This is a genomic window from Streptomyces sp. NPDC091376 (assembly GCF_044757085.1).
GTDB classification, from domain to species: Bacteria; Actinomycetota; Actinomycetes; order Streptomycetales; family Streptomycetaceae; genus Streptomyces; species Streptomyces pratisoli.
This window is the reverse complement of sequence record NZ_JBIVUF010000009.1, coordinates 113291-170961: the sequence shown is the minus strand read 5'-3', so window position 1 is coordinate 170961 and position 57671 is coordinate 113291. Positions and strand designations below refer to the sequence as shown.

At 70.2% G+C, this 57671-nt stretch carries 39 protein-coding genes, 1 pseudogene and 1 riboswitch (2 of these 41 running past the window's edge); of the genes and pseudogenes, 25 read left to right on the top strand and 15 right to left on the bottom strand.

All coding sequences use genetic code 11. The features are described from left to right. The 3 genes from ACIQMR_RS21065 to ACIQMR_RS21055 all read left to right on the top strand — a co-directional run. Window positions 1-316: the 3' portion of an SMI1/KNR4 family protein gene (locus ACIQMR_RS21065; protein ID WP_401389268.1), read on the top strand. 692 nt of this gene lie to the left of the window's left edge; the window shows 316 of its 1008 coding nt (coding positions 693-1008); its start codon lies beyond the left edge, outside the window; it ends in the stop codon at window positions 314-316. A gap of 8 nt (window positions 317-324) precedes the next feature. Continuing rightward, window positions 325-3015 carry an SUKH-4 family immunity protein gene (locus ACIQMR_RS21060; RefSeq protein ID WP_401389265.1) on the top strand — a complete coding sequence of 897 codons (2691 nt, stop codon included), beginning with the start codon at window positions 325-327 and terminating at the stop codon, window positions 3013-3015. Window positions 3016-3180: 165 nt separating this feature from the next. Further along, window positions 3181-4068 (top strand): hypothetical protein, encoded by an 888-nt coding sequence (locus ACIQMR_RS21055; protein WP_401389262.1) that lies wholly within the window; start codon window positions 3181-3183, stop codon window positions 4066-4068. A 176-nt stretch (window positions 4069-4244) separates the two neighbouring features. Here ACIQMR_RS21055 and ACIQMR_RS21050 read toward each other — a convergent pair whose 3' ends face one another. From ACIQMR_RS21050 to ACIQMR_RS21020, 7 genes are all read right to left on the bottom strand, one after another. Further along, window positions 4245-5855 (bottom strand): cation acetate symporter, encoded by a 1611-nt coding sequence (locus tag ACIQMR_RS21050; RefSeq protein WP_401389259.1) that lies wholly within the window; start codon window positions 5853-5855, stop codon window positions 4245-4247. Beyond that, window positions 5852-6316 carry a DUF485 domain-containing protein gene (locus ACIQMR_RS21045; RefSeq protein WP_401389256.1) on the bottom strand — a complete coding sequence of 155 codons (465 nt, stop codon included), beginning with the start codon at window positions 6314-6316 and terminating at the stop codon, window positions 5852-5854. The genes ACIQMR_RS21050 and ACIQMR_RS21045 overlap by 4 nt, the downstream gene beginning before the upstream one ends. Before the next feature lie 159 nt (window positions 6317-6475). Further along, complete coding sequence (locus tag ACIQMR_RS21040) at window positions 6476-7168, bottom strand: hypothetical protein (RefSeq protein WP_401389254.1); 693 nt, start codon at window positions 7166-7168, stop codon at window positions 6476-6478. Window positions 7169-7265: 97 nt separating this feature from the next. Beyond that, on the bottom strand, window positions 7266-8216 hold the full coding sequence (locus ACIQMR_RS21035; protein WP_401389251.1) for a hypothetical protein: 951 nt from the start codon (window positions 8214-8216) through the stop codon (window positions 7266-7268). An 11-nt stretch (window positions 8217-8227) separates the two neighbouring features. Beyond that, window positions 8228-10504, bottom strand: coding sequence for a hypothetical protein (locus tag ACIQMR_RS21030; protein ID WP_401389248.1), 2277 nt, complete (start codon window positions 10502-10504; stop codon window positions 8228-8230). Between the two features lie 52 nt (window positions 10505-10556). Next, a complete protein-coding gene (locus tag ACIQMR_RS21025) occupies window positions 10557-11024 on the bottom strand; it encodes a hypothetical protein (RefSeq protein ID WP_401389245.1) in 468 nt (155 codons plus the stop codon). Between the two features lie 122 nt (window positions 11025-11146). Further along, entirely contained in the window at window positions 11147-12688 is a 1542-nt protein-coding gene (locus ACIQMR_RS21020; RefSeq protein WP_401389590.1) for an MFS transporter, read from the bottom strand. Window positions 12689-13272: 584 nt separating this feature from the next. Here ACIQMR_RS21020 and ACIQMR_RS21015 point away from each other — a divergent pair. Beyond that, entirely contained in the window at window positions 13273-14061 is a 789-nt protein-coding gene (locus ACIQMR_RS21015; RefSeq protein WP_401389242.1) for an ABC transporter ATP-binding protein, read from the top strand. Then, the gene (locus ACIQMR_RS21010) at window positions 14058-16631 is read left to right on the top strand and encodes an ABC transporter permease (protein ID WP_401389239.1); all 2574 of its coding nucleotides are present in this window, start codon (window positions 14058-14060) and stop codon (window positions 16629-16631) included. The genes ACIQMR_RS21015 and ACIQMR_RS21010 overlap by 4 nt, the downstream gene beginning before the upstream one ends. A 130-nt stretch (window positions 16632-16761) precedes the next feature. Here ACIQMR_RS21010 and ACIQMR_RS21005 read toward each other — a convergent pair whose 3' ends face one another. Beyond that, window positions 16762-17271, bottom strand: coding sequence for a hypothetical protein (locus ACIQMR_RS21005; protein ID WP_401389236.1), 510 nt, complete (start codon window positions 17269-17271; stop codon window positions 16762-16764). Next, window positions 17264-17788, bottom strand: a complete 525-nt coding sequence (locus ACIQMR_RS21000) for a SigE family RNA polymerase sigma factor (protein ID WP_358668784.1) — start codon at window positions 17786-17788, stop codon at window positions 17264-17266. The genes ACIQMR_RS21005 and ACIQMR_RS21000 overlap by 8 nt, the downstream gene beginning before the upstream one ends. A 194-nt stretch (window positions 17789-17982) precedes the next feature. On the opposite strand from ACIQMR_RS21000, the gene mfd reads away from it, so the two are divergent. The 8 genes from mfd (at window position 17983) to ACIQMR_RS20960 (ending at window position 37907) form a co-directional block, all read left to right on the top strand. Continuing rightward, the gene (gene mfd / locus ACIQMR_RS20995; RefSeq protein ID WP_401389232.1) at window positions 17983-21537 is read left to right on the top strand and encodes a transcription-repair coupling factor; all 3555 of its coding nucleotides are present in this window, start codon (window positions 17983-17985) and stop codon (window positions 21535-21537) included. Window positions 21538-21888: 351 nt separating this feature from the next. Further along, entirely contained in the window at window positions 21889-23562 is a 1674-nt protein-coding gene (locus tag ACIQMR_RS20990) for a hypothetical protein (protein WP_401389229.1), read from the top strand. Window positions 23563-23701: 139 nt separating this feature from the next. Further along, window positions 23702-24571 (top strand): hypothetical protein, encoded by an 870-nt coding sequence (locus ACIQMR_RS20985; RefSeq protein WP_401389226.1) that lies wholly within the window; start codon window positions 23702-23704, stop codon window positions 24569-24571. A 69-nt stretch (window positions 24572-24640) separates the two neighbouring features. Beyond that, window positions 24641-25420, top strand: a complete 780-nt coding sequence (locus tag ACIQMR_RS20980; protein WP_401389223.1) for an HNH endonuclease family protein — start codon at window positions 24641-24643, stop codon at window positions 25418-25420. A 155-nt stretch (window positions 25421-25575) separates the two neighbouring features. Then, complete coding sequence (locus tag ACIQMR_RS20975; protein ID WP_401389220.1) at window positions 25576-25920, top strand: hypothetical protein; 345 nt, start codon at window positions 25576-25578, stop codon at window positions 25918-25920. Then, the gene (locus tag ACIQMR_RS20970; protein WP_401389217.1) at window positions 25917-26537 is read left to right on the top strand and encodes a BMP family ABC transporter substrate-binding protein; all 621 of its coding nucleotides are present in this window, start codon (window positions 25917-25919) and stop codon (window positions 26535-26537) included. The genes ACIQMR_RS20975 and ACIQMR_RS20970 overlap by 4 nt, the downstream gene beginning before the upstream one ends. Window positions 26538-26772: 235 nt before the next feature. After that, a complete protein-coding gene (locus ACIQMR_RS20965) occupies window positions 26773-37368 on the top strand; it encodes a LamG-like jellyroll fold domain-containing protein (RefSeq protein ID WP_401389214.1) in 10596 nt (3531 codons plus the stop codon). A gap of 77 nt (window positions 37369-37445) precedes the next feature. Further along, window positions 37446-37907, top strand: coding sequence for a hypothetical protein (locus ACIQMR_RS20960; protein WP_401389211.1), 462 nt, complete (start codon window positions 37446-37448; stop codon window positions 37905-37907). A gap of 92 nt (window positions 37908-37999) precedes the next feature. Here ACIQMR_RS20960 and ACIQMR_RS20955 read toward each other — a convergent pair. Further along, window positions 38000-38614: pseudogene (locus tag ACIQMR_RS20955) on the bottom strand (site-specific integrase); the annotation flags it as partial. A 202-nt stretch (window positions 38615-38816) separates the two neighbouring features. Here ACIQMR_RS20955 and ACIQMR_RS20950 point away from each other — a divergent pair. The 3 genes from ACIQMR_RS20950 (at window position 38817) to ACIQMR_RS20940 (ending at window position 41280) form a co-directional block, all read left to right on the top strand. Then, window positions 38817-39509 (top strand): hypothetical protein, encoded by a 693-nt coding sequence (locus ACIQMR_RS20950; RefSeq protein WP_401389208.1) that lies wholly within the window; start codon window positions 38817-38819, stop codon window positions 39507-39509. A gap of 91 nt (window positions 39510-39600) precedes the next feature. Continuing rightward, the gene (locus tag ACIQMR_RS20945; protein ID WP_401389206.1) at window positions 39601-40197 is read left to right on the top strand and encodes a gamma carbonic anhydrase family protein; all 597 of its coding nucleotides are present in this window, start codon (window positions 39601-39603) and stop codon (window positions 40195-40197) included. 297 nt (window positions 40198-40494) lie between these two features. After that, complete coding sequence (locus tag ACIQMR_RS20940) at window positions 40495-41280, top strand: hypothetical protein (protein WP_401389203.1); 786 nt, start codon at window positions 40495-40497, stop codon at window positions 41278-41280. A gap of 145 nt (window positions 41281-41425) precedes the next feature. Here the strand turns inward: ACIQMR_RS20940 and ACIQMR_RS20935 are convergent, their stop codons facing one another. Beyond that, complete coding sequence (locus tag ACIQMR_RS20935) at window positions 41426-41872, bottom strand: lamin tail domain-containing protein (RefSeq protein ID WP_401389200.1); 447 nt, start codon at window positions 41870-41872, stop codon at window positions 41426-41428. A gap of 151 nt (window positions 41873-42023) precedes the next feature. Continuing rightward, window positions 42024-42782 (bottom strand): hypothetical protein, encoded by a 759-nt coding sequence (locus ACIQMR_RS20930; protein WP_401389197.1) that lies wholly within the window; start codon window positions 42780-42782, stop codon window positions 42024-42026. A gap of 194 nt (window positions 42783-42976) precedes the next feature. On the opposite strand from ACIQMR_RS20930, the gene ACIQMR_RS20925 reads away from it, so the two are divergent. The 3 genes from ACIQMR_RS20925 (at window position 42977) to ACIQMR_RS20915 (ending at window position 47337) form a co-directional block, all read left to right on the top strand. Further along, the gene (locus ACIQMR_RS20925; RefSeq protein WP_401389194.1) at window positions 42977-45004 is read left to right on the top strand and encodes an N-6 DNA methylase; all 2028 of its coding nucleotides are present in this window, start codon (window positions 42977-42979) and stop codon (window positions 45002-45004) included. A 111-nt stretch (window positions 45005-45115) separates the two neighbouring features. After that, window positions 45116-45805, top strand: a complete 690-nt coding sequence (locus tag ACIQMR_RS20920) for a hypothetical protein (RefSeq protein ID WP_401389191.1) — start codon at window positions 45116-45118, stop codon at window positions 45803-45805. Then, window positions 45802-47337 (top strand): protein kinase, encoded by a 1536-nt coding sequence (locus tag ACIQMR_RS20915; protein WP_401389188.1) that lies wholly within the window; start codon window positions 45802-45804, stop codon window positions 47335-47337. The genes ACIQMR_RS20920 and ACIQMR_RS20915 overlap by 4 nt, the downstream gene beginning before the upstream one ends. 77 nt (window positions 47338-47414) lie before the next feature. Here ACIQMR_RS20915 and ACIQMR_RS20910 read toward each other — a convergent pair whose 3' ends face one another. Beyond that, a complete protein-coding gene (locus tag ACIQMR_RS20910; protein WP_401389186.1) occupies window positions 47415-48422 on the bottom strand; it encodes a class I SAM-dependent methyltransferase in 1008 nt (335 codons plus the stop codon). A gap of 28 nt (window positions 48423-48450) precedes the next feature. After that, complete coding sequence (locus ACIQMR_RS20905; RefSeq protein WP_401389183.1) at window positions 48451-50958, bottom strand: YfhO family protein; 2508 nt, start codon at window positions 50956-50958, stop codon at window positions 48451-48453. A 124-nt stretch (window positions 50959-51082) separates the two neighbouring features. On the opposite strand from ACIQMR_RS20905, the gene ACIQMR_RS20900 reads away from it, so the two are divergent. The 4 genes from ACIQMR_RS20900 to ACIQMR_RS20885 all read left to right on the top strand — a co-directional run bounded on the left by ACIQMR_RS20900 (window position 51083) and on the right by ACIQMR_RS20885 (window position 54213). After that, complete coding sequence (locus ACIQMR_RS20900) at window positions 51083-52060, top strand: glycosyltransferase family 2 protein (protein WP_385479042.1); 978 nt, start codon at window positions 51083-51085, stop codon at window positions 52058-52060. Beyond that, window positions 52057-52467: a GtrA family protein gene (locus tag ACIQMR_RS20895; protein WP_401389179.1), complete on the top strand. Its 411-nt coding sequence runs from the start codon at window positions 52057-52059 to the stop codon at window positions 52465-52467. Before ACIQMR_RS20900 ends, ACIQMR_RS20895 begins: the two co-directional genes overlap by 4 nt. Before the next feature lie 81 nt (window positions 52468-52548). Next, on the top strand, window positions 52549-53202 hold the full coding sequence (locus ACIQMR_RS20890; protein WP_401389176.1) for a SurA N-terminal domain-containing protein: 654 nt from the start codon (window positions 52549-52551) through the stop codon (window positions 53200-53202). Window positions 53203-53232: 30 nt separating this feature from the next. Further along, a complete protein-coding gene (locus ACIQMR_RS20885) occupies window positions 53233-54213 on the top strand; it encodes a nucleoside triphosphate pyrophosphohydrolase (protein ID WP_401389173.1) in 981 nt (326 codons plus the stop codon). Between the two features lie 12 nt (window positions 54214-54225). On the opposite strand, the gene ACIQMR_RS20880 is transcribed toward ACIQMR_RS20885, so the two are convergent. After that, entirely contained in the window at window positions 54226-54831 is a 606-nt protein-coding gene (locus tag ACIQMR_RS20880) for a Uma2 family endonuclease (RefSeq protein WP_401389170.1), read from the bottom strand. 96 nt (window positions 54832-54927) lie between these two features. Here ACIQMR_RS20880 and ACIQMR_RS20875 point away from each other — a divergent pair, with 96 nt between their 5' ends. Then, window positions 54928-56184, top strand: a complete 1257-nt coding sequence (locus ACIQMR_RS20875) for a cytochrome P450 (RefSeq protein ID WP_401389168.1) — start codon at window positions 54928-54930, stop codon at window positions 56182-56184. Window positions 56185-56341: 157 nt separating this feature from the next. Continuing rightward, the gene (locus tag ACIQMR_RS20870) at window positions 56342-57286 is read left to right on the top strand and encodes a transglycosylase family protein (protein ID WP_401389165.1); all 945 of its coding nucleotides are present in this window, start codon (window positions 56342-56344) and stop codon (window positions 57284-57286) included. A gap of 257 nt (window positions 57287-57543) precedes the next feature. Next, window positions 57544-57671: riboswitch (cyclic di-AMP (ydaO/yuaA leader) on the top strand (it continues 37 nt past the right edge of the window).

Below are 57671 nucleotides of genomic sequence, written 5' to 3'. Positions count from 1 at the left end.
CCTCGTGTACGTCAACAAGTGCCTGCGGGACCATCTGACCAAGGACTACCTGGGCGTCGGTTTCGTCCAGGGCGGGCTGCTGGCGGTGAAGGTCCGCGGCGGCGGGGTCGGATCGGTGTGGTTCTGCGCGTACGACGACGCCCGCGACCAGGACGGCTGGACGGTCACCGACCGCGTGGAGCGGCTGCTGCTGCCGTGCGGCGACGACTTCGACGCGTTCCTGTCCCGGCTGGCGGGCAATCCGCCGGAGCTGGAGACCGTGGCGAACCTGATGGTGGACGGCGGCTTCGCGCGTGCCGTCCCGGTGGGGGAGTGAGCTTCTCGATGGTGACGTTCGCGCAGGCGCAGGAGCGCGCGGAAGAGTGGATCAACGGCGACGTGCCCGCGTACCAGCACCGTGAGGTGCGGGTGCGGGAGTTCGACCTGGGCTTCGTGGTGTGGGCCGAGGACCGCGCGGAGGGGCCGACGTCGGACGGCGGCCGGCAGCGGATGGTGATCGCCCGGGACAGCGGGGAGGCCACGCTGTGGCCGGGGCTGCCGGTGGGCGAGGTGATCCGTCGTTACGAGGAGGAGTACGGCACTCCGGACGTGGCGGTGGCCGCGGCCGCACCGCCGCCGGAGCGGATCGACCTGAACCAGACGTCGTTCCTGCTGAGTCCGCCGGAGTGGCTGCAGGACGCGGCGGACAGGCTGGGCATACCGGACCAGCGGAGCACGCGCGGCGGCCAGGGGTCGCCTGCGGCGGGCGCTGCGCAGGATTCCGGCGCGGTGCAGCCCGCCCCGGGTGCCGGCTGGTCGCACGGCGGTACCGGTGGTCGTGGCTCGCATGTCGGCGGCGACGCGTGGCCGGGCTCTGCGGCGGCCGCGGCAGCCGCCGCGGGAGGCGCGGCAGGTGTCCCGCAAGCGCCGGGTGTGGCTGACGCGAGGCCCGTGTCCGGCGATGCGGCTGCCCAGGGTCCGGGTGCGTCCGGGACCGGCGCGGGTGCTGCCGCCGGTGGTTCTTCGCCGCAGGTTCCGGCCGGCGGCACCAGCGGCGGCGGTTCGCACATCGGCGGCAGTGCGTGGCCGGGTACGAGCACTGACTCCGGTGCTGCGTCGGCGCCCGCGCCCGCATCGCCCTCCGCGCCCGCATCGCCCTCGGCGCCCGCGCCGGCACCGGCAACGGGTCCGTCCGGGCCGGGCGTTCCCGCCGACGGGTGGCCCGCCGCCGGGAGTGGGGACTACGAGCCCACCGCTTCCGACGGAGTCCCGGCCGCGCCCGCGGACGCCACGCCGTGGGCCGGGACCGATACGAACGCCGCGTCGGACGAAGGTGCCGTACCGCTGCCGGCGACGGTGTTCGCGCCGCCGCTCGCGGGGGCGGACGACGACGACACCCCGCCGCCCTCGGTGGGCGCCGACGCGCCGACCGCGCTGATGTCGGGCGGAAGCGGGCTGCCGCGTACGGCGGTCGCGCCCGCGGTCGACCCGCAGGACCACGGCTCCGGTGCGGTGCCTCAGCAGCCTGCCGCCCGTCCGTCGGCCGGTGACATCGCGGACGCCGCGACCAGCAAGGCCAGCCTGCCGCCGCGCGGTTCGCGCGGCGGTGGCGCGACGACCCCGCCGCCGCCCGGTGAGCCCGGCGTTCCCGGTGCCAGGCCCGGCGCTCCGGCGGGTGGGTACGTACCGACGCAGATGGTCTCCCAGCTCGGCCCCGAGGGACCGCAGCCGCCGCAGCCTCCCGCCGCGCCCGCAGCGCCGGGTACGCCGCCGGGCGGGGTGCATCACGCGGCGACGATGCTCGCGGGCCCGAGCCAGGGTGGTCCCGGCACTCCGCAGCCTCCGGGTCCGCCCGGGGCGCCCGGCACTCCGCCGGGTGGGGTGCATCACGCGGCGACGATGCTCGCGGGCCCGAACCAGGGCGGACCCGGTGTGCCCCAGCCGCCGCAGCCTCCTGGCCCGGTGCCCGGCCCGCCTCCTGGCCCGTTGCCCGGCCCGATGCCCGGACCAGTGCCCGGCCCGGCGCCCGCGTACGGCTATCCGCAGCAGCCGCCGGCCGGTCTGCCGACCGTCGGCCCCGGCTACCAGGCCGTGTTGCGCTACCGCGCGCCCGACGGCTCCGAGCAGCAGCTCATCCGTCGCTCGGCGCCCGGCACCCCGCATCCGGAGTGGCAGATCTTCCATGAGCTGCGCGGGATGAACGTCCCCAACGACCAGGTGCTGGAGCTCCACACCGAGCTGGAGTCCTGTGAGCTGCCCGGCGGCTACTGCGCCCGGATGATCCGGGAGACCTGGCCGCAGGCGCGGATCACGAGCATCGCCCCGTACGGCAAGGACCACGCCAGCCGGCAGGGCGGTATGCAGCAACTGCTCACCCACCAGGGCGAGTTGCATCAGGTGGCGGACGGTCCGGCGCGCCCCGCGCCGGTGCGCGCACCGCTGCCGCAGGTGCAGCCCGCGCCGCCGGTCCCGCCGGAGGGGATCGCGCAGGAGCTGGTGGGGGCGTTCGGGCCGCAGGGCATCTGCCGGTTCGACCAGCGGGCCGTGTCCCGCCAGGGCGTGCCCGAGGTCGTCGCGCTCACCCTGGTCTGGGCGGGGCTGCCGGCCGACTTCGGTCCGTTCTTCTGGGCGCAGCCCGCCCAGCCGGTGGTGCCGACCCTGGCCGAACTCGCGGCGCAGCGACAGGTGCAGCCGGCCTCGGACGCAGGCTCGTACCTCGTCGTCGGCAGCGACTTCGGCCGTGCGATCTGTGTCCAGTACGGCACGGCGCAGATCGTGGCGGTGCCGGTGGAAGGCGGTCCGGGCGGTCAGCCGATGTCACCGCAGTTCGTGAACAGCGGTCTGCCGGAGTTCACCCGCTCGCTGGCGCTGCTCGGCAGGATGTGGCGGCTGCGCTTCGGACTAAACCCGGAGCAGGCCGGCCGCTGGACGGTCGACTTCCAGGCGCAGCTCGCCGCACTGGACCCGGCGGCGCTGTCGTCGCCGGAAAGCTGGTGGTCGGTGCTGCTGGAGCAGATGTGGGACGGGCTGCTCTGACCCGTACCTGCTGACGCGGCGCGCACGCGCGCACGAACGAACAGGACGCCCGATCCGGGAACGGATTGGGCGTCCTCGCTTATGTGGCGGAGTGTCGCGTTATGACTGCTTCGCCGCGATCGAGCACGATGTCCCCGCGTCGACCGCTCCGAAAGGAGTCCAGGGATGAATGCGGGATCGGCTCATGGAAGGTTCCTCTCCGTACGCGGACGGGGCTACCGGCTGGACCAGGTCGACCGGTACGTCGCCGGGCTGGCCCGGGACCGCGACGAGGCGTGGGAGCGGGCGGCCCGGCTGACGCTGCTGGTCAAGAAGCTGGCGGCCGAGGCGGAAGGACTGCGGCAGTTCGCCGAGGCGCTGGGCAGGCAGACGTACGCGCCGCTCGGCCCCCGCGCCCAGGAGGTCCTCACCCTCGCGGAGAACGAGGCCGCGGCCGTGCGCGGTATGGCGCGGGAGGAGGCGCAGGCACTGTGCGAGGCGGCGGAGGCGGGAGCCCGCCGGACGAGGGAACTGGCGGGCGAGCAGGCGGCGGAGGTGCGCGAGGAGGCGGACGCCCGCGCCCGGCGCGCGCTCCGGTCCGCGCGTGCCGCCGCGGAGGAACTGGTCGAGGCGGGCCGGGTCGAGGCCGCTGCGGAGCGCGGTGAGGCGCTGGCGGTCATGGAGGCGTCCGGGCGCCGGGCGGCCGGGATGCTGAAGGAGCTGGACCGGGAGCGGGTGGCCCGCCGGTACGAGACCGAACGGGAACTCGCGGCGCGGCAGGCCGCGTCGGCGGAGCGCTACGCCGAACTGACCGCCGACGCACAGGCCCGGCTCGCGGAGGCCGTGTGCGCCTTCGCGGAGGCGGAGGAGACAGCCCGCCACGGCCAGGAGGACGCGGAGGTGCTGACGGCCCGGCTGATCGAGGACGCCAGGGTGCAGGCTGCCCGTATCGCCCGGGAGACGGATCGGGTACTGCGCGACCACGTGCGCCGTGCGGAGGAGATCCACGCCCACCTCGACCACATCCGCACGGGCCTCGCGGCGCTGACGGACCGCCCGCCGACACGGGACTGACGTCGGCGTACGGTCCTTCGGCGTACGGCCGACCCGCGCCCGTGGGGGCGCGGGAGTGTGGGAACGCGGGGACGTGGCGACGCGCGGACCGGTGAACGTCCGCACCTCCGGCACACCACTGCCCCAGGGACGGTGGACATCCCTGGGGCAGCTCGGGGGCGGCGGATCGTCGTACGTCAGCCCGGGTTCTGCCCCGATACGGCGCCCGCCAGGATCGTCGGCTCGACCGACTCGTAGCGCTCGCGCTGTGCCGAGGCCTCGCGGGGAGAACGGATGGTGCCGAGCCAGCCGGCCAGGAAGCCCGCGGGGACCGAGACCAGACCGGTCGTGGTGTACGGGAACCAGTTGAAGTCCTGTTCGGGGAACACGGACTGCGGGGTGCCGGACACGAGGTTGGTGCCGGTCATCAGCACGAGCGCGCTGCCGGCTCCCACGATGAGGGTCAGGAGCAGGCCCGTGCGGGTGTAGCGGCGCCAGAACATGCTGTAGACGAGCGCGGGGGCGACCGCGGAGGCGCCGATGGAGAAGGACAGCGTGACCAGCGCCTGGAGGTTCCAGTGCTGGGCGAAGGCCGCGAGGGTGATCGCGACGAGGCCGACGCCGACCGCGGCGCCTCGCGCGATGGCCATCTCGGCGGTGTGCGGCAGGGCGACTCTGCGTACCCCGTGCGCGACGAGGTCGTGCGCCAGGGTGTTGGCGCAGGCGAGGGTGATTCCGGCGACCGAGGCGAGCAGCGTGAGGAAGATCGCCGTGGCGACGGTGGTGAACACGAGCGATTCGAAGGTGTTCGCGTCCGCACCCAGGACGGCCTGACTGACCAGCAGGAACGCGGTCTTGCCCTGCGGGTCGGCGATGACGAGCCCCTTGTGCCCGACGATCGCGGCCGCTCCGAAGCCGATGATGACGAGGAGCAGGCACGTCACGACGACGGTCGACACGGCCCAGGACATCGAGCGCCGCACGGCGGTGGCGCTGCGGGCGGTGAACATGCGCATCGTGATGTGCGGCAGCACCGCCGCGCCGAGCACGATCGTCAGCTGCGCGCTGATCATGTCGATCTGGTCGCCGCCGAACTGGAGCCCGGAGGTGAGGTAGGCGTCGCCAGCCCCGCTGCCCTTCTTGGCCGCGTCCAGCAGGTCGGGCACGCTGAAGTCGAAGCGGTTCATGACGAGTACGGCGATGGCGGTGGCCGCGCCCAGCAGGACGACGGTCTTGACGATCTGGATGAAGGCGGTGCCCTTCATGCCGCCGATCGCGGCGTACGCGATCATCAGCACGCCGAGGAAGATGATCGCCCCGGTCTTGAACCCGTCCGCGTCGAATCCGAGGACGAAGGCGAGCAGATCGCCGGCTCCCGCGAGCTGGAAGACCATCAGCGGCAGCAGAGCGGCCAGGGTGACCGCGCACGCGGTGATGCGTACGGCGGGTCCCGGGGTGCGGCGGGTCAGGATGTCGCCCATCGTGAACCGGCCCGCGTTCCGCAGTGGTTCGGCGAGCAGGAACATCATCAGGACCAGTGAGACGACGGTGCTCAGCGCGAGCGTCAGCCCGTCGTAGCCGACGAGCGCGATGACGCCGATGGTGGCGAGCACGGTCGACGCGGAGATGTAGTCGCCGGCGATGGCGAGACCGCTCTGCATGGGGGAGAGCGAGCGGTAGCCGGTGTAGAACTCGCCCAGGTCGTCGCGGTCGGGACCGGTCATCACGCACAGCAGGAGCGTGACCGTGATGACGGCGATGAACGCGACGAACGACATGGTCTGGGCGTCGGAGTTGAACCCGCTCATGCGCGCATGCCTCCCGACGGCCAGTCCCAGCCGGCGGCTGCGTGGTGGTTCTGCCGGCCGTGACGGGGCGCGGGCGCCTCGGCGGCCTGCTCGGCTTCGGCCCGGATCGCGGCGGCGAGCGGGTCGACGCGCTCGCGGGCGATGCGCTCGTACGCCGCGATGGCGGCCAGGGTCACCGGCAGCGTGATGATGCCCAGGAGCACACCCGTGGTGAGGCCACCGCTGATCTCGCCGGCCATGAGGTCGGGCGCGTAGCCGGAGAGCAGGAGGAAGAGGACGAAGTAGCCGAGCGCGGTGTACGTCGCGACACGACGCAGCCTGCGATAGCCCGAGCGAAGCCGGTGCAGGTCACCGGCCGAGCGGGACGGCGCGGGAGGCGGGGGCGGGGGTGGCGGCGCGTCCCAGTCCCAGGGCTGCCTCGCTGGGGCGGGGGGTTCGGGGAAGTACGGGTCGTACGACATGGTGCAGCTCCTTGCGGCGGCAGGAGCGGCGAACGTTACCCGTCGGTACTGGATGGCGTAAGGGGGTTACCGACCAGGAGGTATGTCGTTTCGGCAACGGTCGTGTCACGCGAAGGAGCGCCCTCTGCGGCTGGGCCCACCAGCCCCGCCGCGCGGCCTCTACTTGACGGAGGCGGGGGGCTCGGCCGGGATGACGGGCGTGTTCTCGCAGCCGAATGTGTTCGCGACGACCTTGGCGGAGTGCAGCAGGTGGGCGTAGAGGACCCGGGTACTGGTCTCGCCGGTGAGAGAGTCGGTCAGTCGTCCCTCGATGGGGATCTCGTTCTCCTGCTTGGCAGGAGTACCGGGGATCTTGCACTTGACGTACACGCGGTAGCGGACAATTCCGTCACTGTCCTTGCCGTGGACCAGTTTGACGGCCGAATTCACCGCCGTTTCGGTCTGCGCCGGGCTGACCCCAGTGGCTTCGTCGAATGGCGTATCGAAGGGGAAGTAGGAGGCGCCGTACCGGATTTCGAGCTGCCTTTCGGTCGCGGCGCCCGTCGCGGCCAGACAGGTACGCGCCCTCAGGAACGTGGGCACCCCGGTCTCTTCCGGTGTCCAGTCCTTCACCTGCCGGTGGAAGAGCGAGCGGGCTCTTTCCAGATCGTCGACGACCTCCAGGCGCGCCTTGCCTCCCGTACGGTCCTCCAGCCACTGGAGCCCGGACTCGCCCAGGAGTTGTTTGCAGGTGGAGACGTCGGGGGCGGCCTCGGTGGTCGCGTCCTTGCCCTTGTCGTCCTTGCCAGTGGTGCATGCGGCCGCGCCCAGCAGGAGGACGATCGCGGTGGCGCATGCGAGCGGCCTGTTCACGGTCGCCATCCCTGAGCGGTCTCGGTGCCACCGAGCCTTCGGGCGTCGTCGTATGCGCCCTCCGCGCGCTCCGACAGCTCGCGCACGTCTCTTGCGGTCATCCCGGTTTCCTCTCTGGGCTATGGGGACGGCGATCAGCGCTGATCCACCGGTGGGGACGACCAAGGCTGTCGCCACGTCGACGCCGGCGGTCATCGCCTCCTGCTGCTTGTCGGCGCGTGCGGCCATCGAGCTGGCGCCGCACCCCTGCTGGGCGCCGGAGACTGTCTTGCGGGCCTCCTCGTGGAGGCAAGAGAGCGCACGCCCCGGCGGCGGGGCCTACCTGCCCCGCCGCGGGGCCTCTACTTGACGGAGGCGGGGGCTCGGCCGGGATGACGGGCTTGTTCTCGCAGCCGAACGTGTTCGCCACCACCTTGGCGGAGTGCAGCAGGTGGGTGTAGAGGACCCGGGTGCTGGTCTCGCCGGTGAGAGTGTCACTCAAGGTGCCCTCGAGCGGGAAGTCGTTCGCCTGCTTCGCGGGCGTGCCGGGGATCTTGCATTTGACGTTCACGGTGTAGGAGATAGTCCCCCAGGGGTTCGTCATGTGTATGAGCTTGACGTCGGAGTTCACCGGAGTCTCTACGTACGTGAAGCCGCCATCGGAAAGATCATCGAGGTCGCGGTCGAATGCGGTGCCGGCGGGCCCGTACTGGATTTCGAGCTCCTTTCCCCGCTTCGTGAAGTCCTTCTTCGACTCGCAGACCTCGGCTTTCTGGAACATGTGGGCCAAGGGGTCCTTGGGGCCCGGTTCCTTGGCCTTGCGGTAGAAGTTCTCGATCTGCTGGTGGAATACCGAACGCGCGGTTTTCAGGTCGTCCTCGACCTTCAGGCGTGCTTTGTCTCCTGTGCGCTCCTTGAGCCACTTCAGCCCGGCATCGCCGAGGAGTTCGTTGCAGGTGGAGTCGTCGGAGGTCGCCTCAGGGGCCTTGTCCTTGTCCTTGTCGGACGTGCAGGCGCTGACGCCCAGGAGGACGACGGTCAGAGCAGCCAGCGTAGTAAGCCTTCTCATGGTCACCAGCCTTAGTTGGGGGAGTTACTGGTGTCGGTGATGTCTCCGCCGTCGTTGTACGCTCCCTGAGCTTTCTGGACCCAGTCGCTGAATTCCCTGTCTGACATCCCGTGCGTCTCTTTGTAGTTGATGAGGGGGACTATCGCGTTTGCTGATCCGTCTGCCTTGGCCTGGTCGATGCTCGCGACCGAATCGTCCCGGTTGTCGAACTCGTTGTCCTTGATCCACTGGAGCGTGTCCGCCGCGACCACGGTATTGGCGGCGCCGCCGATCGTCTCAATGGCGATGGGGACGGCTATCAGCGCTGCGCCACCGGTGGGTACGATCAAGGCTGTCGCCACGCCGACTCCGACGCCAACAGCGGCCCCGGCGGCGAACTTGCGCCACTCACCCTGCTTTTCGATCTCCAGGTTCCGCTGTTCCTTGTCGTCGTGGAACTCCATGCCGATGGCTTCGAGGCGCGCCTCATCCAGCATCCCGTGCATCCTGACGCTCTTCACGCCCGCGTTCATCGCGTCCGCACTGCTGCCGTCGTGTGCGGCCATCGTGCTGGCGCCGTACACCTGCTGGGCGATGGAAACGGTCTCGTAGGCGTCCTTGTCGGATGCGAGGGCGCGCAGGAAGCCCGCGGAGGCCGGTCCTTCGAAGTCACGGAGGCGATTGGCCTCACGGCCGTAGAATCCATCCCTGTCCGTATAGGCTCCCGAATTTCCCCAGTTGTCGAGGGAGTAATTGAGGCTGTCGATATGGCCGGCCGCCATGTTCGCCAGGCTCTTGCGGATGCCGTCCTGCCCATCGATCGTGTCGGACGTCTGGTAGTGGTCGACGACCCGGTCCATGAGGAGGGTGCGAAGGTCTCGCGCAGTCTTGTCCTCTTCGGTCTTCAAGGGCGGGATGGACGGGTCCTCGTCGTACGCGTACCCGAGCGTCGCCGACTCCAGTGCGTGCCCGAGGTTCTCGTACCCCGTGGTCTTGCCGTCGTCATCGGTGGGCCACTTACGGGCGCCTTCGCCGTCCTTGTCGACCAGGTAGTCCCAATTCGACATTTCCTTGTCGCCCTTGCCGGTCGATTCGTCAAAGAACTTCAGTGACGCTTCCGGGTTGTGGCCGAGTGCCTCCATCAGGTTGGCCACCGGGTCGCTGTCCGGCTTGGTTCCGCCGGGCGGGTAGGAAAGTTGGGCCGGGTTGAAGCGGTTCTCCCATACCTGGTCCGGTCCGCCGAGCACGGAATCGTCGAACTTGCGCTCGAACTCGATCACTGACTTGCCGTACTTGCTGAGGAACTCGGTATCCCACTTGCCCTCGGTCATCAACGGGCCGAGCACCTGGAAGCCGTACGGAGCGCTGGGCATGCCGTTCGGGTGCTTGATCTGGTCGTCGCCCAGCGCGATCATCCGGTCCTTCCACTCCTGCATGGCGGGAGTGTCGACGCGGGTGGCGTTGGCGAGGGTGATGCCCAAGTTGTCCTGCACCTTGGCGAGGAGCTTCGCGCGGTCGCTGTCCGGGTCCGGGGTGTGTCCCCGGCCGGGGTCGGCGAGGCTGCGCCAGAACGTGAGGGTGCCCTCCGGGCCCAGCTTGGTCGTGAAACGCTCCGCGAAGGCGGGGTTGTCGCGGTGGTACCCGGCGACCTGGTTGAAGCGCTTCAACTCGGCGTCGGTCAGCGCGTCGCCCTTGGAGGCGAGGCGCATCATCGCGTCCGCGTCCTCGATGCCCTGCTGCCGGTCCGCGTCGTTCAGGTCCTTGAAGCCCTTTTCGTCGAAGTCGTACTTGCTCTCGGCGTGCTTACGCAGCGCACGAGCGGCGATCCGGTCGGTCTCGTTGGCCGCCGCCATGATCCGGTCGATGTCGCGCTGTGCCGCGTCGAGCTCTTCCTGGGTCGGTGGCGGCGGCGCGCCCTCCACTTCCCGGGGCGGTCCGGCGTACTGGGCGTTTCCATTGGAGTTGATGTAGATGTTCTTCTTGGCCCAGGTGTCGACAGCGGTGCGAAGGTCTTCCTTGTGCTTCTTCAGCTCCGCGTGGGCACCGTGGAGAATGCTGTGAATACTGCGAGCCTCGGTGACCATGTCGTCGAACTGACGCGCCGTTGTCGTGGTGAACTTCCTGGTGACGGTGGCGCTGTCACCCTTCCAGTCGGCCGCGTTGGCCTTCTTCTCGAGATCGGCGGCGTTTACCCCGCCGTCCCCTCCATCGGCCAGGATGACCAGCTTGTTGAGCATCTGCTGCCATTGCGTGACGGCGGTGTTCAGCTTGCTGAGGTTGAGATCGTGCAATTCCTGGTAGGTCACCATGAGTTCGTTCCCCGTTGCCTTGGTACGGCTGCAATCCGCGTCTGCTGTCGAGTCACTTGATCTGGTCGTAGATACGCGACTGGGTCATCGGTGTGCCGTCCAACGCGTTCATGCCGAGCACGATCTTCTGCTCCGTTTTCCTGTGCGTGGAGCGTGAATAGTCGAGGCCGTTCGAGATGTGTCCGCAGGCCTCCTTGAGCGTGGCCAGCTTGGTGTTCCACGCGTCATGCACTTGGAGGAGGCCGGCTCCCATGTCGAGGCCTCCGTTGAAAAGGTCGTTGGAGGCTTCGAAGGTGGCTACGCGGGCGTGGTCGCCGTCCTTCGACAACTGGTCCCTGAGCGAGCGCGCCATGTCGCCCAGCTTGCCCAGTACATCGTCGTGGACGACCAGGTCCGTGCCCCCGCTGCCCGTTCCGGTCGGTCCGCTGCCCTCAGCCGGAAGCTGGTTCAGCCTCATCTGCTCCGAGTCGTTCCGGCTTGCGACCGCGGCCTTGGCCTGCTCCCACTCATCCCATGCCATTGACTTCCCCCGTTGTCGTCTGAGCTGTCTCGCCATTCCACCGTAGTCGGCGGTGACAGGCGCATGACCGATTGCGCATGGTGAGTGATCAGAACTTCACGAAGGCCTCACGTCACCGGCGTTCAGCCCGTGGCGTCCTCGCGTGCGGGCTCGTGGATCACCGGGAACCTGCGCGGCGCGAGGAACACCAGCACCAGCAGGGCCAGGCCGGCCGCCGCCGCCGATCCGACGAAGACGTGGTCGACCGCCGACGCCACCGCGCGGCGCAGGCCGTCCGACGGCGTGCCGTCCGCCAGGGCGTGGGAGATCGAGTCCAGGTCGCCCGAGCCGCCGAGCCGGGCGGCGAGGACCGCGTTCGCGAGCGCTCCGAAGAGTGCCGCGCCGACGCTCTGGCCGACCTGGCGGCAGAAGAGCACCGACGCGGTCGTCGTGCCGCGCTCGGCCCAGGGCACGGTCGACTGGACGCCGATGATCAGCGGCAGTTGGAAGAACCCGAGGGCCGCGCCGAGCAGCAGCATCAGCAGCGCGGGCTGCCAGGGCTCGCCCGGATACGGGAGCAGCGGAAAGGCGAGCAGGATCAGCAGGGCCGCGCCGATGCCCGTGATCGATGTGTTGCGGAAGCCGATGCGGTTGTAGAGGCGGTTGGAGTACGCCGCGCTGACCGGCCAGCTCAGCGTCATCACGGACAGCACGAACCCGGCGGCGATCGGGCCGAGTCCGAGGACCGACTGGGCGTACGTGGGCAGGAAGACCGTGGGGGCGATCATCAGCAGTCCGAGCGCGCCCAGGGCGAGGTTCACCGAGGCGATCGTGCGGCGGCGCCACACCCAGCCGGGGATGATCGGTTCCGCCGCCCGGCGCTCGATGAGTACGGTCACGGCCGCGGCGGCCGCGCTTGCCGCGAAGAGCCCGAGCGAGGGCGCGGAGAGCCAGGGCCAGGCCACCCCGCCCTGGACGAGCGCGGTGAGCAGCAGCGTCCCGGTGAGGAAGATCGCGAGGGCTCCCGGCCAGTCGATCCTCGGGCGCGGACCCCGCTTCCGTACCGGTTCCACGAGATGACGGCCGATCAGCCAGAGCGCGACGGCGCCGACCGGGAGGTTGACTAGGAAGATCCAGCGCCAGTCGGCGTACGCGGCGATCAGACCGCCAGCCGCCGGTCCCGCGACCGCCGACACCGCCCACACCGTGGACAGCCTCGACACGATCCTGGGCCGCTCCTTGAGCGGGTACAGATCGGCGGCGATCGTCTGGATCGTGCCCTGGAGCGCCCCGCCGCCCAGGCCCTGGACGACGCGGAAGGCGATGAGCGAGGCCATGTTCCAGGCGGCCGCGCACAGCAGCGAACCGGCCAGGAAGAGCACGATGCCGACGATCAGGACGGGCTTGCGGCCGAAGGTGTCGGAGAGCTTTCCGTACACGGGGAGCGTGACGGTGACGGCGAGCAGATAGCCGGAGAAGAGCCAGGAGAAGACGGAGAAGCCGCCCAGGTCGCCGACGATCTGGGGAACCGCGGTCGAGACGATCGTGCCGTCGAGCGCGGCCAGCGCCATGCCGAGCATCAGCGCGGCGACCACCGGCCCCCGGCGGCGGGTCGTCCCGGCGGGCGCCGTGTTTGTACGGTCCGTACCGCCGTTGCCGGTACCGCGCGCATGGGGCCTGTCCATGCCCGCGCTGGTTGGCGTGCCCGCGCTCGTCGGGACACTCGCGCTCGTCGGCGTGCCTGCGCTCCTCGGGATGCCCGCGCTCCTCGGCGTGCTCGCGCGGCCGGTGTTGTCGCCCGCGCGGTTCGTGCCGGCACCGCTGCCGGGCCCGATCTCCGCGCCCGCGTCCGGGCCCGCTCCGTTCGCGCCCGTCCGGTCCTTGCCCGCGCCGCCCGCGCTCATCGAGATCCCTTCCCTATGCACGTATCTCCGCGGGACACAGCCTCTCACCTTCGGCTCCGGGTGAGGCGGGTTTGCGTGTTCAGGGGCAGGAATCCCCCGGGGGCCGGGGACCCCTAGGGGGACCTCCTTACTTCCGGTTCCTTCCGGCCAGGGACCGTTCGTCCCCCTGGAGGACGAGAGGGCCACGAGCCCGTCCTTACCGTGTACTTACGACGGCGCCCGGACGGCCGGACCGCCGAGGGGTGGGGAAAACCCCCGCCCAGGACTGCGCCGTGCACCAGCGCGGCGGGACCGCTTCTCCCCGCAGACTCGTACCGCACGCGGCGCGGTCAACGCCGCCAATTCACCGACATAGGAGACTTACCGTGACAACGGCTGTGACCATCCCCAGGCACGGGGACACTGGAGGGCGTACGGCCGTCGCCGCGCGAGCGCGACAGGTCGTGAAGGCGTACGGGTCCGGCGAGACGCGGGTCGTCGCGCTCGACCACGTCGACGTGGACATCATGCGGGGGCAGTTCACCGCGATCATGGGCCCGTCGGGCTCCGGCAAGTCCACGCTGATGCACTGCCTCGCCGGACTCGACACCGTCACCTCGGGCGAGATCCACCTCGACGACACCGAGATCACCCGGCTCAAGGACAAGAAGCTCACCCAGTTGCGCCGGGACCGGATCGGCTTCATCTTCCAGGCGTTCAACCTGCTGCCGACCCTCAACGCCATCGAGAACATCACGCTGCCGATGGACATCGCGGGCCGCAAGCCGGACGCCGCATGGCTCAACCGGGTCGTGGAGACCGTCGGCCTCGCGGACCGGCTGAGGCACCGGCCCACCCAGCTCTCCGGCGGTCAGCAGCAGCGTGTCGCCGTGGCCCGCGCCCTCGCCGCCCGCCCCGAGATCATCTTCGGGGACGAGCCGACCGGAAACCTCGACTCCCGGGCCGGCGCCGAGGTGCTGGGCTTCCTGCGCAGGTCCGTCGACGAACTCGGCCAGACCATCGTCATGGTCACCCATGACCCCGTCGCCGCCTCCTACGCCGACCGTGTGCTCTACCTCGCCGACGGCCGGATCGTCGACGAGATGTTCAACCCCACCGCAGACCAGGTCCTGGACCGCATGAAGGACTTCGACGCCCGGGGGCGGACGTCGTGACCGTACTCAAGACCTCGCTGCGCAACTTCTTCGCGCACAAGGGACGCATGGCGCTGTCCGCCATCGCCGTCCTGCTGTCGGTGGCGTTCGTGTCCGGCACGCTCGTGTTCACCGACACGATGAACACCACCTTCGACAAGCTGTTCGCGGCGACCTCGGCCGATGTCACCGTCAGCCCCAAGAGCGCCGAGGGCGACGACGAGACGCCGCAGAACGGCAGGCCCGAGACCCTGCCCGCCTCCCTCCTGTCGAAGGTGGAGAAGGCGCAGGGCGTGAAGTCCGCCGAGGGCGGGGTCGTCTCCATGAGCGTGACCGTCGTCGACGCCGGCAACAAGAACATGGGTTCCAGCAACGGCGCCCCGACAATCGCCGGCAGCTGGACCCAGGGCGATCTGCGCACCATGGAGATCACCTCCGGGCACGCCCCGCGCGGCCCCACTGACGTGATGGTCGACGCGGACACCGCCGAGAAGCACAAGCTCGAGATCGGTGACGAGCTGCGCACCATCGCCGTCACCGGCGACTTCACGGCGAAGATCTCCGGCATCGCCTCCTTCAAGGTCACCAACCCGGGCGCGGCCGTCGTCTACTTCGACACGGCCACCGCCCAGCGTGAACTCCTCGGCAGGACAGGAGAGTTCACCCACATCGCCGTGACCGCCGCCACCGGCGTCAGTGACGAGCAGCTGAAGAGGAACGTGGCCGCGGTCGCCGAGGGCCCGTACAAGCTCCAGACGCAGGCCGAGGCGGCGGACGCGGGCCGCGAGGACGTCGGCGGCTTCCTCGACGTCATGAAGTACGCGATGCTCGGCTTCGCCGGGATCGCCGTCCTCGTCGGCATCTTCCTCATCGTCAACACCTTCTCGATGCTGGTCGCCCAGCGCACTCGCGAGATCGGTCTGATGCGGGCCATCGGATCGAGCCGCAAGCAGGTCAACCGTTCGGTGCTCATCGAGGCCCTGCTGCTCGGCATCATCGGGTCCATCGCCGGTGTCGCCGCCGGGGTCGGCCTCGCGATCGGGCTGATGGAGCTCATGTCGTCGATGGGCATGAACCTCTCCACCCAGGACCTGACCGTGAAGTGGACGACCCCCGCCGTCGGGCTCCTCCTCGGTGTCGTCGTCACCGTCCTCGCCGCGTACATCCCGGCCCGGCGGGCCGGGAAGGTCTCCCCGATGGCCGCGCTGCGGGACGCCGGCACCCCGGCCGACGGCAAGGCGGGTCTGGTACGCGGCATCCTCGGCGTGGTCCTCACCGGCGCCGGAGGCGCGGGGCTGTGGCTCGCGACGCGGGCGGACCAGGCCACCGAGGGCTCGATGTGGCTCGGCATCGGTGTCGTCCTCAGCCTCATCGGCTTCATCGTCATCGGCCCGCTGCTGGCAGGCGGCGTGGTCCGGGTCATCGGCGCGGTCGTCCTGCGGGTCTTCGGCCCGGTCGGACGGATGGCCGAACGCAACGCGCTGCGCAATCCGCGCCGCACCGGCGCCACCGGGGCCGCGCTGATGATCGGCCTCGCGCTCGTCGCCTGTCTGTCCGTCGTCGGCTCGTCCATGGTCGCCTCGGCGACGGAGGAGCTCGACAAGTCCGTCGGCGCGGACTTTATCGTCCAGAGCACCAACGGCCCGATCATGCCGCAGGCCCAGAAGGCCCTGGAGAAGACGCCCGGCATCGCCCATGTCACCGAGTACAAGGGCGTCAAGGCGAAGATCACCGCACCGGACGGCACCTCCTCGCAGGACAACTGGCTCGTCGCCGCGGACCCGACGTACGCGCAGGACCTGCGGCGCGAGACGGTCGCCGGAGACCTGAAGGCGGCGTACGGCAAGGACGCCATGTCCGTCGGCGACGACTACGCCCGCAAGCACGGCGTCGAGGTCGGCGACACGATGACCGTCGCGTTCACGAACGGTGACACCGCGAAGCTCAGGGTCGCGGCGATCACCTCGGACGACACGAACGTCGACAAGGGCGCGATGTACATGGCCATCACCACGGCCGAGCGCTACTTCACGCCCGAGCGGATGCCCAAGAACATCATGATGTTCGCCGAGGCGAAGGAGGGCGAGGAGAAGGCGGCCTACGCGGCCCTCAAGGACGCCCTGGCGGCGTACCCGCAGTACCGGGTGCTGGACCAGACCGACTTCAAGCAGGATCTGAAGGACCAGGTCGGCCAGTTGCTGAACATCGTCTACGGTCTGCTCGCGCTCGCCATCATCGTGGCGGTCCTCGGAGTCGTGAACACCCTGGCCCTGTCGGTGGTCGAACGGACCCGGGAGATCGGCCTCATGCGCGCCATCGGCCTCTCCCGCCGCCAGCTGCGCCGCATGATCCGCCTGGAATCGGTGGTCATCGCCCTCTTCGGCGCCCTGCTCGGCCTCGGCCTGGGCATGGGCTGGGGCACCGCGGCCCAGAAGCTGCTGGCCCTGGAGGGCCTCGGCGTGCTGGAGATCCCGTGGCCGACGATCCTGTACGTCTTCGTCGGGTCGGCGTTCGTGGGACTGTTCGCGGCGCTGGTCCCCGCCTTCCGGGCGGGCCGGATGAACGTACTGAACGCCATCGCCACGGAGTAGCCGGAGCAGCCGGAGTGGACGGGGTAGTTCCGTAGGATGGGGCTCCGGCCCGGTGAGCGTCCTCCACGCTCACCGGGCCGGAGCCGTTGTACGTCCTGCCTCCCGCCCGCTCAGCCTCCCGCCGCCCGCTTCAGCCGCCGCCGGGGGTGGGGGATGCCGTGGGAAGGCCGGTCGGCGTTCCGGTCGGCGTGGCGGTGGGAGTCCCGGACGGTGGCCCGGTGGGGGAACCGCTCGGTGGCGTGGTGGCGGAAGCCGTCGGCGGCGCGGTCGGGGGGACGGTCGACGGCGCGTTCGGGGAAGCGGTCGGCGGCGGGGTCGGCGTGGGGGAGACGCTCGGTTCGCCCGGGGACGGGCGCACCGACGGCGACGGGGACTTCCCGTTGCCCGAGTCGGCGGGCGTCGGCGGTGCGGCCGGTGCCGTCGGGCCCTGCGCGGTCAGCTGCACCGCGGCCACCGTGGCGCCGCCCGTCAGCAGGCACACCGCGCACGCCGCCGCCACCGCGACCCTGCGGGCCCTGCGGCGCGCGCCCAGCGCCGACACCCGCTCGGCCGGGGCGGGCGCGGCCAGGGCTCCGCCCGCCGCCGCCGCCCGCTTGAGCGCCGCCGCCAGCGGGGCTTCCTGCTCGTCGAAGTCAGACACCGTGCTCCTCCGGCATGATCGAGCCGACCGCGTCGGCCGAGTCGTCGAGATGGGGTGCGAGTGCGGCCCTCGCGCGGAACAGATGCGACTTGACGGTCCCGGCGGCCATGCCGGTCTCCGCCGCCACCTGCGCCACGGACAGATCGCACACGTAGTGCAGGACGGCCACGCGCCGCTGCCGCTCGGACAGCTGCCGCAGCGCCGCGACCAGCGCGACCGTGCCGGGGTCCGGCTCGGGCGCGACCGGTGCCCGGCCCTCCCGGTGATGCCGTCGCCAGGCCTCCGCGGCCCGGCCCCGGCGCCGCCACCGGCTGACCGCGAGCCGCCACGCGACCGTCCGTATCCAGGCCTCCGGCCCGGCGTCGCGCCGCAGCCCCGAGCGCCGGCTCCAGGCCCGTACGAACGCCTCCTGGACGACGTCCTGAGCCTCGTGGAGGTCCCCGGTCATCAGGTACACCTGCCCGACCAGCTGTTTCACACCGGAGCCGTAGAACTCCTCGAACTCCTCGTCGGTCACGTGCGGCTCCGTAGTGCTGGTCGGTGGTGAGATCTCACGGGGTATACGCCCGGGGCCGGGGACCGGTTTACCCGCGCACCGGAAATCCCGGCGGTTTACCCTGGAGATCCCCGGCCCGCCCCTGGTCCTCGACCAGGGGGACCTCAGACGCGTCGGGCCTTTCGCGTTGCCCACCTCCCCGGGATGGACCCTTCATGAGCCTGCACGGTCTGCTCGACGTCGTCGTCAAGGACCCCGCCCTCGTCGAAGCGGTGAAGGCCGCAGGCGACGGTCACCGGCCCCACGTCGACCTGGTCGGACCGCCCGCCGCGCGGCCCTTCGCGGTGGCCGCGCTGGCGCGCGAGGCGGGCCGGCCGGTGCTGGCCGTGACGGCGACCGGGCGGGAGGCCGAGGACCTCGCCGCGGCGCTGCGTTCGCTGCTCGACCCCGACACGGTCGCCGAGTACCCGTCGTGGGAGACCCTGCCGCACGAGCGGCTCTCCCCCCGTTCCGACACCGTGGGCCGGCGGCTCGCGGTGCTGCGCCGGCTCGCCCACCCCAGCACGGACGACCCGGCCGCGGGGCCGGTGAGCGTCGTCGTCGCTCCCGTACGTTCGGTGCTGCAGCCGCAGGTCAAGGGGCTCGGCGATCTGGAACCGGTGGCCCTGCGCACCGGCCGGACCGCCGACCTGGAAGAGATCGTGGCCGGGCTCGCGGCCGCCGCGTACTCGCGGGTGGAGCTGGTGGAGAAGCGCGGCGAGTTCGCCGTGCGCGGCGGCATCCTCGACGTCTTCCCGCCGACCGAGGAGCATCCGCTCCGGATCGAGTTCTGGGGCGACGACGTCGAGGAGATCCGCTACTTCAAGGTGGCCGACCAGCGCTCGCTGGAGGTCGCCGAGCACGGCCTGTGGGCGCCGCCGTGCCGTGAGCTGCTGCTGACCGACGACGTACGGCAGCGGGCCGCCGCGCTCGCCGAGGCCCACCCGGAACTGGGCGAACTGCTCGGCAAGATCGCGGAGGGCATCGCCGTCGAAGGCATGGAGTCGCTGGCTCCGGTCCTCGTCGACGACATGGAGCTGCTGCTCGACGTCCTGCCCGCGGGCTCGATGACCGTGGTGTGCGACCCGGAGCGGGTGCGGACCAGGGCCGCGGATCTGGTGGCGACCTCCCAGGAGTTCCTGCACGCGTCCTGGGCGGCGACCGCCGGTGGCGGTGAGGCGCCGATCGACGTCGGCGCGGCCTCGCTGTGGGGCATCGCCGATGTCCGCGACCGGGCGCGTGAGCTCGGGATGATGTGGTGGTCGGTGTCGCCGTTCGCCGCCGACGAAGCCCTGACATCTGGCGCTGACGCAGCGGGCGACTCTGACACCCTGAAGCTCGGGATGCACGCCCCGGATACCTACCGCGGCGACACGGCCCGTGCCCTCGCCGACACCAAGGGCTGGCTCGCCGACGGCTGGCGCACGGTGTACGTGACGGAGGCGCACGGCCCCGCTGCCCGTACCGTCGAGGTCCTCGGAGGTGAGGGCATCGCCGCCCGCCTCGAAGCCGACCTCAGGGCGATCTCCCCGTCCGTCGTCCATGTCGCGACGGGCTCCATCGACTACGGCTTCGTCGACCCGGGCCTCAAGGTCGCCGTGCTGACGGAGACCGATCTGTCCGGCCAGAAGGCCGCCGGCAAGGACGGCACGCGGATGCCGACGCGCCGCCGAAAGCAGATCGACCCGCTGACCCTGGAGGTCGGCGACTACATCGTCCACGAGCAGCACGGCGTCGGCCGCTACCTCGAGATGGTGCAGCGCACCGTGCAGGGCGCGACCCGCGAGTACCTGCTCGTCGAGTACGCGCCGGCCAAGCGCGGCCAGCCCGGCGACCGGCTCTACATCCCGACCGACCAGCTGGAGCAGGTCACCAAGTACGTCGGCGGCGAGGCCCCAACGCTGCACCGGCTCGGCGGCGCGGACTGGACGAAGACCAAGGCGCGCGCGAAGAAGGCCGTCAAGGAGATCGCCGCCGACCTGATCAAGCTGTACAGCGCGCGGATGGCGGCGCCCGGCCACACCTTCGGCCCGGACACCCCGTGGCAGCGGGAGCTGGAGGACGCCTTCCCGTACGTGGAGACGCCCGACCAGCTCTCCACCATCGCCGAGGTGAAGGAGGACATGGAGAAGTCGGTCCCGATGGACCGGCTGATCTGCGGTGACGTCGGCTACGGAAAGACGGAGATCGCCGTAAGGGCCGCGTTCAAGGCCGTGCAGGACGGCAAGCAGGTCGCCGTCCTCGTGCCGACGACGCTGCTGGTGCAGCAGCACTTCGGGACGTTCTCCGAGCGGTACTCCCAGTTCCCCGTCGTGACCCGGGCCCTGTCCCGTTTCCAGTCGGACACCGAGGCGAAGGCGACCCTGGAGGGGCTGCGGGAGGGCTCGGTCGACGTCGTCATCGGCACGCACCGGCTCTTCTCCTCCGAGACCAAGTTCAAGGACCTCGGCCTCGTCATCGTCGACGAGGAGCAGCGGTTCGGCGTCGAGCACAAGGAACAGCTGAAGAAGCTGCGCGCGAACGTCGACGTCCTGACGATGTCCGCGACCCCGATCCCGAGGACCCTGGAGATGGCGGTCACCGGCATCCGCGAGATGTCGACGATCACCACCCCGCCGGAGGAGCGCCACCCGGTCCTGACGTTCGTCGGCCCGTACGAGGAGAGGCAGATCGGGGCCGCCATCCGCCGTGAGCTGCTCCGCGAGGGCCAGGTCTTCTACATCCACAACCGGGTCGAGTCGATCGACAGGGCGGCGGCCCGGCTGCGGGACATCGTCCCGGAGGCGCGTATCGCCACCGCCCACGGCCAGATGAGCGAGAGCGCCCTGGAGCAGGTCGTCGTCGACTTCTGGGAGAAGAAGTTCGACGTGCTCGTCTCGACGACGATCGTCGAGTCGGGCATCGACATCTCCAACGCGAACACCCTGATCGTGGAGCGCGGCGACAACTTCGGTCTCTCGCAGCTGCACCAGCTGCGCGGCCGGGTCGGCCGTGGCCGGGAGCGCGGCTACGCCTACTTCCTCTACCCGCCGGAGAAGCCGCTGACGGAGACCGCCCACGAGCGGCTCGCGACGATCGCCCAGCACACCGAGATGGGCGCGGGCATGTACGTGGCGATGAAGGACCTGGAGATCCGCGGCGCGGGCAACCTCCTCGGCGGTGAGCAGTCCGGTCATATCGCGGGCGTCGGCTTCGACCTGTACGTCCGCATGGTCGGTGAGGCGGTCGCCGACTACCGGGCCTCGCTCGAGGGCGGTGTCGAGGAGGAGCCGCCGCTGGAGGTCAAGATCGAGCTCCCGGTCGACGCGCACGTCCCGCACGACTACGCGCCGGGCGAGCGGCTGCGTCTCCAGGCGTACCGGGCCATCGCCTCGGCCAACTCGGAGGAGGACATCAAGGCCGTACGCGAGGAGCTGACGGACCGTTACGGCAAGCTGCCGGAGCCGGTGGAGAACCTGCTGCTCGTGGCCGGACTGCGAATGTTCGCACGGGCGTGCGGCGTCGGCGAGATCGTCCTCCAGGGCCCGAACATCCGCTTCGCGCCGGTGGAGCTGCGTGAGTCGCAGGAGCTGCGGCTGAAGCGGCTGTATCCGCGTACGGTCGTCAAGCCGGCGGTCCATCAGATCCTGGTGCCGCGGCCGACGACGGGGAAGATCGGCGGAAAGCCGGTCGTGGGGCGGGAACTGCTGGCGTGGACGGGTGAGTTCCTGACGTCGATCCTGGGGTCGTAGCCCCGCGAAGCGACGAGGGCCGGCCGCCTTCCCGGGACCACCGGGAGGCGGCCGGCCCTCGTGCGTGCCGGGGTTCCCGGCAGGTCGCGGGCCGGCTGCCGCACGGGCTCGGAAGGCCGCTCGGCGCAGGGCCCGGGCGAGGGCGGCGGGGGCGCGCGCCGGTCCCCGCGGAGGGGCGCACGGGCGCCCCCGGGCCTTCGTTTCGTGTGCGCCGTTCGGGCCACTGCCCGGCCGTTGCTCGTCCGTACGGATCAGGCCGGGGAGCCGATGGCGGCCGGACGTGTTCGGCTTGGCTCGCCAGGGCTGTGTCCAGCGTGGCCGGCCGTACTGCCCAGCAGTGAGGAGTCCCTGATGTCTCGTCAGCACGTTCCGGCCGTCATCGGTCTCGTGGCGAGCGCTCTGGTCACGGTCCCCGTCGCTGCCGCCGTCGGTGCCACGCCCCCGCCCGCGCCACCGGGGCCCGCCGCGCCCGCCGCGCCGTCCCCACCGCCTCAGGCGCAGAAGCCCGCTCCTCCGGCGACGAAGGTCCCTCCGGCTCCACCGGCCTCACCGGCCTCACCGGCACCGAAGGCTCCTGTGGCCCCGAAGGCTCCCGCGGCATCCAACGCTCCCGCGGCACCGAAGGCTCCCGCGGCTCGGCCGAAGACGCCCCCTCCCACCGCTCCGGCCGCCAAGCCTCCGGTTCCTTCGGCCGTCGCGGTCCCTGCCGCCCCCGCCGCGCCGCCGCCGAAGCCCGGCACCGGCGAGGTGCCCTGTTCCGTCCCGCACCTCGTCTCCGCGATCAGCGCGGCGAACCGCAAGGCGGGCGCCGAAACACTCCGGCTGACGCCCGGCTGTGTGTACCGGCTGACGGCGGGAGCGAACCCCTTCCACCCCGTCAACGGGCTGCCGGTGATCACCGACGAGCTGACGATCGACGGGCGCGGCGCGACGATCACCCGCGTCGCCTCCGCCCCCAGGTTCCGCGTTCTGCTCGTGGGGACGACGGGCATGCTGACGCTGCACTCGACGACGATCAGCGGCGGCAGCGCCACGGACTGCCCGGCCTACCCGGACGTCCCCGGCATGGTGTGCGGCGGCGGCATCTCCAACCTCGGCTCGATGGTCCTGACGCGCAGCAAGGTGACCGCCAACCGGGCCGAGTCGAAGCTGTACGCGCAGGGCGGCGGCATCGACAGCCCGGGCAACGCCACCGTGCGCAGCTCGGTGGTCAGCGGCAACACCGTCGCCTACAAGGGGTCCGAGAACGGTGGCGCCGCCGCGGGCGGCGGGATCGCGAACGACGGTCCGCTGACGGTCGAGGGCGCCCAGGTGATCAACAACATGGCGTGGGTGAGGGAGAACACCGAGAGCTTCGCGTTCGGTTCCGGTCTCGCGGGCCTGGCGCAGACGACGGTCAAGAACTCCGTCGTCAGGGGCAACCGCTCGCTGGCCCCGGGCGGATTCGCCCGTGCCGCGCTCACCAACGGTGCCTCGCCGGAGCTCGGCCGGATGACCGTCACCGGGAGCTTCGTCCAGGGCAATCTCGCCGACGCGCCGAACGGTGTCGCCCAGGGCGGCGGCATCACCAACAACACCCTCATGACCGTCAGCAACACGCATGTCAGCGGCAACAGGGTCGCGGCGCGGGGCGGCACCGCGCGCGGCGGCGGCATCCGGCTGGGGCCGAAGGCCGTTCTGGAGCTGTCCCGCAGCTCCGTCGTCGGCAACGTCGTCAGCGCGCCGGAAGGCACCGCGCAGGGCGGCGGTCTCGACAACCCGGACGGCGGCAGGCTGACGGGTACGCGGTCCCGGATCCTCCGCAACAGCGTGAGCGCGCCGGACGGTACGGCGCTGGGCGGCGGTCTCTATCACGCGACCGGTACGACCACGCTGGACCGGACCGTCGTCAGCGGTACCCGCGCCATCGACGGCGGCGGCATCTTCAAGCGCTCCGGCACGGTCACGCTCACCGACACGCAGGTCGTGTTCAACACCCCGAACAACTGCCGTCCTTCGGAGTCCGTGCCCGGCTGCGTCGGCTGAGGCATCGGCTGAAGGTCAGCTGAGGGGTCGGCTGAGGCATCGGCCGTACGGAATCTGGTCATTGACAAGTTCGGTGGACGGGAGCAATCTGGTCACTGTCAAGATGGACGCCGGCAGGGTCACGGGGAGAGGGAACGTCATGGCTGACGAGAACGGGCGCGTGCGGCAGATGTGGCACCTCCTGGAGCCGCTGCACGCCGTCCTCTACTACGCACCCGAGGTCTTCCGGGAGGCCGGAGCGCTCGGTTACGACACGGGCGAGCGCTGGCCCAGCTACTTCGCCTGGCGCGCCGCACCGCTCGGCGCACCCGGTGCGCCCGAGGTGACCACGGCCTTCCACAGCTTCGCCCCGCGCGTGGTCGCGGAGCACGTCCCGGCCGCCTGGGACGTCGCCGCGCCGGACGCGGTGCTCGCGGCCAGGACGCGCGGCATCGACCGTGCCTACCGCGCCCTCCTCGACAGCGAGACGGTGGCCGGTGCCGACCTGGCCGAGGCCGCCGCGCTCGCCCGTCGCGCCGCGGAGGCCGCCGACACCGACGGCCGCCCGCTCGCCGCGGCCAACGCCGCCCTGCCCTGGCCCGAGGAGCCGCACCTCGTGCTGTGGCACGCGGCGACGATCCTGCGCGAGCACCGGGGCGACGGACATGTCTCCGCCCTGGCCGCCGCGGGGCTCGACCCCGTCGAATCCCTCGTGTCGTTCGCCGCGATCGGCGCGGCGCCTGCCGAGGTCTTCGCCAGTAGGGGCTGGGGCCCCGAGGAGTGGGCGGCCGCCGGTGAACGGCTCGTCGCACGCGGACTGCTGGCCGCCGACGGCACCGCGACCGACGAGGGCCGTGCGCTGCGCGCCGGGATCGAGCGCCGTACGGACGAACTGGCCGCCTCCCCCTGGCGGGGCCTCGGCCCCACCGGCACCACCCGCCTCGCCGAACTCCTCGGGCCCCTCTGGGTCGCGGTCCTCGGCTCGGGGCTTCTGCCGCGCGAGACGACCCTGGGCATCGGCAAGGTCTGACGATGTATCGGCGGTGAACGTTCCCGGACGTGAGGTTCGGCGCAGGGCCGTGTTCCCTAGGATCCTTGCGTGCCCGACTCCATACGTACGCCGCGCCGCTCCCTGACCGTCATCGCTCTCGCCGCCGCGCTCCTCGCCGGCTGCACTCCCGGCTCCGACGGAGGCCGCGACGACCGCTCCGAAGGAGGCGCGCCCGGTGCGTCGGCCGGCCGCGCCGCCAGTCCGCTCGAGAACCCGGACGGTGTGAAGCCCGGCCTGGCGCCCGTGACCGAGGACGCGGACCGTGCCACGGCCCGGAAGCTCGTCGAGGAGCTGTCCACGAAGGGCCGCGGGCCCAGGACGGGCTACGACCGGGACGAGTTCGGCTACGCCTGGATGGACACGGCCGACGGGGTGCCGCTTGCGAGGAATGGTTGTGACACGCGGAACGACTTGTTGAAGCTCCATGGGAGGCAGGTGCAGTTCCGTTCAGGTTCCGACTGCGTGGTCGTTGCGATGGACCTGTACGACCCGTACACGGGCAAGGACATCGCCTGGAAGAAGGCGAAGGCCACCGAGGTGCAGATAGACCACGTGGTTCCGCTCTCCTACAGCTGGCAGATGGGCGCCGCCCGATGGCCGGAGAGCAAGCGCAAGCAACTGGCGAACGATGTACTCAATTTGCTTCCTGTCGAAGGGCGCGCCAACTCGGCGAAACGGGATTCGGGGCCCGCGTCCTGGTTGCCGCCGAACAAGGAGATCAGGTGCGCGTACGCGGTCCGCTTCGCCCAGGTCGCCCTCAAGTACGACCTGCCGGTGACCGACGCGGACAAGCGCACGATGCTCAAGCAGTGCGGTGGCCGGGGCTAGGAGACCCGCACGGACGGCACCGGCTCTGCACGCGGGCGCCGGGACGGCCCCCGGGAGCGATGGTGTCTCCTCGCGGGATGTACCGTACGGCCACCCGTCACTTGTGTACGTGCGCGCGCCGTCCGCACACACATTCCCCGAGAGGTAGCCGAATCGTGAAGCCCGACGTCGCCGCCGTCAGTGCGGCTCAGCCGGCGAAGGGGGCCGTGCCCGGACCGATCCCGAGGGTCCTGCTGGCGGCCGTGCCGGTCCTGAGCCTCGGGATGCTGGGCGCGGTTCCTTCGTACGTCATCGCCGCCCGGCGCGGCACGCGTGCCGACTGGGCCGCCGTGGCCGTCTTCACCGCCGCCACCGTCGGCTGGCTGCTGCAGGCCGCGTTCACCCCGGTGGACACCCACGGCTGGCAGTTCGCCGCCGACTGCGTGCTGCTGGGCCTTTCGACGGCCGGCGCCGCGCTCCACTGTCTGCTGGTCGGATCGCCGGCGGGAGGGTCCCGGTGAAGACCCGGCGTACCTGGCGTGTCACCGCGAAGACTCCCCGTTCGGGTGCCGGGGCGCGGCTCGGCACCGGGCTGGCCGCCGTGGCGGGCTCCCTGCGTGGCCGTGCGGGCTGGGCGGTGGGCAGCGCCGCCGTCGTCGTGCTGGGGCTGGCCGGCGTCTGGCTGTTCGTCGGCGGTGAGGAGTCCGGCCCGCCCGACCCGAGGGCGCGTCAGTACGAGGACTTCGACGCCTGCTTGCTGACGGGGGAGAAGGGCATCGTGGCAAACACGCCCGCGGCGCCGGTGTGGGAGGGCATGCAGCAGGCTTCGCTCGACACCCGGGCCCGGGTCAACTACGTCCCGGTCGTGGGACCGCAGTCGGCGGCCAACGTCCGCCCGTTCTTCAACAGCCTGATCCAGCGACAGTGCGATGTCGTCCTGGCGGTCGGCGGTCCTCAGGTGAAGGTCACCGAAGCCGACGCGAAGAAGTACCCGAAGGTGCGCTTCGTCGTGGTCGGCGGAGCGTCGGACGCGCATGCGCGCACGAGCCCGAACGTCACCGTGGCGACGTCGGGCGACGGGCTCAAGTCGTCGGTGGCCGAGGCGATCAGACAGGCCGTCAAAGCGTCCGATTCGTAGCATTCAAGTAACGAGTTCCCCGCGTTCGGTAAAGATCGGTAAAAGAGATCGATCTTGAGTGGAACTCATGTGCGGAGCTCGGGCAGTCTCGCGAAGATTATGTAGGCTTCGTGTAAGTAAAGGCTGGCCCATGCGCGCTCGCTGGGTACGTAGCCCTCGTCTGTTTCCGCCGGGTCCCACCGGCAGACGCAGAGTGAGGGCTACGGCTCTGTCCGTCCTCGTTTCCTTCTCCTTCATGCTCACGACGGAGACCGCAGCGGCCACCGGGGCCACGCTGCCGGCGCTGAGCATGCCCGAACTGTCCTTCCCCGGGCTGTGGGACTGGGCCAACACGTCCCCGCTCGACACGCCCGACCAGCAGAACGGCACCGCGCGGGGCAAGAGCCACCGCGCCTCCACCGCGGCCACCAGCGCCGACGGCGGTTCCGGCCGTAAGCCCGGCAAGGGCAAGGGGGAACTCGACGCGTACAAGCGCGCGGAGGACCCGGCCACCACGGCCACCACCGGCAAGGCCCCCGGTACGGCGAAGAGCTTCGACGCCCGGACCAGCAAGCGGGATGCCAGGAAGTCCACGGCCACGTCGGACCACTACGTCAACGCCGACGGGTCCACGACCGTCCGGCACCACTCCGGCCGCACCAACTTCAAGGCCGCCGACGGCACATGGAAGCCGATCGACACCGCCCTGACCACGGACACGGACGGCAGGCTCCAACAGCGGGCCAACTCGCTCGACGTCGAGTTCGCCCCCGACGCCGCCGACCAGCAGCTCGCGTCCATCGACTTCGGTGACGGCCGCAGCCTCGCGTACGCGCTGCGCGGCTCCACGAAGGCCGAGCCCACCGTGGCGGCCGACGGCACCGTGACCTACTCCGGTGTGCTGCCCGGCACCGACGTACAGCTCGTGCCGCTCGCCGAGGGCCTCAAGGAGAACATCGTCCTGCACAGCAAGGACGCCGCCGACTCCTGGGTCTTCCCGCTCGACGTCAAGGGCCTCTCGCCCCGTGTCTCGGCCGACGGCGACGTGGAGTTCACCGACGCCGGCGGCAAGGTGACCGCCACCATCCCCCATGCCTTCATGGAGGACTCCAGGATCGACCCGCGTTCCGGCGACGCCGCGCAGTCACGGGCCGTCGACTACGAACTCATCGACGTGGACGGCGAGCCGGCGCTGCGGCTGACCGCCGACCGGGAGTGGCTGGACGCCCCCGAGCGGGTCTACCCGGTCACCGTCGACCCGACGATCGTGGCAAGCAACTCGACGTACACGCAGAACACGATCGGGGGTGACCACTCCACCGAGAACCAGATCAAGATCGGTTCGTACGACGCGGGCACCAACAAGGCCAACTCGTTCCTGCAGTTCCCCTCGCTCGGCACCACGCTCGCCGGGCAGAAGGTGTCCGCGGCCACCCTCAACGTCTGGGCGCTCTGGTCCGCGACCTGCACCGCGCAGGACTTCTCGGTCCACCCCGTGACCCAGTCCTGGACCCCGTCCGGTGTGACCGCCTACCCCGGTCCCGCGTACGGAGCGTCCATCGGCTCGGCCACGCCCGCGCCCGGTGCCTCCTGCTCCAACACCGACGGCGGCACCGACGTCGGTGTGAAGATGCCGGTGACCCTCGACACGAGCTGGTTCACCCAGGTCGCCACCGGTGGCGCCAACCACGGTCTCGCGATCACCGCGTCGACCGCGGACGGACTGCACTGGAAGAAGTTCCACTCCGACAACTCGGCCACCGCCGGCTGGCGTCCGTCCCTGGACCTGACGTACGCGCCCAACGCCAAGCCGCAGGTCACCGCCCAGTACCCGCCGGAGAACTTCCAGGCCAACACCCTCCAGCCCGAACTGCTCGTCTACGCCAAGGACGCCGACAAGTGGCCCCAGGCGTCACTGACCTACACCTACGAGGTTTACGACGCGGACAGCGAGAGCACCACACCCGTCGCCACCTCCGGGGCCATCACCAAGGGCAACTGGAAGATCCCCGCGGGCAAGCTCAAATGGAGCAAGAACTACCTCTGGTACGTGGGCGTCAGCGACGGCTACGAGGAGGTGACGTACTCCAGCCGCTTCACCACCGCCGTGCCGCAGCCGCCGGTCACCTCGGGACTGGCCCAGAACACCGACGGCCACGAGTTCGACCCCAGTGACGGCAACTACACCACCGAGGACACCGACGCCGACGTCGAGGTGGTCGGCCCCTCGCTGGAGATCGACCGCTCCTACAACAGCCTCGACCCGCGCATCGACAACGCCTTCGGCGCCGGCTGGTCGACGGTCGTCGACATGAAGGCGGCCGAGGTCAAGGACGGCGCGGGCGCGATCGCCAGTGTGGTGATCACCTACCCGGGCGGTGAGCAGGTCGCCTTCGGCCGCAACAGCGACGGCACCTTCGTACCTCCGCTGGGCCGCTACGCCCGGCTGGCGGCCGTGACCGGCGGCGGCTACGCGCTGACGGACAAGGACTTCACGGAGTACGCCTTCAAGCAGGCGACCGGGAAGGCCGGCACGTACGCGATCTCGACGATCAAGGACTACGCCGGACGCACGGAGACGTTCACCTACAACGCCTCCAAGCAGCTGACGAAGATCACCAACGAGACGTCCAAGCGGTCCCTGACCCTCGCCTGGAACACGGCCACCCCCGCGCACGTCGCGACGGTCGCCACCGACCCGTCCACTCCGGGCGACTTCGACACCGCCCAGACCTGGCAGTACACCTACACCGGCGACCAGCTGACCAAGGTGTGCCCGCCGGCCGACTGGTCCAAGTGCACGACGTACACGTACGCCACCGGCAACCACTACCGCACCACCGTGCTGGACGCCGACCCGTTCGCGTACTGGCGGCTCGGTGAGACGTCCGGCACGGTCGCCAAGGACACGGTCGACACCAACCAGGGCCGGTACAACGGCACCTACCGCAACGTGACCCTGGGCAGCTCGTCCGTCCTCGCCGGCTCCACGCAGAAGACGGCCACCTTCAACGGCACCACCTCGTACGTCGAGATGCCGAGCGCCCCCGGTGCCACGCCGTCGTACATGACGGTGTCGTTGTGGTTCAAGACGACCACGGCCGGGGGCGTCCTCTTCTACTACGGCGACAAGCCGCTGAGCGTCGCCGATCCGGTCGGCACGACGACGAAGAACACCCCCGCGGTGTACGTCGGCACGGACGGCAAGCTGCGCGGCTGCCTGGCCATGTCGCCGGGCTGCATGACGACGATCACGTCGTCCGCGAGCGTCACCGACGGCCAGTGGCACAACGCGGTGCTCACCGGTGTGGCCAACAGTCAGACCCTGTACCTCGACGGTGTCTCGCAGGGCTCCCTCGCCGGCACCGTCAACGACTGGGAGCAGCCCTACATCTCCCTCGGCGCCGGCGTCAACACCGACGGCTGGCCCGCCATGAACGCCGGCGACAAGCTCGGGCACTACACCGGCCAGATGGCCGAGGTCGCCATCTACTCCGAGCCGCTCGACCCCTCGGTGATCACCGCGCAGTACCAGACCGCCAAGCGGTCCGCCGGACTGCTCAACAAGATCACCACACCGGGCGGCAAGACCCAGTCGTCCGTCGTCTACGGCACCACGGACGACCTGGTTCTCCAGGCCACGGACGGCGACGGCGGTACCTGGAAGCTCAACCCCGCCACCGTGACCGGCTCCTCCCAGGTCTACCGGTCCGCCGTGATGGGCTCCGCTCCCGCCGGATACTGGCGCCTGGACGACACCCTCGGCGCACCGCAGGCCGCGAACGAGCTGCACACCGGCTTCGGCACGTACAACACCGTCACCCAGGGCGTGCAGGGGCCGTTCGGCCCGACCGACGTGCGGGCGGCGCAGTTCAACGGCACGTCGTCCTATGCCGAAGTCCCCTTCTCCACATGGCACAAGTCGGGTGAGCGGGCCGTCGAGCTGTGGTTCAAGACCACCAAGCCCGGTGTCCTCATATCCGACCAGCAGCGCTCCGTCACCGATCCCGCCGGGGTCGGCGGCAGCTGGAACCCCGTCATGTACGTGGGAGCCGACGGCAAGCTGCGCGGACACTGGTGGAGCGTCTCGGGCTCCGGCGGCGCCGACTTCGGCTCGAAGAGCACCGTCACCGACAACGCCTGGCACCACGCCGTGCTGTCGGCCTCGGGCAGCACCCAGACGCTGTACGTCGACGGTGTGAAGCAGGCCGACTTCAGCGGCGCGGCCAAGGACCAGACGAACAGCCGCACCTTCATCGGCGCGGGCTTCGCCAAGTCGTGGATCCAGTCCCCGGGCGACATCAGCTACTTCACCGGCTCCATCGCCGAAGTCGCGGTCTATTCGGACCCGCTCAGCGCCGACGAGGTCGAGCAGCACTGGTCGGCGTACAAGGCGTCCTCCGGTGTCGCCCCGGTGCGCACGGTCACGCTCACCGACCCGACCGACAAGACGCTGACGTACGTCTACGACGCGGAGATGGGCAACCGTCTGCTGGCCGCGATCGACACCAACGGCAAGCGGACGACGTACGGCTACGACACGGCGGGCTTCATGCACACCGTGACCGACGCCAACGGCAACCGCAGCACGACCGGTCACGACATCCGCGGCAACACGGTCTCCCAGACCGACTGCCAGGACACCGCGGCCGGCAAGTGCGCCACGGAGTACTACACGTACTACCCGGACGCGACCACGGCGTTCCCCGCGATGGACCCACGGAACGACCTGCTCCTCACCGAGCGGGACGCCCGTTCCTCCGGCCCGGCGGACAACGCCTATCTGACCAGCTACAGCTACGACGCGGGCGGCAACCTCCTCTCGGTGTCCACCCCGCCGGTTGCCGGTCATCCCGGTGGCCGCACGGCCTCGACCACCTACACCACCACCGCCACCCCGGCGGCGGAGGGCGGCACGGCGAAGGCGCCGGCCGGTCTGGTGGACACGGTGACCACACCGGGCGGCAAGAAGACGAAGAACGTCTACTTCGCCAACGGTGACCTCGCCGACATCACCGACGCCAACGGCGCCAAGGTGAAATACACGTACGACGCACTCGGCCGGAAGATCACCGAGACCGAGATATCGGACGCCCAGCCCAGCGGGCTGACCACCGGCTTCACCTACGACAAGAACGACCAGGTCGCCACCGAGACCAGCCCCGCGGTCACCAACCGCGTGACGGGTGCGGTGCACCGGGCCAGGTCGACCACGGTCTTCGACGCGGACGGCAACGTCACTTCGCAGACCGTCGCCGACCTCACCGGCGGTGACGCGTCACGCGTGACGTCGATGACCTACGACGCGTACAACCGCGTGGCGACACGGACGGACCCGGGCGGCGACACCACGTCGTTCGAGTACGACGTCTACGGCAACAAGGTCAAGGAGACCGACCCCGCGGGGAACGCCAACACGTACACCTTCGACGCCGAAGGCCGTCCGCTCACCACCAGCCTGCTCGGCTACACCGGCGACCCGCACAATCCGTCGGCTCCGACCACGCTGGTCCAGGAGTCCCGGGCCTACGATCCGGCCGGCCGGCTCGCGTCGATCACCGACGCGATGGGCTGGGTGACGGCATACACCTACACCGACGACGGTCTGTCGGCGTCGGTCGTGCGCAAGGACCCGGCGAACGGCAAGCAGTTCACCGAGCAGTCCAACGAGTACGACATGGCCGGGAACCTGATCAAGCAGGTGACCAACGACGGCCAGACCACCAGCACCTTCGCGGTGGACGCGTCCGACCGTGTCACGTCCTCCGTGCTCGACCCCGCCGGTGCCAACCGCACCACGAAGGTCTCCTACGACCCGGACGACAATGTCCTCTCGGAGACGGAGACCGACCCGGCGACCGGCGACGTCAGTACGTCGGACACGACGTACGACAACCTGGGCAACGTCACGGGCGCCACGGTGCACGACGGGACGACGGCTCCGGTCGCGCGCTGGAAGCTCTCGGAGACCAGCGGCCCGACGGCCGAGGACTCCTCCGGCGGCAACCGCAGGATGACGCTCGGCAGCGCGGTCACCCGCTCCACCGAGAAGGGCGGCTCGGCGGTCTTCAACGGGACGGCCAACGCTTACGGCCAGACGGAGGGCTCCGCGGTCGACACCAGCGGCAGCTTCACCGTCTCGGCGTGGGTCAAGCTGAACTCGACCGCGTCGAACTACACGGCGGTCGGCCAGGACGGCACCTACCACTCGGGCTTCTACCTGGGCTACGTCCAGTCGACGAACAAGTGGGCCGTCCGCTTCCCGACCAAGGACGACGCCTCGGGCGCCCTCGGGGACCAGCTGGTGTACTCCACCGCCGCCCCGGTGACCGGCCAGTGGACCCAGCTGACGTCCGTCTACGACCAGTCGACCGGCAAGATCTCGCTGTACGTCAACGGCGCCCTGCAGGGCACCGACGACCGTACGTCGGTCTGGTCGGCCAACGGCAGGCTGCAGATCGGCCGGGTCAAGTACGCGGGCGCGTACGACGGCTTCTGGCCGGGCGGCATCGCGGACGTGCAGGTCTACGGGGAGGCGCTGAGCGCGTCCCAGGTGTCCGCGGTGCACGGGGGGACGCTTCCGGCGGCGGGCAGCGCCGTCCGGTCCAACTCGTGGAAGCTGGACCAGCGGGGTCTGCCGCTGTCGATGACGGACGCGAACGGTGCCACGACGGACTTCGGATACGACGAGGCCGCCCAGCAGACCACGGTCACCGAGCCGGCCGTCAACGCGGAGCAGAACGGCGGGACCCCGGTCTCCGTCCGTCCTGTGTCGATGACCGGCTACAACACGTTCGGTGAGGCGACCGAGACGTCCGACCCGCTCGGCAACGTCTCGGTGACGGCCTACGACGCCGAGGGCCAGGAGTCCTCGACGACGTCGCCGAACTACACGCCGCAGGGCTCCCCGACGCCGATCACGGCCACGGCATGGAACGAGTACAACAAGCTGGGCCAGGTCACGGCGGAGGTCGACCCGCTGGGCAACCGCACCACGTACACGTACACACAGCTCGGCGACCTGGCCTCCGTCACGGAGCCGGGTGGCGGCACGACGAAGTACACGTACGACACCAACGGCGACCAACTGTCGGCGACGCGGCCGAACGGCGCCCGCGAGGAGTCCACCTGGGACTATCTGGGGCGTCCGGTCACCAGCACGGACATCGTGCGCCAGCCGACCCAGCGGGCGTTCACGGCGATCAACGAGTACAACGCTCCGGGCGGCGAGCTGTCCCGGACCGTGAGCCCGACGGGTGTCTCGGAGTCGTACAAGTACAACTCGATCGGCGAGACCACCGAGGTCACCGACAGCGCCGGTAACACGTCCAGGTTCACCTACGACATGGACGGCCAGGTCCTCACCTCGACGGACCCGGACAACACCAGCACCAAGAACACGTACGACGGTTTCGGCCAGCTGGTCTCCACCAGCGACCTGGACGCGACCGGTGCCGTGCTGCGCAGCAGCAGCGCCGCGTACGACCGTGCGGGCAACCCGGTGTCGGTGACCGACTACCGCGGTCACACCGTCACGTTCACCGTCGACCCGACGGGCCTGGTGACCAAGGCGGTACAGCCGGTCTCGGCGACCGAGTCGATCACCACGACCTTCGGTTACGACGCGGCGGGCAACCGGACGCGGTTCACCGACGGACGCGGGAATCCGTTCCTGACGACGTACAACAGCTGGGGAATGCCGGAGTCGGTCATCGAGCCGTCCACCCCGGCCCACCCGGACCCGGCGGACCGCACCTTCACCACGGTGTACGACGCCAACGGGCGACCGAAGGAGCAGCGCTCCCCGGGTGGCGTGGTCGTCACCAATGAGTACGACGTCAAGAGCCGGCTGATCCGTCAGACCGGCACGGGTGCGGAGGCCGCCACGGTCGACCACACCTACGACTACGACTCCGACGACCGGATCACGGCCGTGGCGGGTGCGGGTGAGGACAAGAACACCTTCACCTATGACGACCGCGGTCTGCTGCTGTCCACGTCCGGCCCGTCGGGCAACTCGTCCTTCGCCTACAACGGTGACGGACAGCTGACCTCGCGGACCGACGCGTCCGGAACGTCGACCTACGGGTACGACACCGCTGCCCGTCTGAAGACGGTCGACGACGGGGCCACCGGCTCCACGATGACCTACGACTACGACGTCAACAACAACGTCACGTCGGTCGACTACGGGGCGGGGAAGTCCAAGCGGACGTTCTCGTACGACGCCCTGGAGCGGGTCACCAGCGACAAGCTGACCTCGCCCACCGGCAAGGTGCTGTCCTCCATCGCCTACGGGTGGGACGAGAACGGCAACGAGACGTCGAAGACGACGACCGGTGTCGCGGGCGCGGCCGCGAACACGTACACGTACGACTGGGCGAACCGTCTGTCGTCCTGGAACAACGGGACCACGACGGAGCAGTACGGCTACGACGCCTCCGGCAACAGGACGCGCGTCGGCGGCGACACGTACACGTACGACGCCCGCAACCGGCTCACGTCGGACGGGCACAGCACGTACACGTACACCTCGCGCGGCACGATGAGCACGGTCACCGACGAGGGCGGCGCACAGACCTCGGTCAAGGCCGACGCCTTCAACCGTGTCATCAGCGAGGGCGACCGGACGTACACGTACGACGGCATGGACCGGGTCCTGGACGCCAAGGACGAGACCGGCACCGCGCTCTTCTCGTTCAGGTACAGCGGCGCCGGCAACGATGTGGCCTCGGACGGTGTGACGTCCTACAGCCGCAACGCGGACGGCTCGCTGCTCGGTGTGAAGACGGCGGCGTCCTCTGCGCTGGTCCTGACCGACCTGCACGACGACGTGATCGGTCAGTTCACCGCCACGGGTGAAGCGCTGACCGGCTCGACGACGTACTCGCCGTTCGGCAAGGTGATCCAGACCGCGGGCATGCTCGGCAATCTCGGCTACCAGTCCGGATGGACGGACCCGGAGACGGCCAAGGTCAACATGGCCGCGCGCTGGTACTCACCGGAGACCGGCCAGTTCAACAGCCGGGACACGGTGGGGCTCGATCCGCTGCCCACATCGGTCACCGCGAACCGCTATGCGTACGCGGACGACAATCCGATGACGGCCACCGACCCGACCGGTCACTGGCCGAGCTTCATCGACAAGGCGATCAAGAAGGTCAAGAAGAAGGTCAAGAAGGTCGTCAAGTCGGCCTGGAAGAAGGCCAAGCGCACCGTCAAGAAGGTCGCCAAGGCCGTCCGCAAGGCCGCCAAGACGATCAAGCGTGCGGTCAAGAAGGCGGTCAGGAAGGCCCACCGGGCGGTCCGCAAGGCCGTGCGGTACGTGCGGGACAGCGTCCGCAAGGTCAAGAGATACGTCAAACGCACGTACAAGCGGGTCAAACGCTACGTCCACAAGGTCGTCAAGCACGTCAAGAAGACCGTGCGGAAGGTGGCCAAGGCCGTCAAACACGTGGCGAAGAAGGTGGTGAAGGCAGCCAAGAAGGTCGGCAGAGCAGTCAAGAAGGCGGCCAAGGCCACGGCCAACTTCGTCAAGCAACATGCCTCGACCATTGTCTCGGTCGCGGTGGGAGTCGCGGTGTTCGCCGGCTGCACCGTCGCCACGGGTGGCGTGGGTGTGATCGGTTGCGGTGCCCTCGCGGGTGCGGCGGCCAACGGCGTGGGCTACCTCATGAGTGACGGCCCGAAGTCCATCGGAGGCTTCCTCGGCTCGGTCGCCGTCGGTGCCATCACCGGTGCGGCAGGTGGTGCGGCCGGAATGCTGGGCGGCGCAGCGGGCCGCCTGCTGTCCGGAGTGGGCGGCAGGCTCCTCAAGGGCGCTGTCGAAGGTACGGTCGAGGGCGCCATCGACGGTGCCGTCGCGTACGGCGTCACCTGTGCGAACACGGAGGACGGCTGCAGCGTCAGCGGCGCGGCCAAGGCCACGGCGGGAGGCGCGGCCCTCGGCGGCGTCTTCGGCGCCGCCGGCAGCAAGTTCGGCCGCAAGGGCAAGCCGTCTCCGGAGCCCGACGCCCAGCCTTCCGCGCCTCGGGCGACGAGCGGGCCAGGCTGCCGGGTGCCGCGGCACAGCTTCACCGCGAAGACCCCGGTGAAGCTCGCCAACGGCAAGACCAAACCGATCTCCAAGGTGAAGACCGGTGACCTCGTCCTGACGGCCGAGCCCGGTAAGAAGACCCACGAGAAGCACCGGGTCAAGAAGGTGATCGTCACCACGACGGACCGTGACTACGTCGATGTCGTCGTAGCCACCAAGTCCGGTCCGCAGACGATCGAGACCACCAAGCACCACCAGTTCTACGAGTCGAGCCGCAACTCCTGGACCCAGGCCGGCGACCTCAAGCCGGGCCAGACGCTCCAGGACGACTCGGGTGCACCCGCTCTCATCGTCGAGGTCAAGTCGTACAAGGCGCAGCGCGTCACGTACGACCTGAGCATCGAGGGCCTGCACACGTATTACGTGGTGGCAGGGGCAACACCGATTTTGGTGCACAATGCCGATGCGGGTTGCGCCAACAAGCTCAGGAATGCCCTCAACGCTGCCGGTGACGTGGAACCGGCCACGCCTCACTCTCCGCACCACATCGTGGCAGGGAATTCGCCGAAGGCCGCTTCAGCAAGGGCTCAGCTGGATAGATTTGGAATCGGTGTAAACGATGCCGAGAACGGCGTCTGGCTGCCGCGAAGCAGTTCATCTCCCAACCCGCACGGGCTGTCAGTACACTCGAAGGTTCACACGAATGAGTACTACGCGTACGTGAATGACTTGATGAGTGGAGCCAGGAATAGGAGTGAAGCGCTTGACGTCATAGGTCACGTCAGACGACAACTGCAAGGTGGCCACTGGCCGTAGTTCGAAGGTGCCCGCCCGCCGGGGGTTGGTGGGCGGGCACCCGCAAGGGTGCGTACCGCTGGACTCGAAGGGTGATCATGTCTAGGAAGCAGCAGGTAGATTCGGCGGAGGGCATCGCACGCCGACTCGTCGAGGAGATGGGTGGCTTCGACCGGTCACTCTCGGGGCTGACTCAGCTGGTGAGGAGATTTTCGGCGATCGAGTTTGAAGTTCCGGAACTCCCCGACGCGGACGGATATCTCTTCCAGTATGGGAAGGTCAACTGGTTTCCGGAGCCCACCTTCGCTCTCGGTATTGTCCGACAGCTTGAAGTCGTTGACTCGGCCGGCGAGCACGAGTCCTACGTTCAGGTGCAGTTCGAAATTAGGTACCCCTTGGATGAGGACCTCGATTCTGTAGGAAGTTATTCGGAGTGGTGGTTCCCCGGCGGCGGGGTCTCGTTCGATAGCTGGCTGGATTCCGTGGATCGAGCTGCAATTTCGAATCGCATTGCTGTGAAAACTCCTCGCGAATTTGCGATCTGGCAAGAGATGGTTTAGCTAGATCGTTGAGTCTCTCGAAACAGGAGGCCCCACCGGTGTGATTCCGGTGGGGCCTCCTGGCGCATTTGACGGCAACGCCGACGGCAACGTCAGCGGACGACGGCTGATGCGGGTGCGTCTTCGGAGCCGTCGTCGCCCCGGCCGAGAGCCTCTCCGAGGGTCTCGATGGCCTGGCGTTGGAGGCGGAGTCGGACGTGGGCGTACACCCCGGCGGTGACGCCGATGTCGGCATGTCCAAGTAGTTCCTTGATGACGACGAGGTCGACGCCCTGTTCCAGAAGCAGGGTGACGGTCGAGTGCCGTAGGTCGTGAAACCGGATGCGGCGAAGTCCTGCGCGGTTGAGGAGTCGGCTGAAGCTGCGGGTGAGGTTCGCGGGTTCGAGAGGGCCGCCGGTGGGGGTGGTGAACACAACGCCGGTGCCCGACCAGCTTGTGCCCGCGGCCAGGCGTGCTTCCTCCTGCTGTTCCCGGTGAGTATTCAGCGAGTTGACGCATTCGGTGGGGAGGGCGATGCGGCGTTCGGAGGCGCGGGTCTTGGTGTGTAGGACGGTCAGGCCGCCGGTGCGGGTGCGCTGGAGGAAACGGTGGATGGCGGCGGTTCCCGTGTTGAGGTCGAGGTCGTCCCAGTGCAGCCCGAGGAGTTCGCCCTTGCGGAGCCCGGTGCGCAGGGCGAGTTCGTACAGTGCGTGGAGCCGGTCGCTGCTGGTTTGCGCCGTGTGACAGCTTGATCACCCTCAGAGGTCCCGGTGGAGCCGGCTCCCCGGGGCTTCAGGAACGTATGACGGCAGTGAGGGCAAAGGCCCCAATTGGTCAGGGGCAGGGGAGTAGGGGAGCCAGATGGTAGCGGTGGACATCGCATGGTCCGTGACGGAGTATCAGGGCGTCGATGAGTTTCCTGGTCTTCCCATGGCCTGGCGATGGTCACCCATCCCGGTCTTCGTCTTCTCGCTGGCGATGGACGCCGAGGGAAGCCGGGCCTACCAGGTGAACACCCTCAACACCTTCGACGAGGGTCTGGTCAGGGCGGTGCTCGAGTTCTCACGGGAGCACCGCATCGGGGAGGGGCGGGAGTCGCAGCCGTTCACGGTGCTTCCTGGATTCACGTACGGGTCCTACGGGTTCGACTCCGTGGCCGCCGCCCCGCCCGCCGTCCACCGCTATCACATCGGGCGGAACGAGGCCCTGAACGACGTGGTCACCGCCGTATTCCCCGCCTATCGATGCGAGTTCTCCGGCACCGAGACGCTCGACGAAGCGGAATACCGCTTTCGTCACATGCTGCACCCGACGACCATGTCCCGGCCGCCGGTCCCCTATCTCCGTATGCGGTACGAGAACACCAAGACGGGTGGGGGCAGCATCGGTCCGGACCGAGGGTTCACCACCCACGAGGTCCTGCTCCGTGAGCTCGACCTCCTGGACGGCGCCCCCGGAAGTTTCGTGGAATTCGAGAACTTCCGCGGGGAGGTCTGGAAAGTCGAATGGGATGGCTCCTGGGTCGTGAACGGGGAGCGTCAGGAATCCCCGTTGCCCGAGGACTGGGTGATGGCTTCGCTGGGATGTCCGTCCCGGGGAGAGCCCGTACGTCAGGAGGGGTGAGCCAGACCGGCCAGGCCATACCTGCGGCGACCCCTTCCGCGCCGGACGCGGATGCTTCGCCCGGCGGTCGGAGGGTGCGAGGGTGGGGGCCATGTTGTACGAGCATCGCGGCCGGCGGCCCGTCGTTCCCGAGTCCGCGTACGTCGCGCCGTCCGCCGTGCTGTGCGGCGCCGTCGTCCTGGGGGAGCGGGCGCGGGTGCTGCACGGGGCCGTGCTCACCGCGGAGGATGGTGAAGTGCGGACGGGCGCGGACGTGGTGGTGATGGAGAACGCGCTCGTCCGGGGGCGGGCGAAGCATCCGGCGGTCCTGGGGGACGCCGTGCTCGTCGGGCCGCACGCGCACATCAACGGTGCGACGGTGGAGGACGAGGTCTTCGTGGCGACGGGGGTGGCGATGTTCCCCGGCGCCGTGGCCGGGGCGGGTTCGGAGCTGAGGATCAACAGCGTGCTGCATGTCAATTCACGGCTGGAGCCGGGAACCGTCGTGCCCATCGGCTGGATCGCCGCCGGCGACCCGGCGGAGCTGTTCTCGCCGGACCGACACGACGAACTGTGGGTGAGGCAGCGCGGGATGGACTTCCCGGGAACGGTCTACGGCGTCCCGCGCGGTACGTCGATGCGGGAGATCATGGCCCGCCAGGCCGAGTTCTACGGAGCGCACAAGGGCGACCGGCCCGTCGGCGGCTGAAGAGCGAAGGGTGAGGGAGCGCCGCCCCGTCCTCGGGCCGGGCTGCCGGCGTTGGTCCTTTGAGCGAGATGCAATGGAGGCGAAATGCCGCGCACGACCCCGCCCCGCCCCGTCGACATCGAGGCGATCTTCCCGGATCTGAGTGCCTACCGAGGAACCGCTACTCGGCTGCATCCCCGCCCCGGGGCTCCAGGGGAGGCCGAGAGTTCGGTGGGTGGCCCACTGCTGTGGCCGGCCGATGAACCGTGGCCCGTCTGTGCGGAGCCACACGCGCGGGGGGCCGAGAGGCTGGACGATGTGCGGTTGCGCCGACGGATTCTCGACGAGGCTTGGCGGCGCTCACCCTCCGGTCCGAACGACGAGGAACGACAACTGCTGGCGTCGCTGGCGGGAGCACGCGACGAACCCTCCTTCAAGGACGCCGAGCCGGTCCCGTTGTTGCCGCTGGCGCAGCTTCACCGCAGGGATGTACCCGGCCTCGTCCCAGGTCCGGACGGCTGTGACCTGCTTCAAGTCCTCTGGTGCCCGTTCGATGTGCACGGCGGTGGGCACGAGCTCTCTCTGCACCTGCGCTGGCGCCGCTCTTCGGAAGTGACCGAGGTACTCGCTGACCGGCCCGAGCCATTGCTGGTGGGGAGTGATGCCTTCGTGGCCGAGCCCTGTGTCCTGCACCCCGAGCGGGTGGTGGAGCACGTGTTTCCTGAGGTGCTCCCCGAGGAGCTGCAGGAGCGTATCTACGAGTGGGAGGGCGACGAGGACGAGCAGGACGAGGACTCGATCCTTTATCAGTCCGACCTCTCCCTTGCTCCTGGGTGGAAGGTCGGCGGCTTCCCGGGCCGGCCGTCCACCGGGCCGGTCAAGATGATCTGCGAGTGCGGGGAGGGAATGGAGCTTCTGCTTTCCGTCGACAGCAGGGAGTGGGACGACGGAACTCGCTCGTGGATCCCTCTGGAGGATCTGCCGACGTCGGACGTGTCAGGTGCCAACATCCCCACACGGGTCAGGGTCGGGCGGGGCGGTGTTCTGCATGTCTTCATCTGTACCGTCGACCCGACGCACGCGCACCGTTTGAACGTGCAGTGAACAGCCTTCGCTGTGACTGGCTTCCCGGCTACGGCTGCGGCTGCGACTGCTGAAGAGCGATGGGCCGGGAACACGGACCGGGCCGGCCGGAGTGCGGCGCGGCCCGGTGCCGGGCGGAAGCGGGCGGCCTCAGCAGTACGCGGCCTCAGCAGTACTTGGAGGAGCCGGTCGAACCCCACTTGCAGGAGTCGACGAGCGTGCCGGTCGACTTCCGCAGGTACGCCGTGTCCCCCGTGTTGTTCCAGACGTACCAAGAGCGTCCCCAGTAGCGGTACCCGGCCGTGTTGGAGCCCTTGCCGGTGTGGACCTTGACGTAGGACCTCGCGCCGATCTTGCCGCTGAAGGTGTACGTGTAGCCGGTGACGTCGCGCAGCTTCCAGCCCTGGATGGAGATCGCGGACGAGCTGGAGTTGTAGAGCTGGACCCACTCGCCGTTCAGCGAGGTGTTGGATCCGGTGTCGGAGCCCGGCGAGTTGTAGGACACGCGGTAGATGCTCACACCCCCGGCGGCCTGGGCCGGAGTGGCGGTCAGCAGACCACCGGCGACGGCGATGGCGACAGCGGTTGCCGACGCGGCGTGACGGAGCTTCATGGAACCCTCCCCATGGGTTGTGCAGCGTCCGGAAGATGGCGTCCGAACGTGCGGTGAGAGTACATCCGGATGTGATGGATCTGTGGTGAAAGTCTGGTTGTGATGTAAAGAGGTTCAAGCTTGGTCTACTTGATGGCCGGCATTCGCCGCGTCAGCCGGTCTTCTTCCAGTCCTGGCAACCCGTCGTCTTGAAGTAGCCGTCGCTCGCGCCGACCTTCACGATGGCCGTGCCCTTCACGTTCCCGTTCGCGAGGATCGAGTCGATGCCGTGGGCCGCGTCCTTCGAGCGCTCCCAGTAGCACACGTCGTCCGTGTTGCCCTTGGACTTGTACGTGCCGGGGGCGATGTCGACGCCCACCTTGAACATGCCGCCGTCGCCCTTGATCTCGGACTTCGGGCTGCCCTTGGCCTTCTCGTCCACCGCTTCCCAGTCCTCGCAGCCGGTGGTCTTGAAGATCTTGTCGGAGGGCTTGAGGGTCACGTAGCTCGTGCCGCTGACGTTGTCGTTGGCGAGGGTCGAGTCGACCTCGCCCTTCGAGTCCTTGGCGCGCTCCCAGTAGCACATGCCGTCGTTGCCGCTGGTGCGGTACAGGCCGGGCTTGATGTCCGCGGGGACCTCGAAGTCACCGTCCCCCTCGATCGCGGCGGCCTTCTTCTTCGTCTCCTCCTTCGGCTCGGAGTCGCCCGTGCCCTTGGCGGCCTCCTGGGCGGCGCCCTTCGACGAACCCGCCGCCGTGGAACCGGAGGGCGAGTCTTCGCCGCCGCCCGCGGCCGAGCCGATCGCGACGAGCACGACGACCGCGCCGAGAGCGGTGAGCCCCTTGTGGCGGGCGAACCAGCTGCGCTTCTTCCCGGGGCCGCCGTACTGGGGCTGCTGCGGCTGCTGCGGGGCGTACATGGGCTGAGACATGGCTGTGGCACCTTCCGGGGCGCTGTGAGGACTGCGTGAACCGATGCGTCAATGACAGCAGAGACTGTGAACCGAGTCAACACGGTTCACGCGCCTTGGGTCCGCTCACGCTGTGAACGGATCTGCGGGATCGCCTCGGTATGCTCGTTCTTCACGACTCATGGCCTTCACAGCGCACGAGGGGAGACGGTCCGGTGCCGGAACAGCACTCAACCGAGGTCACCGCCGCGGGGATCGCCCGGCTCGCGGGAGTGGGCCGCGCCGCCGTCAGCAACTGGCGGCGTCGCCACGCCGACTTCCCCAGGCCCGTCGGCGGCACCGAGACCAGCCCGTCGTTCGCGCTCGCCGAGGTCGAGCAGTGGCTGCGCGACCAGGGCAAGCTCGCCGAAGTGCCGCGTCGTGAGCGGGTCTGGCAGCAGTTGTCGGCGCATCCCGCCGGAGCCGTCACCGCGCTCGTCCACGCGGGGTGCGTGCTGCTGCTCGTACGGGACAGGCCCACCGCCTGGCTGGAGCTGGCCGCCGTTTCGGACAAGCGGCTGCTCACGATGCTCCCCGGCGCCCTGGACAACGTCCTCACCGCCCGCTTCGGCGAGGAGCGCGCCGCCGTGCCGACCCCGACGGCGGCCGAGCTCGCGCAGTCCGTTCCCCTCGTGCGCGGCGCCGCGGAACTCGCCGCCGAACTGGGCACGTGCCAGGCCTTCGAGTTCCTGCTGGGCCGGTATCTGGACGCCAATCCCCGCCAGTACACCCTCACTCCGCCCGGACCCGCCGAGCTGATGGCGGCCCTCGCCGGCGCGGACGCACCCGGCAGGACGGTGCTCGACCCGGCGTCCGGCACCGGCGAACTCCTGCGTGCCGTTCGGCAGCCGGCCGCCCTCCACGCCCAGGACGCCGACCCCGAACTGGCCTCGCTGACCGCGCTGCGCCTCGCCCTGCACGGCGACGCCGACATCCGCGCGGCCGCCGCCGACACGCTGCGCGCGGACGCCTTCCCCGGGCTCGCCGCCGACGTCGTGCTCTGCCACCCGCCGTTCAACGAGCGCAACTGGGGTCACGACGAACTCGCCTACGACCCCCGCTGGGAGTACGGCTTCCCCGCCCGCACCGAGTCCGAGCTGGCCTGGGTCCAGCACGCCCTCGCGCACCTGCGAGAAGGCGGCACGGCGGTCCTGCTGATGCCCCCGGCCGTCGCCTCCCGCCGCTCCGGGCGCCGCATCCGCGCCGATCTGCTCCGCCGCGGTGCGCTGCGGGCCGTGATCGCCCTGCCCGCCGGCGCCGCGCCCCCGTACGGCATTCCGCTGCACCTGTGGGTGCTGTGCAGGCCAGGGGCGGGCCAACGGCCGGACCCCGAGCTGCTGTTCGTCGACACCGCCGCGCTCATGCCGGACGGCGGCCGCGACAAGCTGCCCTGGCCGGCCTTGCGGAGTGCCGTGCTCGACGCCTGGCGGGACCGGACCGAACAGTCCGGCGTCAGCCGCGCCGTGCCGGTCATCGAACTCCTCGACGACGACGTCGACCTGGCCCCCGCCCGCCATCTGTCCGTGCCCGCCGCCGGCGGGTCCGCGGCCGACCTCGAAGCCGTACGCAAGAGCCTGGACGGTTCGCTGCGCCGCACCATGGAGCTGGCGCCCGCGCCCGTCACCACCGCGGGGCCCGCCGCCCGCACGCTCACCACCGTCGGCGAACTCACCCGCGCCGGGGCGCTCGTGCTGCGCACCGGCGGGGCCGGGGCCTCGCACTCCGGCGGTCCCGTCCTCACCGAGCACGACGTGATCACCGGCGCCGCGCCCTCGGGCACGCTCCCGGCCGGGCAGGCCGAGGAGCCGGTGCTCACACAGGAAGGGGACGTCGTCGTGCCCGTCCTGGGCGGCGGTTCGGCCGCGCGCGTCGTCGACGCCGCGACCGCGGGCGCCGCGCTCGGCCGCAACCTCCAGCTGCTGCGTCCCGATCCGGCGGCACTCGACCCCTGGTTCCTGGCCGGCTTCCTGCGCGGTACGGCGAACAACCGGCAGGCCAGCAGTTACGCCTCCACCGCCACCCGGCTCGACGTACGGCGGCTCCAGCTGCCCCGGCTGCCTCTCGCCGAGCAGCGGCGGTACGGCGAACGCTTCCGCGCCCTGGCGGAGTTCGAGGACGCGCTGCGACTCACGAGCCGACTCGGCGGACAGCTGGCGCAGAGCCTGTACGACGGGCTGGCGGACGGGACCGTACTGCCGGAATGATCGATTCCGGAAGTGATCGGCGCAACACCCTTTGTGTACAACCCTGAGCCGGTTGTCCTTGTCGGTGTATACGCTCGAACTCCTTCGGCCCGCACCTCCCAGGAGCGCCACATGCACGGTCACGTGCCCATGACGCCACCGCGCCGCCCGGCGACGGCCGGCGTGATCACCGTGCGCGTGATCATCTGTGTGCTGATCGTCCTGACCCTGGGGATGCTCGCCTGGATCGCCACGCTGCGCATCGCGATCATGCGGCGCAGGCGGCAGGACTGGGCGCTGTTCTGGTGCCAGCTCGTGCTCAACGTCGCCTGTCTGGTGCCCCTGGAGCAGAGCTTCGCGGACCACTGGATAGCGAACGTCGGCATGGCGGGGCTGCTGCTCCAGATGACCGGCGTGGTCACGTACTACCTGATCGTCGACATCCACCACCATCAGCGCCGGTACGCGGCACCGGTGTTCACCGCGCCTCCCGCCCCGCACGGTCCGCCGCCCGTGCCCGCCCCGGGATACGGTTACCCGCCCCGACCGGCACCTCAGGTCCAGCCGGCACCTCACGTCCAGCCGCAGCCCCAGCCGCACCCGCCTTCGCAGCCCCCGCAACAGCACTCCCAGCCGCCGCAACCGCAACCGCAGCCCCCGCAACAGCACTCCCAGCCGCCGCAACCGCAACCGCAACCGCAACCGCAGCCGCCGGCGCAACCCGTGCATCCCCCGCACCGCATCGACCAGGTGCGTGCCGAGCTCGACGAGCTCAGTGCCTACCTGCGCAACGACAACAACGACGGGGAGCGCGGCCGGTGAACGGACGCATGGTCGCCGGACGCTACGAACTGTCCACGATCATCGGCCAGGGCGGCATGGGCCAGGTCTGGACGGGCTACGACCAGCGACTCGACCGCCGGGTCGCCGTCAAGCTGCTGCGCCCCGACCACATGGCGCCCGCCACGGCCGCCGACGAGATGCGCCGCCGCTTCGTCCGCGAGTGCCGGGTCACCGCCCAGGTGACCCACCCGGGCCTGGTCACCGTGCACGACGCGGGCAGTGACGGCGACGACCTGTACCTCGTCATGCAGTACGTCGAGGGCGCGGACCTCGCCGACCACCTCGCGGAGCACGACCCGTACCCCTGGGAGTGGGCCGTGTCCGTCGCGGCCCAGCTGTGCGCGGTGCTGGGCGCCGTGCACGCCGTACCGATCGTCCACCGCGACCTCAAGCCGCGGAACGTGATGGTGAAGCCCGACGGCACGGTCACCGTCCTCGACCTCGGCGTGGCGTCCGTCATCGACACCGACACGACCCGCCTCACCCACACCGGCTCCCCGATCGGCAGCCCCGCCTACATGGCGCCCGAGCAGGCGATGGGCGGCGCCGTCGGCCCGTACACGGACCTGTACGCGCTGGGAGTGCTGCTGCACGAACTGCTCAGCGGCACCGTGCCGTTCGCGGGGTCCACCGCGCTCGGCGTGCTCCACCGCCATCTGTACGAACCGCCACTGCCCGTGCGACAGCTGCGGCCCGAGATACCCGAGCAGCTCGAAGCACTCGTCCTGCGCCTCCTCGCGAAGGACCCGCAGCACCGGCCCTCCGGGGCGCGGGAGGTGTACGCGGCCCTCGCGCCGCTGCTGCCGGCGCGGCACGGGACGCCGACCGGGCCGCTGGACCCGACCCGTCCGTTCCTGCGCCCGCACGCGCCGTGGCCCGACCAGGAGGCGGCACCGCCGCCGCCCGACCCGCGGGTGTCGGCCGTGCCGGTGGCGGCCGACCGGCCCGATGTCGCCGCCGCCGTAGACGAGGTCAAACGCCTTCTCGGCGAGGGCAGCATCACCCGGGCCGTGGACATCCTCGGCGGCATCCTTCCGGCCGCCGCGGCCGAGCACGGTGAGCGGTCGACGGTCGTGAGGATCCTGCGCAAGCAGTACGCGACGACCCTCATTGACGACGGCCAGTACCGCCGGGCCCTGCCCGAACTGCGCCGGCTCGCCGACGACCGGACGGCGGAGGCGGGGCCGGGCGACCCCCAGACCCTGCAGTTCCGCCACGACGCGGCGCAGTGCCTGGAGCAGCTGGGCGAGACGGCTGCGGCGCTGACGGAGTACCGGGCGGTGCTGCCGTACTACGAGGGCCGGCACGGGGGCGCGGTGGACACGGCGCGGGCGTTCGACATCCGGCACCGGATCGGGCATCTGCTGCTGGCGATGGGCGACCACACGGCGGGCCACCAGCAGTTGCAGAGCCTGCTGTTCGACTCCGAGCGTCTGTACGGCCCGGGGCACCCGCTGCCCACGGAACTCCGCCGCGCACTGACCCGCCAGCGCCAGTTCCGCCCGGGCTGACCGTCGGTCGGGGGCGTCGGTCCGGACCCCGGCCCGGGCTGCCCCCGAAGCTGAGCGGTGGGTGGGCCGGGGAGAACTCAGCCCGCGCGCAGGAACGCCGTGCCCGCGACCCGCCCCACGAGCTTCAGCCGGGAGCCGTTCGCGAGGTGCTTGCCCAGCGCCTCGGCGACAGCGGGGCGGGTGTCGTCGCCCTGGCCGTCGAGGACGACGACGGCGCCTTGCGCGGCCAGCTCCTCCGCGCACTCCAGGTCGGCCAGGACCTCCTGCACGGACGAGGCGTCACCGGCCAGCACGATCACTCCGTAGCGGCGGTCGGAGACCGCGGCCCGTACCTCCGGGTCGGCCGAGGCGCCCCGTTCGATGCGGGCCTGGGCGCCGGAACGGCTGCCGCACAGCGCGAGGTTGGCACGGACGACGTCCTCACGCACGGGCACGGACACGAGCACCGGCACCGTCACCGGGACCGCGGCCCCTGCACCGTCCGCGGCCCCTGCACCGTCCGCGGCCCCCGCCCCGACCGCACCGTCCGCGGCCCCCGCGTCCTCCGCCACTCGTGCACCGTCCGCCGCTCCCGCCAGCCGGTCGACGATGGTCAGCCGCGGTTCGACGCCCGCGCGGTGCAGCATGCGCAGCAGCGCCGTCGCGAACAGCCCGTGCTGCGTACCGATCTCCAGCACGTCCTCGTTCGGCGGGGCCAGCAGCGGAACGGTCGCCAGCTTGCCGCACACGTCCGAGGTCGAGCCCGCCAGCCGGCCGACACCCAGGGCCTCCAGTGCCACCACCGTGCGGTAGGCGACGGTCAGGTCCCGCCGCGCGTGATCTCCGGACGCCCCCGTCACCGTCGTCACTTCGCGTACGAGCGTGTCCAGCTGCGTCGCGGTGGGCATCCGGTGGCCGTCCCGTCCGGCGTGGTCGAGCAGCAGCCCGAGCCCGTAGCTCTGGCGCCGCAGGTCGGCCACTTCGTGGTGCAGGGCATCGAGGTCGGCCTGCAGGGCGTTGGTGGCGCGCTCCAGGCGCTGCTCCACCAGCGTGAACGCCGGACGCAGCACCCGCTGGGCCAGCCGGTTGCTCAGGAGGGAAGGCATGGCGGGGACGTTACGCCGAGATTTCCGCTCAAGAGGCCACCAACGGGGGCCGTTCGGGTGAAGTCTTGGTGTCCTTCCGTCGACGCGCCCGTACGGCCGGTACGAGCGGGACGGCCACCCGCACCAGCAGCACCACCAGTGCGGCCCCGCCGACGGCCGCGCCCGCGCGCAGGCCCGGCGGCCGGAAGGAGCAGTCGACCGTGGTCCGCTTCCCGTCGAGCGGCACGGCGACCAGCCCGAGGTACCGGTCCGCCGGCCTGCCGTCGCAGCTCCAGCCGGCGATGCGCGGCGCGGCGAGGACGGCGGTGCCGGTGGAGCCGGTCGGCAGTTCGGCGCGTACGCCACTGTCGCCGACCTCCACCGACACCGCCCCGGAGGTCTTCAGCCGGGCCACGGCGGCGGACAGTCTGCCGCGGTCGAGACAGCCGGCGCTCCAGTCCCGCGGCTCCTGCTTGCCGAAGGAGATCCGGGAGGCGGGTCCGTTCGACGTGCCGAGCGGGGTCATCGGCGCGCGCCGCTTGGGCAGGCCACCGCTGAGCTTCACCGGCTTTCCGTCGCCGAGCCGCGCCGTGCCCGCGTAGTCGGGCGCCCACAGGAAGACGTCGGTGCCCGCGGGGCAGACACCGTCGACGGGGTCGCCGTACACCGGGGCGCCGAGCAGCAGTTCCTGGTTGCGGAACGGTGAGGTGCCGTAGCGCGGTTCCGGGCCCTTCGGCCGCACGGTCACCAGCGGCGGCACCTCGGCCCGCGTCACCTCGGGGCGCCCGCCGGGCACGGTGCGCACCCGTGTCCCCACCGAGAAGACCGCGTCGGTGACGGGGTTGTCCAGGCTCTGCACGTTGCGGCCCCGCGAGGTCCAGCCGGCGCCGAGCGCGGCCATGGTGCGGGTGAGCACGGCGGGGGTGTGGCTGCTGTAGTACGCGCCGCTCTCGCCGCCCAGCAGCATCGGATCGTTGCCGGTGAGGTGCTCGCGACCGCTGTCCGTGCGGGAGCCGGGCCGGCTGTCGGCGCCGGCCACCGCGTCGGCGCGCGCGCTGTGGGCGGTGCCCCACGCCGGATAGTCGTCGAGCCGGCCCAGGCGCTGACGGTCGGCGTAGGCGGTGGTCGCCGCAGCCTGCCCGACCAGGCCGCCCGCGAGGAGCAGCGCGGCGACGACGACGAACCGCTGCCGCTTCGCCAGTACGAGAGCGCCCAGGGCCCCGGCCAGCCCGAGCGCGAACAGCGGGAACGTCCAGCCGGTGACCAGGTCGCTGGTCGCCGCGCCGAGCGCGATCACCGCCAGCACCCCGGTGCCGGCGAGCAGCGCCCGCCGTCCCGGCCATTCCCGCGCCACGCACACCCAGGCCGCGATCACCAGCACACCGGCGAGGACGAACGACTGCCGGTAGGGGCTGCCGTTGGGCGTGGCGAAGATGTGCCAGGCCAGATGGGTCGGTCCCCACTGCATCGACACCGCGACGGCCACCACCAGCGCGGTCCACCACCGGCGCTCGCGCCGCGGCACACCGCGGTGGAAGACGAGGGCGGCGGCGAGCAGCAGCGCTCCGGTGCCGAGGAAGACGGCAGGGGTGAAGAAGCTGTACGTCGCGGGCAGCGCGCGGGCGAACACGTCGACCCAGCCCGCCGGCTCGAACTCCCGTGTCCAGCCCGGGTAGGCGTGCTTCGAGCCGAGGAAGACCGGGATCAGCACGGGGGTGGCGAGGGCGATGCCGAGCAGGGTGGTCCCGGCGGCCCGCAGCAGCACGCGGACTCGGTCCCGTACCGGCGTCGGACCGGCCGTCCCGGTCCCTGGGGCCGTCTCGGTCCCCGTCCCGTCGTCCGTCCGCTCGTCCGTCCGCTCGTCCAGGATCAGCCGCAGCACCAGCACCAGGGCGGCGCCGAGGGTGGCCATGTAGGCGGTATAGAAGTTCGCGGCCCACGCCACGGCGACGATCAGCGTGCCGAGGGCGGCCCGCCGCCTCGTCCGGGCCCATTCGCCGACCAGGCACAGCAGCGGGAAGGCGATCAGCCCGTCCAGCCACATCGGGTTGTACGACGCCTCGACGACCGACCAGCCGCACAGCGCGTACGAGGCGCCGAGCACCGCCGCCACCCACCAGCGGCTGCCGGCGCGGTGGAGCGTGAGCAGCAGCCAGGTCATCGCGGCCGCCGCCGCGGCCATCTTCAGCACGGTGATCACATACACCGCGAGATCGATGTCCTCGCGCGGGAAGAGGCCGACGAGCACCGAGAAGGGGCTGGTCAGATAGGTCCCGAGGTCGGGCAGGAAGCTCGTGCCGTACCCGGACTGCCAGTTGAGCAGCAGCCCGCCCTCCGCACGGCCGTGCAGCAGGTCCCACAGATGGGCATGGAACGGGACGAACTGATTGCCCAGGTCGTTGACGCTGCGCGTCTTCGGACCGAAGGGAAAGCTGCGGGCGACGGCGTCACCGGCGCATACGGCCAGGAGCGTCAGCAGGGCGGCGAGTGCGGTGGCGCGGCCGCGGTTGCGGGAGGCGGATATGCGGACCCGCGCGGTGTTGTCCAAGGTCGACATGATTCTTCGAATATGCCAGGGCACATCGTGAATTCGGGGGATCAAGGACCCAGTTCACGCAATGGTCGCCTGCCCGCCATGTGTCGAATCCGCACGCGACATTCACGTCCGTTGTTGTTCTACCGTGCTGATCTCGATTGTTGTCCCGTGCTTCAACGAAGAGGAGATCATCGACCGCTTCCATGAACACGTGACCAAGGAACTCGCTCTGCTCGGCCAGGAATACGAACTGGTCTATGTGGACGACGGAAGTCACGACCGCACGCTCGCTCTCCTCGAGGCGATCGCGGCGGCCGACTCCCGCACCCGGTACGTCTCCTTCAGCCGGAACTTCGGCAAGGAGGCCGCGATGCTGGCCGGACTCCAGCACGCCGGCGGTGACGCGGTGGTCATCATGGATGCCGATCTCCAACATCCCCCCGAGCTGGTGCACCGCATGCTGCGCCTGTACGAGGAGGGGTTCGACCAGGTCATCGCCCGGCGCACCCGCAAGGGCGACCGGGTCACGCGCACGGTCACCGCGCGCGCCTACTACTGGCTCATCAACCGGCTGGTCGACGTGGAACTCGTCGACGGCGTAGGCGACTTCCGGCTGCTGTCCCGCCGTACGGTGGACGCCATCCTCGGACTGAGCGAGTACAACCGGTTCTCCAAGGGCCTCTTCGCCTGGGTCGGATTCCGTACGACGACCTTCGAGTACGAGAACGCGGTGCGTGAGCAGGGTCGCTCCAAATGGAGTTTCGGCAAGCTGCTCAACTACGGCCTCGACGGTCTCCTCTCCTTCAACAACAAGCCGCTGCGGGCCGCGGTCTACATAGGACTGCTGCTCCTCTCGGTAGCCATGGCCTATGCCGTGTGGATCGTCGGTGTCGCCCTGGTGAACGGGGTGGATACCCCCGGCTATGTCACACTTCTGGTGACGGTCGTCGCACTCGCCGGTGTCCAGATGGTCATGCTGGGCGTCGTCGGCGAGTACGTGGGCCGTATCTACTACGAGGTGAAGCGCCGCCCGCACTATCTGGTCGCGGCGACCAACGCGGGACTGCCGCCCCGGCAGCAGCACCGCACCCAGGGGGAGCAGGGGGAGCTCGTACGCCGATGACGGTCCAGGCGCAGATGATCCGTTTCGCCCTGGTCGGCGTGGTGAACACCGCGACGTACTACGGCTGCTATCTGCTGTTCCTGGCCTGGATGCCGTACGTCGCGGCGCACGTCCTGGCGTTTCTGCTCAGCATGGTCGGTTCGTTCTTCCTGAACTCGTACTTCACCTACCGGACCCGGCCGACCTGGCGGAAGTTCCTGCTGTTCCCGCTCACCAACGCCGCCAACTTCGTGATCACCACGAGCGGTGTGTACCTGCTGGTCGACGTGCTCCACTTCGGCAGCCGGTACGCACCGCTGATCGCGGCCGCGGCGGCCATCCCGATCACCTTCATGGTCTCCCGCACGATCATGCTCCGCCCGGAGCCCGCTCCCGCGTCGTTGGCCGAATCAGTCGCTTCGAAGTAGTGGCCTGCGCCACGTCGACTGCCTACCATCGATCATCGCAAGGCTTTGTGCAGCGAAGCACAATCACGCCGGGAGGCCCCTTTGCACCGCCGTCGTCGCACCGCGCTCGCCCTCTCCGCCGCGCTCGCCGTCGCGGCGCCCCTGCTCGCCGCCTGCGGGAGCGAGGCGCACCCAGGCGCCGCAGCCGTCGTCGGCGGGGACCGGATCGAGGTGTCCGCGCTCCAGGCCGACGTGGAGGACGTACGGGCGGCCCAGGAGGCGTCGCCCCAGTCGGCGCAGCTGATCAAGGACACCGGACAGCTCGGCCGGGCCAAGCTGCACGGCATGATCTTCGGCCGGGTGCTGGAGCAGGCGGCGGAGAAGGCCGGGGTCACCGTCTCCCGCAAGGAGGTCCAGGACGCCCGGGCGGCCGCCGCCCAGCAGTACGGCGGGGAGGAGCAGCTCGCCGCGATGCTGCTGCAGCAGCGCGGGGTCGCACCGGACCAGATCGACGAGACCGTGCGTGAGCAGGTCATGCTGACCGAGCTGGCCCGGTCGCTCGGCGCCGACCTCAGCACCCCGCAGGGCCTGCAGAAGGTCAACGACGCGCTCACCGCCGCGTCGAAGGAGCTCGACATCGACGTGAACCCGCGCTACGGCACCTGGGACGACGCGAAGATCCAGCTCGGCGACTACAAGGCCCCGTGGATCACCCAGGTCACCAAGCAGCCGGAGGCCGTCCCGGCCGGGGCCTGAGCCTTCGCGCGGCCAACGTAAGGTCGAGGGGTGAATGCTGAAGCGCCCGTCGAGCCCGGCCGTATCGTCCTGCTCACCGCGAGCCATCGCGTCGCGCCCGGGCTGCTGTCCTGGCCCGCGTGGCAGACGCTGCACGCCGCCGACCGGGTGCTGTGCGGGGACGGTGCTCATCCCCAGCTGCCGTATCTGAGGGAGGCCGGGGTCGGTGTGGAGGTCGCCGCGCCCACCGCCCAGGAGCTCGTCGACGCCTGCGCCGGAGGCCGGACGGTCGTGGTCCTCGCGACCGGTGAGGGCGACCAGGCCCTGACCGACGGCCTGGCCCGCATGGCGGGCTCCGGTCGTTTCCAGATGCCCGACCTGGAGCTGCTTCCCGGTTCCTACGATCTGCCGGGCGCCCGGCTCCTCGACCTCGTCCAGGTCATGGACCGGATCCGCCGCGAGTGCCCGTGGTCCTCGCAGCAGACCCACAAGGGCCTCGCCAAGTACGGCATCGAGGAGGCGTACGAACTCGTCGAGGCCATCGAGGACGGCGACCATGACGAGCTGCGCGAGGAACTCGGCGACGTCCTGCTGCAGGTCGCCTTCCACGCCCGCATCGCCCAGGAGGACGCGGAGGAGCCGTTCTCGATCGACGACGTGGCCGGCACGATCGTCGACAAGCTCATCCACCGCCACCCGCACGTCTTCGGCGACGCCGACGCCGAGACCCCCGAGGACGTCAAGGCCCACTGGCTCCGCACGAAGGCCGTGGAGAAGCAGCGCGACTCGGTGACCGACGGCATTCCGCTCGGGCAGCCGGGCCTCGCCCTGGCCGCGAAGCTCGCCTCCCGCGTGCGCAACGCCGCCCTCGATGTCCCGCTGCCGAGCGGTGACGGCATCGGCTACGAACTGCTCACCATGGCCGTCCGGGCCGAGGCCGAGGGCCACGACCCGGAGACCGCGCTGCGCGCGGCGGCCCGCGCCTACCGGGACGCGATCCGCGCGGCGGAGACGGCGGCGACCGGCGCCTGACGAGCGGGCCCGTCAGTCCCGGGTTCCCCGCCTGCGGTCCACAGCGGTGAGGTCGATCTCGATCGGGTACGGGACGTCGACCTTGAGCCGGTTGTGATGGATGCCGGTGACGGCGTAGGTGTTCGTGGCCGGGTCGATCTCGTAGACGTACACCACAGGCAGACCGTCGCTCTTCTCCACCCGCCAGAAGTGCCGGATTCCGGCCGCCGCGTACTTGCGGGGCTTGAGCTCGCGGTCTCGCTGCACGGATTCGTCCGACACGATCTCGACGGCGAGCAGGATGTCGGCTGGGGCGTACCAGGTCTGCTCCGGTCCCGTGCGGGCGCTCCACGGAACCACCATGAGGTCGGGCTCCGGCCGGTCGCGTACGCCCAGTTTGGTGGTCATCTCGCGGACGACATAGAGGTCGTCCGGTGCCTGCTGCACCAATGCGTTCTCCAGCAGCCGCAGTGCGGCCATGTGGAAGAAGGTCTGCGGACTCGCGAAGAACAGTCCTCCGTCGATCAGCTCGGTGTGCGGAGGGAGACCCTTGATCCGGTCGAGGTCGTCCGCCGTCCACCCACCGGGGGGCGGGACCGGGAATGCGTACTGCTCCTCGCGGCCGGTCAGCGCTCTCATGCGACTGAGTCTGGCGCGTACGGTCGGCCTACCCGGGCGGAACGCCGGGAGGTCCGCCGAACAGGTGACCCGCTCCGCGCGGGATACCGTCGACCCATGCACGACCAGCCGTCCGGCGTCCCCGGCGCCCCCGAGCTCTTCACCTGGGAGTTCGCCACCGACCCGTACCCCGCCTACGCCTGGCTCCGCGAGCACGCGCCCGTGCACAGGACCCGGCTCCCCAGTGGGGTCGAGGCCTGGCTGGTGACCCGGTACGCGGACGCGCGGCAGGCGCTGGCGGACCAGCGGCTCAGCAAGAATCCCGCGCATCACGACGAGCCCGCGCACGCGAAGGGGAAGACGGGCATCCCGGGCGAGCGCAAGGCGGAGCTGATGACGCATCTGCTGAACATCGATCCGCCCGACCACACCCGGCTGCGCCGGCTCGTCTCCAAGGCGTTCACGCCACGCCGCGTGGCCGAGTTCGCGCCGCGCGTACAGGAATTGACGGACCGTCTCATCGACGGCTTCGCCGAGCGGGGCAGCGCGGACCTCATCCATGAGTTCGCGTTCCCGCTCCCCATCTACGCCATCTGCGACATGCTCGGCGTCCCCGCCGAGGACCAGGACGACTTCCGTGACTGGGCCGGGATGATGATCCGTCACGGGGGCGGTCCGCGCGGCGGGGTGGCGCGGTCGGTGAAGAAGATGCGCGGCTATCTCGCCGAGCTGATCCACCGTAAGCGGGAGGACCCCGGTGACGACCTGATTTCCGGGCTCATCCGGGCGAGCGACCACGGCGAGCACCTCACGGAGAACGAGGCCGCCGCGATGGCCTTCATCCTCCTCTTCGCCGGCTTCGAGACCACCGTCAACCTGATCGGCAACGGCACCTACGCCCTGCTGCGCGATCCGGACCAGCGCGCCCGTCTCCAGTCGTCCCTGGCCGCGGGCGACACCGGGCTGCTCGAAACCGGGGTCGAGGAGCTGCTGCGCTACGACGGGCCCGTGGAGCTCGCCACGTGGCGGTTCGCGACCGAGCCGCTCACGCTCGGCGGGCAGGACATCGGCGCCGGCGATCCGGTCCTCGTCGTGCTCGCCGCCGCCGACCGCGACCCCGAGCGCTTCCCGGACCCCGACACCCTCGACCTGGCCCGCCGGGACAACCAGCACCTCGGGTACGGGCACGGCATCCACTACTGCCTGGGCGCGCCGCTCGCGCGGCTCGAAGGGCAGACCGCGCTCGCGACCCTGCTCACCAGGTTGCCCGACTTGCGGCTTGCGGTGGATCCTTCCGATTTGCGGTGGCGTGGGGGGCTCATCATGCGTGGATTGCGCACTCTGCCCGTTGAGTTCACCGCCATCAAGAGCTGACGAGTCGTCAGGATTGTGACTTTCACGTGATCTCCGCTGCACCGACTTGTGACTGACGTTCGAGTGGGGCTACGTTCACCCCGACTCGGGGTCCTTGCCGAATCAACAGACTCGTGGGACCCGTGGGTTTTCTGTTGTCACACGGAAGGCACACCGCATGCGCTCCGGGAACGGCCGACACCGCCGACCTCGTCAGGCCCCCGCTCTCATCGTCGCGGCAGGGGTGACCGGATCGGCCATCGCCATCCCACTGCTCGGCGCAGGCGCCGCCTCCGCCGCGGACTCCGCCACCTGGGACCGCGTCGCGGACTGCGAGAGCGGCGGCGTGTGGAGCGCCGACCTCGGCAACGGTTACTACGGCGGCCTGCAGATGTCCCAGGAGACCTGGGAGGCGTACGGCGGGACGGCCTACGCGCCGCGCGCCGACCTCGCCAGCCGCGCCCAGCAGATCACGGTGGCCGAGGCGGTGCTGTCCGCCCAGGGTGACTCCGCCTGGCCGAGCTGCGGGGAGATCACCGGTCTCGTCACCGGCCTCCTGGGGGGCGGCACCGAGCCGGCCGGCGGGGACGCCTCCGCCACGCCGCAGAACGGTGGCACGAAGAGCCCCTCCTTCGGTGACGGGGCGGGCACGACGCCCGCGCCGGACACCGACGCCCCCGCCCCGTCCGGTTCCGGCGCCTCGAACGGTTCGCCGACGGCCGAGAAGCCCGCGGACGCTTCGGACGGGCCTTCCACCCCGGCCGGCTCCGGCAAGAGTGCGGACGCCTCGGGCGGCGAGGACGCAGCCGCGGACACGGGCTCCGGAAAGCATCGCGGTGGCGCCGCCGATGAGGACGAGACGGGCAATTCGGGCAATGACCGTAATTCCGGTCGTCATGCCTCACGAGATGACGCATCGGCACGAGACGGCGCCGCCGCGGGAGATGAGTACACCGTCCGTCCCGGCGACAACCTGTGGTCGATCGCCGACGTGAACGAGGTGCCCGGCGGCTGGCCCGCGCTCTACGAGGCGAACCAGGAAGTCGTCGGCTCCGACGCCGATCTCATCCTGCCTGGCCAGAGCCTCGATCTGGGCCTGGGGCAGGGGCAGTTGAAGGAGTAGTTCGGGCGCTTATGTCCGGTTCTGCGCAAGTGAGACATGAGTCTCTTCGTGTCAACTGGCGCGTCTCGTCGGCCAACTCCGGTCATCACGCCTCTCACCTGCGAAAACGGACATCCCTCCGCGTCAAATAGGTGTGGTTTCTCCCCGATGTTCGACTTTGAACATCGGGGAGAAGTGCGTTTACGGTCTGAACCGCTCGCCAATGCGGGCCCCGACGACCGCACGCCGAATCCTGCCGGCGGCCGCCGGGAACAGTCGTCGCGCAAGCGCCGAAGGCAGGAGCGGGGGACCCAAGGTAAGTGCCGGGCCCGCCCTTTGGGGCGGAACCGGCTTGGGGTGGAGCCGCGCGAACCTCGCGCGGCCGGGCAACTCACATGGCCCGAAC

What these genes read in the sequence shown, in the direction of transcription:
- ACIQMR_RS20920 (WP_401389191.1), top strand. Translation starts at nt 45,116, where the DNA reads ATGCACGGTCACGTGCCCATGACGCCACCGCGCCGCCCGGCGACGGCC.
- ACIQMR_RS21050 (WP_401389259.1), bottom strand. Translation starts at nt 5,855, where the DNA reads ATGAGCGGGTTCAACTCCGACGCCCAGACCATGTCGTTCGTCGCGTTC.
- ACIQMR_RS20945 (WP_401389206.1), top strand. Translation starts at nt 39,601, where the DNA reads ATGTTGTACGAGCATCGCGGCCGGCGGCCCGTCGTTCCCGAGTCCGCG.
- ACIQMR_RS20985 (WP_401389226.1), top strand. Translation starts at nt 23,702, where the DNA reads ATGGCTGACGAGAACGGGCGCGTGCGGCAGATGTGGCACCTCCTGGAG.
- ACIQMR_RS20870 (WP_401389165.1), top strand. Translation starts at nt 56,342, where the DNA reads ATGCGCTCCGGGAACGGCCGACACCGCCGACCTCGTCAGGCCCCCGCT.
- ACIQMR_RS21055 (WP_401389262.1), top strand. Translation starts at nt 3,181, where the DNA reads ATGAATGCGGGATCGGCTCATGGAAGGTTCCTCTCCGTACGCGGACGG.
- ACIQMR_RS20965 (WP_401389214.1), top strand. Translation starts at nt 26,773, where the DNA reads ATGCTCACGACGGAGACCGCAGCGGCCACCGGGGCCACGCTGCCGGCG.
- ACIQMR_RS20880 (WP_401389170.1), bottom strand. Translation starts at nt 54,831, where the DNA reads ATGAGAGCGCTGACCGGCCGCGAGGAGCAGTACGCATTCCCGGTCCCG.
- ACIQMR_RS20930 (WP_401389197.1), bottom strand. Translation starts at nt 42,782, where the DNA reads ATGTCTCAGCCCATGTACGCCCCGCAGCAGCCGCAGCAGCCCCAGTAC.
- mfd (WP_401389232.1), top strand. Translation starts at nt 17,983, where the DNA reads ATGAGCCTGCACGGTCTGCTCGACGTCGTCGTCAAGGACCCCGCCCTC.
- ACIQMR_RS20990 (WP_401389229.1), top strand. Translation starts at nt 21,889, where the DNA reads ATGTCTCGTCAGCACGTTCCGGCCGTCATCGGTCTCGTGGCGAGCGCT.
- ACIQMR_RS21060 (WP_401389265.1), top strand. Translation starts at nt 325, where the DNA reads ATGGTGACGTTCGCGCAGGCGCAGGAGCGCGCGGAAGAGTGGATCAAC.
- ACIQMR_RS21035 (WP_401389251.1), bottom strand. Translation starts at nt 8,216, where the DNA reads ATGAGAAGGCTTACTACGCTGGCTGCTCTGACCGTCGTCCTCCTGGGC.
- ACIQMR_RS20935 (WP_401389200.1), bottom strand. Translation starts at nt 41,872, where the DNA reads ATGAAGCTCCGTCACGCCGCGTCGGCAACCGCTGTCGCCATCGCCGTC.
- ACIQMR_RS20895 (WP_401389179.1), top strand. Translation starts at nt 52,057, where the DNA reads ATGACGGTCCAGGCGCAGATGATCCGTTTCGCCCTGGTCGGCGTGGTG.
- ACIQMR_RS20905 (WP_401389183.1), bottom strand. Translation starts at nt 50,958, where the DNA reads ATGTCGACCTTGGACAACACCGCGCGGGTCCGCATATCCGCCTCCCGC.
- ACIQMR_RS20910 (WP_401389186.1), bottom strand. Translation starts at nt 48,422, where the DNA reads ATGCCTTCCCTCCTGAGCAACCGGCTGGCCCAGCGGGTGCTGCGTCCG.
- ACIQMR_RS21030 (WP_401389248.1), bottom strand. Translation starts at nt 10,504, where the DNA reads ATGGTGACCTACCAGGAATTGCACGATCTCAACCTCAGCAAGCTGAAC.
- ACIQMR_RS21045 (WP_401389256.1), bottom strand. Translation starts at nt 6,316, where the DNA reads ATGTCGTACGACCCGTACTTCCCCGAACCCCCCGCCCCAGCGAGGCAG.
- ACIQMR_RS21020 (WP_401389590.1), bottom strand. Translation starts at nt 12,688, where the DNA reads ATGGACAGGCCCCATGCGCGCGGTACCGGCAACGGCGGTACGGACCGT.
- ACIQMR_RS21025 (WP_401389245.1), bottom strand. Translation starts at nt 11,024, where the DNA reads ATGGCATGGGATGAGTGGGAGCAGGCCAAGGCCGCGGTCGCAAGCCGG.
- ACIQMR_RS20875 (WP_401389168.1), top strand. Translation starts at nt 54,928, where the DNA reads ATGCACGACCAGCCGTCCGGCGTCCCCGGCGCCCCCGAGCTCTTCACC.
- ACIQMR_RS20950 (WP_401389208.1), top strand. Translation starts at nt 38,817, where the DNA reads ATGGCCTGGCGATGGTCACCCATCCCGGTCTTCGTCTTCTCGCTGGCG.
- ACIQMR_RS20960 (WP_401389211.1), top strand. Translation starts at nt 37,446, where the DNA reads ATGTCTAGGAAGCAGCAGGTAGATTCGGCGGAGGGCATCGCACGCCGA.